The sequence below is a fragment of the Luteibacter jiangsuensis genome (genome assembly GCF_030812295.1).
In the GTDB taxonomy this organism is placed as follows: Bacteria; Pseudomonadota; Gammaproteobacteria; order Xanthomonadales; family Rhodanobacteraceae; genus Luteibacter; species Luteibacter jiangsuensis_A.
Genome location: NZ_JAUSSK010000001.1, coordinates 749731 through 807401 on the forward strand (window position 1 = coordinate 749731; position 57671 = coordinate 807401).

Annotated in this window: 40 protein-coding genes (2 of these 40 only partly in view); 6 read left to right on the forward strand and 34 right to left on the reverse strand. The window is 65.9% G+C overall.

What is annotated here, in order from left to right; all coding sequences use genetic code 11:
- The 7 genes from J2T07_RS03245 to J2T07_RS03275 all read right to left on the reverse strand — a co-directional run.
- Positions 1–2724, reverse strand: partial view of a GH92 family glycosyl hydrolase gene (locus tag J2T07_RS03245; protein ID WP_306847203.1) — the 5' portion only. It extends 630 nt beyond the left edge of the window; the window shows 2724 of its 3354 coding nt (coding positions 1–2724); it begins with the start codon at positions 2722–2724; the stop codon falls past the left edge of the window.
- A gap of 164 nt (positions 2725–2888) precedes the next feature.
- Positions 2889–4076 carry a glycosyltransferase family 2 protein gene (locus tag J2T07_RS03250; protein ID WP_306847204.1) on the reverse strand — a complete coding sequence of 396 codons (1188 nt, stop codon included), beginning with the start codon at positions 4074–4076 and terminating at the stop codon, positions 2889–2891.
- Between the two features lie 223 nt (positions 4077–4299).
- Positions 4300–4887 (reverse strand): hypothetical protein, encoded by a 588-nt coding sequence (locus tag J2T07_RS03255; protein ID WP_306847206.1) that lies wholly within the window; start codon positions 4885–4887, stop codon positions 4300–4302.
- 768 nt (positions 4888–5655) lie between these two features.
- On the reverse strand, positions 5656–7959 hold the full coding sequence (locus tag J2T07_RS03260; RefSeq protein ID WP_306847207.1) for a DNA internalization-related competence protein ComEC/Rec2: 2304 nt from the start codon (positions 7957–7959) through the stop codon (positions 5656–5658).
- 150 nt (positions 7960–8109) lie between these two features.
- Positions 8110–8775 (reverse strand): hypothetical protein, encoded by a 666-nt coding sequence (locus tag J2T07_RS03265; protein ID WP_306847209.1) that lies wholly within the window; start codon positions 8773–8775, stop codon positions 8110–8112.
- Positions 8776–8881: 106 nt separating this feature from the next.
- Positions 8882–9886, reverse strand: a complete 1005-nt coding sequence (locus J2T07_RS03270) for a histone H1-like repetitive region-containing protein (protein ID WP_430539303.1) — start codon at positions 9884–9886, stop codon at positions 8882–8884.
- Positions 9887–9992: 106 nt separating this feature from the next.
- Positions 9993–10595, reverse strand: a complete 603-nt coding sequence (locus J2T07_RS03275) for a rhomboid family intramembrane serine protease (protein ID WP_306847213.1) — start codon at positions 10593–10595, stop codon at positions 9993–9995.
- A gap of 141 nt (positions 10596–10736) precedes the next feature.
- On the opposite strand from J2T07_RS03275, the gene J2T07_RS03280 reads away from it, so the two are divergent.
- Both J2T07_RS03280 and J2T07_RS03285 read left to right on the forward strand, forming a co-directional pair.
- The gene (locus J2T07_RS03280; protein WP_306847215.1) at positions 10737–11612 is read left to right on the forward strand and encodes a PhzF family phenazine biosynthesis protein; all 876 of its coding nucleotides are present in this window, start codon (positions 10737–10739) and stop codon (positions 11610–11612) included.
- Positions 11613–11614: 2 nt separating this feature from the next.
- On the forward strand, positions 11615–12073 hold the full coding sequence (locus tag J2T07_RS03285) for a YaiI/YqxD family protein (RefSeq protein ID WP_306847217.1): 459 nt from the start codon (positions 11615–11617) through the stop codon (positions 12071–12073).
- A 140-nt stretch (positions 12074–12213) separates the two neighbouring features.
- Here the strand turns inward: J2T07_RS03285 and J2T07_RS03290 are convergent, their stop codons facing one another.
- The 4 genes from J2T07_RS03290 to J2T07_RS03305 all read right to left on the reverse strand — a co-directional run bounded on the left by J2T07_RS03290 (position 12214) and on the right by J2T07_RS03305 (position 15589).
- Positions 12214–13050 carry a dimethylarginine dimethylaminohydrolase family protein gene (locus tag J2T07_RS03290; RefSeq protein WP_306847219.1) on the reverse strand — a complete coding sequence of 279 codons (837 nt, stop codon included), beginning with the start codon at positions 13048–13050 and terminating at the stop codon, positions 12214–12216.
- Positions 13051–13133: 83 nt separating this feature from the next.
- On the reverse strand, positions 13134–13415 hold the full coding sequence (locus tag J2T07_RS03295) for a hypothetical protein (RefSeq protein WP_306847221.1): 282 nt from the start codon (positions 13413–13415) through the stop codon (positions 13134–13136).
- A gap of 99 nt (positions 13416–13514) precedes the next feature.
- The gene (locus tag J2T07_RS03300; protein ID WP_306847222.1) at positions 13515–14396 is read right to left on the reverse strand and encodes an NAD(P)-dependent oxidoreductase; all 882 of its coding nucleotides are present in this window, start codon (positions 14394–14396) and stop codon (positions 13515–13517) included.
- A gap of 14 nt (positions 14397–14410) precedes the next feature.
- Complete coding sequence (locus J2T07_RS03305; protein ID WP_306847224.1) at positions 14411–15589, reverse strand: NAD(P)/FAD-dependent oxidoreductase; 1179 nt, start codon at positions 15587–15589, stop codon at positions 14411–14413.
- An 81-nt stretch (positions 15590–15670) separates the two neighbouring features.
- On the opposite strand from J2T07_RS03305, the gene J2T07_RS03310 reads away from it, so the two are divergent.
- On the forward strand, positions 15671–16153 hold the full coding sequence (locus tag J2T07_RS03310; RefSeq protein WP_306847227.1) for a YajQ family cyclic di-GMP-binding protein: 483 nt from the start codon (positions 15671–15673) through the stop codon (positions 16151–16153).
- Between the two features lie 121 nt (positions 16154–16274).
- On the opposite strand, the gene J2T07_RS03315 is transcribed toward J2T07_RS03310, so the two are convergent.
- The 4 genes from J2T07_RS03315 to J2T07_RS03330 form a co-directional block, all read right to left on the reverse strand.
- On the reverse strand, positions 16275–19349 hold the full coding sequence (locus tag J2T07_RS03315) for a ligand-binding sensor domain-containing protein (protein ID WP_306847229.1): 3075 nt from the start codon (positions 19347–19349) through the stop codon (positions 16275–16277).
- A 7-nt stretch (positions 19350–19356) separates the two neighbouring features.
- Positions 19357–20907, reverse strand: a complete 1551-nt coding sequence (locus J2T07_RS03320; RefSeq protein ID WP_306847231.1) for a putative bifunctional diguanylate cyclase/phosphodiesterase — start codon at positions 20905–20907, stop codon at positions 19357–19359.
- A gap of 253 nt (positions 20908–21160) precedes the next feature.
- A complete protein-coding gene (locus J2T07_RS03325; protein ID WP_306847233.1) occupies positions 21161–23215 on the reverse strand; it encodes an alpha/beta hydrolase family protein in 2055 nt (684 codons plus the stop codon).
- Positions 23216–23285: 70 nt separating this feature from the next.
- A complete protein-coding gene (locus J2T07_RS03330; protein WP_306847235.1) occupies positions 23286–23576 on the reverse strand; it encodes a GNAT family N-acetyltransferase in 291 nt (96 codons plus the stop codon).
- A gap of 117 nt (positions 23577–23693) precedes the next feature.
- Between J2T07_RS03330 and J2T07_RS03335 the strand changes: the two genes are divergently transcribed.
- Positions 23694–24656, forward strand: coding sequence for a CorA family divalent cation transporter (locus J2T07_RS03335; RefSeq protein ID WP_306847237.1), 963 nt, complete (start codon positions 23694–23696; stop codon positions 24654–24656).
- A gap of 210 nt (positions 24657–24866) precedes the next feature.
- Positions 24867–25973 carry a GGDEF domain-containing protein gene (locus tag J2T07_RS03340; protein ID WP_306847239.1) on the forward strand — a complete coding sequence of 369 codons (1107 nt, stop codon included), beginning with the start codon at positions 24867–24869 and terminating at the stop codon, positions 25971–25973.
- 488 nt (positions 25974–26461) lie between these two features.
- Here the strand turns inward: J2T07_RS03340 and J2T07_RS03345 are convergent, their stop codons facing one another.
- The 5 genes from J2T07_RS03345 to J2T07_RS03365 form a co-directional block, all read right to left on the reverse strand.
- On the reverse strand, positions 26462–27085 hold the full coding sequence (locus J2T07_RS03345; protein WP_306847241.1) for an alpha-ketoglutarate-dependent dioxygenase AlkB: 624 nt from the start codon (positions 27083–27085) through the stop codon (positions 26462–26464).
- A gap of 7 nt (positions 27086–27092) precedes the next feature.
- Complete coding sequence (gene sodC, locus J2T07_RS03350) at positions 27093–27623, reverse strand: superoxide dismutase [Cu-Zn] SodC (RefSeq protein ID WP_306847243.1); 531 nt, start codon at positions 27621–27623, stop codon at positions 27093–27095.
- A 93-nt stretch (positions 27624–27716) separates the two neighbouring features.
- On the reverse strand, positions 27717–28415 hold the full coding sequence (locus tag J2T07_RS03355; RefSeq protein WP_306847245.1) for a pseudouridine synthase: 699 nt from the start codon (positions 28413–28415) through the stop codon (positions 27717–27719).
- Complete coding sequence (locus J2T07_RS03360; RefSeq protein WP_306847247.1) at positions 28412–29470, reverse strand: class I SAM-dependent methyltransferase; 1059 nt, start codon at positions 29468–29470, stop codon at positions 28412–28414. Before J2T07_RS03360 ends, J2T07_RS03355 begins: the two co-directional genes overlap by 4 nt.
- A 53-nt stretch (positions 29471–29523) precedes the next feature.
- Positions 29524–31077 (reverse strand): protein adenylyltransferase SelO, encoded by a 1554-nt coding sequence (locus J2T07_RS03365; RefSeq protein WP_306847249.1) that lies wholly within the window; start codon positions 31075–31077, stop codon positions 29524–29526.
- Positions 31078–31211: 134 nt separating this feature from the next.
- Between J2T07_RS03365 and J2T07_RS03370 the strand changes: the two genes are divergently transcribed.
- The gene (locus tag J2T07_RS03370) at positions 31212–31844 is read left to right on the forward strand and encodes a hypothetical protein (protein WP_306847251.1); all 633 of its coding nucleotides are present in this window, start codon (positions 31212–31214) and stop codon (positions 31842–31844) included.
- On the opposite strand, the gene J2T07_RS03375 is transcribed toward J2T07_RS03370, so the two are convergent.
- The 14 genes from J2T07_RS03375 to J2T07_RS03440 form a co-directional block, all read right to left on the reverse strand.
- On the reverse strand, positions 31829–33529 hold the full coding sequence (locus J2T07_RS03375) for a putative bifunctional diguanylate cyclase/phosphodiesterase (RefSeq protein ID WP_306847253.1): 1701 nt from the start codon (positions 33527–33529) through the stop codon (positions 31829–31831). The genes J2T07_RS03370 and J2T07_RS03375 overlap by 16 nt on opposite strands.
- Before the next feature lie 60 nt (positions 33530–33589).
- Complete coding sequence (gene gspD / locus J2T07_RS03380; RefSeq protein ID WP_306847254.1) at positions 33590–35872, reverse strand: type II secretion system secretin GspD; 2283 nt, start codon at positions 35870–35872, stop codon at positions 33590–33592.
- A gap of 90 nt (positions 35873–35962) precedes the next feature.
- Positions 35963–36832 (reverse strand): general secretion pathway protein GspK, encoded by an 870-nt coding sequence (locus tag J2T07_RS03385; protein ID WP_306847256.1) that lies wholly within the window; start codon positions 36830–36832, stop codon positions 35963–35965.
- Positions 36829–37491, reverse strand: a complete 663-nt coding sequence (locus J2T07_RS03390; RefSeq protein ID WP_306847258.1) for a hypothetical protein — start codon at positions 37489–37491, stop codon at positions 36829–36831. The genes J2T07_RS03385 and J2T07_RS03390 overlap by 4 nt, the downstream gene beginning before the upstream one ends.
- Positions 37488–37922: a prepilin-type cleavage/methylation domain-containing protein gene (locus tag J2T07_RS03395; protein WP_306847260.1), complete on the reverse strand. Its 435-nt coding sequence runs from the start codon at positions 37920–37922 to the stop codon at positions 37488–37490. The genes J2T07_RS03390 and J2T07_RS03395 overlap by 4 nt, the downstream gene beginning before the upstream one ends.
- A 95-nt stretch (positions 37923–38017) precedes the next feature.
- Entirely contained in the window at positions 38018–39025 is a 1008-nt protein-coding gene (locus J2T07_RS03400) for a beta-propeller fold lactonase family protein (protein ID WP_306847262.1), read from the reverse strand.
- A 92-nt stretch (positions 39026–39117) separates the two neighbouring features.
- On the reverse strand, positions 39118–40398 hold the full coding sequence (locus J2T07_RS03405; protein ID WP_306847264.1) for a substrate-binding domain-containing protein: 1281 nt from the start codon (positions 40396–40398) through the stop codon (positions 39118–39120).
- 267 nt (positions 40399–40665) lie between these two features.
- Positions 40666–52731, reverse strand: coding sequence for a filamentous haemagglutinin family protein (locus J2T07_RS03410; RefSeq protein WP_306847265.1), 12066 nt, complete (start codon positions 52729–52731; stop codon positions 40666–40668).
- Positions 52728–53204, reverse strand: coding sequence for a hypothetical protein (locus J2T07_RS03415; RefSeq protein ID WP_306847267.1), 477 nt, complete (start codon positions 53202–53204; stop codon positions 52728–52730). The genes J2T07_RS03410 and J2T07_RS03415 overlap by 4 nt, the downstream gene beginning before the upstream one ends.
- A gap of 21 nt (positions 53205–53225) precedes the next feature.
- Positions 53226–53852, reverse strand: coding sequence for a hypothetical protein (locus tag J2T07_RS03420; protein WP_306847269.1), 627 nt, complete (start codon positions 53850–53852; stop codon positions 53226–53228).
- 9 nt (positions 53853–53861) lie between these two features.
- Entirely contained in the window at positions 53862–55568 is a 1707-nt protein-coding gene (locus J2T07_RS03425; protein WP_306847271.1) for a putative porin, read from the reverse strand.
- Between the two features lie 29 nt (positions 55569–55597).
- Complete coding sequence (locus tag J2T07_RS03430) at positions 55598–56281, reverse strand: energy transducer TonB family protein (protein WP_306847273.1); 684 nt, start codon at positions 56279–56281, stop codon at positions 55598–55600.
- A gap of 4 nt (positions 56282–56285) precedes the next feature.
- Positions 56286–56693, reverse strand: a complete 408-nt coding sequence (locus tag J2T07_RS03435; RefSeq protein WP_306847275.1) for an ExbD/TolR family protein — start codon at positions 56691–56693, stop codon at positions 56286–56288.
- Between the two features lie 10 nt (positions 56694–56703).
- On the reverse strand, positions 56704–57671 hold the 3' portion of the coding sequence (locus tag J2T07_RS03440) for a DUF2341 domain-containing protein (RefSeq protein ID WP_306847277.1). Its footprint extends 808 nt past the window's final position; only the last 968 of its 1776 coding nucleotides appear in the window; the start codon falls outside the window, past its right edge; it ends in the stop codon at positions 56704–56706.

Below are 57671 nucleotides of genomic sequence, written 5' to 3' on the forward strand. Positions count from 1 at the left end.
GATGACCATGTGCGGGAAGTGAGGCGCGCCGATCACGTACTCGGGCGTGCCCATGCGCAGGGGGTAGAAGCCCGCGGCACCGAACAACCACCACGCCGACATCTCGCCGTTGTCCTCGTCACCCGGATAGCCCTGGCCGATCTCGCTGCCCACGTAGAGGCGGGACACCGCGTCGCGCAACTTGTCCTGTGTCTTCCACGGCTGGCCCGCCTCGTCGTACATCCAGATGATGTGATGCGACGGCTGGTTGGAGTGGCCGTACTGGCCCATGCGCACGTCGCGCGCCTCGAGCATCTCGTGGATCACATCGCCGTAATCGCCGACGTCGAATTTGCCAGGCGTGGAGAAGAACTCGTCAAGCTTCGCACCGAGCGCCTCGCGCCCGCCATGGAGCGCGGCGAGACCGGCACCGTCCTGCGGCGCATGGAAGGCCATGTTCCAGGCATCGGTCTCGGTGTAGTCGCCGCCCCAACGGATCGGGCTGAAATCCTTCGCATCCCATCGCCACTTGCCGGCGGGATCGCGGGCGACGAAGAAGCCGACGGCGGGATCGAACAGGTTCGCGTAGCCAAGGGCGCGCGAACGGTACCACACCGCGTCGTCCGCATAGGAGCGGTAGCCGTCGCCGGATGGCGGCGCCTTCGCCAACGCCGCGGCCAGGTTGCCGATGGCGAAATCGTTGATGTATCCGTCCATCGACCAGGACAGGCCTTCGGCGACCTTATCGTCGGTATAACCGTTGAACAGGGAGCGCTCGATGCCTTTGCGGCCGGCACCCTTCACATCGCTGACACTGGAGGCGTTGCGGATCGCCGACTGGTAGAACGAGACCACGTCGAAGTTGCGCACGCCCTTCAGCCATGCGTCCGCGAAGGCGACATCGGAACTGGTGCCGACCATCAGGTCCGCGTAACCCGGCGACGACCAGCGCGCGATCCACCCGCCGTCGCGGTACTGCTGCACGAAGCCATCGATCATCCGGCCCGCTTCCGTCGGCGTGAACAGTACGTACGCGGGCCAGGCCGTGCGGTAGGTATCCCAGAAACCGTTGTTCACGTACGGCTGGCCATCGACGATACGCGCGCCGGTATGCGTCGGCGTGTTTTCGCCGGCGGGCGCGGAAAACGGGCTCGCGTAGCGCCACACGGGCTTTTCCTTGCTGCCGGTGTTCTCGTACGCCTGGTTGGGGTAGAGGAACAGGCGGTACAGGTTGGAATAGAGGATGGTGCGCTCGTCGCGTGTCGCACCTTCCACGGCGATCATGCCGAGGCGTTCGTCCCAGGCTTTGCGGGCGCGTTCGCGGACACTGTCGAAGTCGTCGCCGGCGGCGATTTCCTGGGCGAGATTGGCCTTGGCCTGGTCGATTCCGATGAGCGAGGTGGCGATGCGCATCGTCACCGTCCTGCCACCCTTCCTGGCCGTGTCGAAGCCGAACCAGGCCGAGGCGGCGTCGCGCTTCTCGCCGGTCAGGCGACCGCTCTCCGTCACCGGCTTGTCGAACTCGGCGTAGAAGAACAGGCGGGTGGCCCCCGTGGAAAGGCGGCTCTTCACGTCGGACCAACCCTGGATCGCCCGGTGTTCCGGATCGAGCGTCACCGCCGCTTGTTCGTTGAGATTGTCGAACACCAGTTGCGAACGTTTCTCCGTGAAGGTGAAACGGAACATGGCGGCATGATCGGTCGGTGTGATCTCCGTGACCACGCCGTTGTCGAAGCGCACGCGGTAGTAATCCGGATGCGCCACCTCCGCATCGTGGCCGAAGGAAAGCGCACGCGTCTCGCGCTTCAATGGGGGCGCGCCGGAAGCCACCTGGGCGGGCATCACCTGGAAGGTCTGCCGTTCGCCCATCCACGGGCTGGGCTCGTGCGACAAGCCGAACGCCTCGATACGCGGGCGATTGTCGTCGCCGTTGCGCTCCTGGTACTGGTAGATCCAGTTCGAGCCGGCGTTCGTGGTCGGCGTCCAGAAATTGAAACCGTGTGGCATCGCCACGGCGGGGAAGTTGTTGCCGCGAGAGAAATTGGCGTTGGCGTTGGAGCCACGTCGGGTGTCGACATAATCGGTGGGATGGGAGCTGGCGACATCCTTGACCACGCCGATACGGACATCGTCCACATAACCCTCGAAGGCCTTGCCTGCCGGCGCATCGGCGGTCAAGGCGATCGAACGCACGCGGCGCCCCTTGGCCACCGCGCCGAGATCGACGCTCACGTAGTTCCACTGGTCCGGATAGAGCACGCGCCCTTCGCCCTGCCCCTTCGCGGTGGCAGGCACGCGATGCTGGTCGCGCGCGCCGGTCGCCGATAGCCGCGAACCGTCGTCGAAGACGAGATCCACGCTCACGTAGTTGGCCGGGTTCGCCAGGTCGTCCTTGTTGGAACGAGGGAACACCAGCCAGGAGAGCGTCGTGCCGTCGGCCACGCGAAGATCGGTGTCGAACAGCTTCGCGGTGACTGGCGATCCGGTCGAGGTGCCGGCGTACCGCAGTGAATGGGTGCCGGTGAAGCCGACATTCGCCTTGGCGGTGAGCACCGCCTCGGCGGGCGGCCCTCCCACGATCCGGATATCGAGGCTGCCCTGGGGGCTAGCGGCGAGCGTGGGATTTCCTTTCTCGAACGAACTGTCGAAGCCCTGGCTAGCCGCAAGGGCTCCCACCGGTACCACCACAGACGCCGCCGCCAGGGCGAGCACCGCCCTCCCCCAACCGTGCTTCGATACCGTCACGCGTCGATCCCCTCGTTTGCGGAAGCGGCATTTAAATCGTTCTAAATTCAAAATGTCAAACGGCGGTGCAACACGGAGTGGCGAATCAGCCCACCAAGTCCAACCAGCCGGTACTCTTTATAAAGCCGGGACCCGGCATGCCGCGCCGACATTTCGATGCATGGTCATTCTGCATTGTCATGCAACCCTCTGGTCAGCCAGGTCCGATTCCCGCCCCTGACCGCGTCTACGAGTCCCATGACGCCGGGCCACCACAACCAGAGACGGAACGACAGGCCAATGGTGGACGACACTATCGCGTCCCTCCAGTCCTGCGCACACGGATTCGCCGATCGGGCGACATGCAGCGTCGTCACGAGCAGGTAAAGAGCCGCCTGTATCGCGAGCAGAACGATCGTTTCAAGAGGTATCCAACAGAGCGCAAGAAGATTGAACGGTGCGAATCCGAGCGTCGCATGCTTGATCACATGCCACCCGAGGAAGGGAAACATAAGGACAGCTGCCCCGGGTGACGCCCGCCAAAGCTCCCCGTATGCTTCGATGTGCCCACGCGACCAACGTCGCCTTTGGCGGTTCAACCCTTCCACCGACTCGGGACAACGGGTGAGGGCTACGGCCTCCACCACATACCTGGATCCGTAACCGAACGCCAATGCTTTCCATGTCCACGCCATGTCCTCCACGGACCATCGCCCCCATCCGCCGATGTGTTCGATGACCGTCCGTCTATGCGCAGAGAAAGCGCCAGCCATCGTAGGCACGCGGCGGACGTGATTCTGCACCAGCTTCGTCGCACTGAGCGCCCCCGTATATTCCCGATACTGCATCCTCGTTATGGCGGAGGCGTGTGGATTGCAGGGGACGAGGTAGCCACATGCGACAGCGCACTCGGGATCGGACCACAAACGCTCCACGAGTCTTTGCATTGCTCCGTCGGATGGAATCGTGTCGCTATCGACGATCACCACCACATCCGTATCGTCGGGAAGACATACGAGTGCCTCGTCCAGCGCCCTGCCTTTGCGCCCCGTATTTCGATCGAGAACGACGGATTTCACCGCGTGTTCTCGCGCGCCACCTACCCACGAGACAAGGCACGATTGAATCTGGTTGGTCGAGCCGTCGTCGACAAGGAGGATGTCCATCCTCCCCGTGTAACGTTGTGTGTCGATGGCCTCCAACGTCCCGAGGAGCCGGCCTATGTCCTCGTTGTAATGGGGAACCATCACGGTAACGTTAGGCATGCGGTCGGGCGCGGCGATGCCACGCGGCTTGGCTGGCCTGATCAACAGGCCCACCACGAGGACGACCAGCCAGGCAATGCTCATGAGCATCGGCAACAAGAGAGCCATCACGGCACTCATTGCCGGCCCGGTCCCGTTCCTGCTTGGGAACCGGATGTACCTTCCGTGGTAAACATGGCCTTCTCCTTTGTACTGGCCCGTCTCCGCAGGCTAGCACCCGAACCAGGCATCGTTGGATAGGTGCCCCTGAATTCCACACGCCTTCGCGGCTCCGTTTCGGCAGCCATGCCAGAAGTCATTGGTTTTGGAGTACATGCACGACCTGAATGGATCAGCCAACCAGGTCCAACCAGCCAAACATCGAGGCTCCTTCGATGGAGCGAACGACCTCCAGGCCTCCCGACGAAGTCGACCGGTACTGGATGATGTCCTTCTCGATGTACTTTTCCATGTAGATGCCCGTGCGGTCGAAGCGGTTGAGCTCCCCGAGTTCCGGACGAAGACGATGTGAATCGATGTCTCGCTGCAACGATATGAAGCGGGTAGTTCTTCCCACTGAACCGGCTAGGCCGGAATAGTCGCGATTCCAACCATTGTCGCCGTACCCATCGTCGATACGGCGAAACACGCCCTGCTCGTCCCAGTTGCCACGCTCCGTATCGAATGTCCTGACCACCTGCTCGTTGAAGCCCGCAGCCATACGCACAAGTTCACGATCGCCGTTCAACGACTCTTCCAACCAAACGATGGATCGTTCGTCGAGCGTGCTGTCGACCACTTTCAGACGGCCTTCGTCATGGATGACATCGTAGTTGCCGTCGACGATATCCGAGCGGATCGTTCGCATCGTGTCGAGCAGACCATTCAACCGGTTCGCGAAGCATTCGAAATCGACACCTAGCTGTTGGTAATTTCGCATGACGGGGTCCCGGCACGGTGCCGGGCCAGTACGTATGGCTGACGGGCCTTCAGCCTTGCCGGCCGCCAAGGATCGTGATGAGTCGCCTCCAACGATTCGTTGTAACCCGGCTTGCTGCAAGCTTGCGGGGGACACGATCATGGCCGCGTCCCCCGATAAACTTCCCTACACACATGGACGAAAGACGCTGTTTCGAATCTCCCCTCGGCAGTGACACGAATTTGTGCCGAAGGAACATAAGTGATATCCCAGTACTCGGGGCGATTGGATGTGCGATGTACTCGGACGGGCCCTGCGATTCCAGCTCCCCTACAGGCGCCCATGGGCAGACGTACACGTCCTTGCCCAAGCCCGTTGGATACGGTGGTGGCTCGCCCAACCATGGGCGCACCGTTCAGGCTGTTGCCGTCATATGCCTCGACGGTGAATGAGACGCCTGGTAAAGCAACCGGTCGGCCCACCCCATCGAATAGGGCGACCGACACTTCGACCTCCCGCGCCGCGTTCGCACCGCCCGGGGCTAGATGAGTAATACGTTCATTGCTATCGAACCCGGTAATTTGCGGCTTCAGTTGATCCTCGGTTGCAGAGGCGTCGCCGAGTGCACAGATCGCGCCTAGAGCAATGACGATAATTCGGTGGGCATGATTCATTCGAGGACTCGCTCATGAGTGGATCCTTGAACCTAAGTGTTGCTGGGGCGACGATCTGCCAGTGGCGGCCATCGCTTCGCGTAAGTCGACATGGGCGACGTGTCGGATCGCTCCCTCACTCATGCCAGTACCGACGCCTCGGCCGTCGCCACTCCCTTTCCACATAGGGACGTGCATTCGCGGGAAAATCGATACGGATCGCACCGCTGCGGTTCGTCACATAGACCTCGATGCCCATGCCGGCATGCCGGTCGACGATCGATGGATGGGGATGCCCGAAACGGTTGCGCCAGCCCGCCGAGGCGATGGCGAGCGTGGGTCGCACCGCGCGCAACCAGGCGGTGTCGGATGAATGACGGCTTCCGTGATGAGCGATGGTGGTCACCGTCGGTAAGGGCGATGCCAGCGATGCCGCCGCCATGAGCCGTTCGGCCTTGTTACCCAGGTCGCCGGTGAGAAGCAGACGGCCACCCTCGCCTTCCACGGCGAGCACGCACGAGCGGTCGTTACCGCTCGTCTTCCCGATCTTCTGCGCCGGCACCTCGATGAAGCGAAACGTCACACCGTCCCACGACCATGCCGTACCGGGCAGGCATCGCATCGCTTCGAAGCGGAGCCGCCCAGGCTCCCCGGACAGGCGCGCCGCCTGCGGGTAACGTCCCACGACGGATGCGGCACCGCCCGCATGGTCGCTATCGCCATGGCTTATCACGAGGGAGTCCACGGGCCCGATGCCGAGCGCCGTGACGGACGGCAGGACGATGCCCGCGCCGGCGTCCTGGCCGCTGGCATACGCCGGCCCCGCGTCGTAGACCAGCGTATGCGACCGCGTTCTTACCAACACCGAGAGCCCCTGCCCCACGTCCAGCACCCAAGCGCGGAACGCGCCATGTGCCGGCAGGTCACGTGGCGGCAGGGCCAGGGGCAAGAACAGCAAGGCGCCATAACTTCGCAATGGCACGCCACGCGGAGCGAACAGCCATGCCGCGCCACAGGTCGCCAGGATCATCGGCAGCGCTCCGCTTTCGGCGACGCTTACGCGTGCACCCGGCCAATCGGCCATCGTGGCGAGCAGACGCCATAGCCACGAAAGCAGCGACGAGGCTGGCACAAGGAGCACCCCGGAAAGCGCAGGCCATGCGAGCACGACGCAGCCGCAGAGAACCAGCGGCACGACGAGGAAACTGACCAGGGGCGCGGCGATGAGATTCGCCGCGAAGCCCACCAACGAGGCGCTTCCGAACCACCATAGCGACATCGGTAGCAAGGCGATGCTCATGGCCGCCTGCGCCTGCAACAAGGCGCCGAGCCAACCACGCCATCCCGTCGCACGAGGCGTCACGCACAGCATGAGAAAACCCACCCCGCCGAAAGACAGCCAGAACCCCGGGGCGAGCACAGCGAGGGGGTCGACGACCAGGACGGCGAGCAACGCGAGGGCGAGGAGCGAGGCTCCGCCCGCGCGCCGTCGCCCGAGTCCAGCCAGTACGACGACGGCGATCATCAGCAGGGTCCGGACTGTCGGCAGGCCAAGTCCGGCAAGGACGCCATACGCCCCCGCGACGAAGAGGCCTGCGAACGCTTGCGCCAACTGTCGCGGCAGGGTCAGGGCAAGCCAAGGCAAACAGGCATACAGCAGGCGCGCCGACAACACGCCGCCACCCGCCGCGACACCGACATGGAATCCGGAAATCGCGATGAGGTGCGATACGCCCGTCGCCCGCGCGATATCCCAATCCGCGGCGTCGAGACCACGGGTATCGCCGATCGCCAACGCTTTGAGGATGCGGGCGTCGTGGACACCGACCCGTGCATCGAGCGCCTCGCCGATGCGGTCTCGCCAGGCGTCGATACAGATCGGGGAGGAAAGCCGCGTGTTCCCTGGCCCTGCGCGGACATAGCCGGTGGCGACGAGGCGCCGCTGCAATGCGCCGCGCTCCGTGTCGCCGCCACCCGGGTTGAGCGAGCCCCGCGGCCGGCGCAGGCGCACCGTAAGGCGCCAACGCTCGCAAGGCTTCGGTGGCGCCACCGCGCGGTACCAGGTGAGGCGCACGCGTCCTCGCGGTGCGTCGGCGCCGCCGCCTTTATCCGGCGCGAAGACGAACGATGTGTCGGCACCGATACGGCGCGGCAAGTCCACGACATGGCCGGTGACGGTGACATCCTCGCCATCGCGCGAGGCCGCCCAGCGCGCATCCATGGCGAGGGCGCCATGAATGGCGGACCAGGCGGCGAACATCAGCAGGACGGCGGGGAGCCGAATCCATGCGTTGCCCGCACGCAGGAAGACGCCAAGCGCGAGCACGCCCATGAGGGCCGACAGTTTCCATGGTGGAAGCCATGCCAGTCCTTGCACGGCCGTACAGCCGATGGCGGCGGCCACGGCTAGCGTGACGATGGAAATAGGAGAGCGGAGCACGGCCGGTCGCCTGCACGGAATCGGCCTTCAGGCTAGGGGGTTACGGGGTTCGTGCGGGCCGGCCCGGCATGTGGGGATGGGATGTGGCGTGGGGCGAGGTTTTATCGCCGACAGGGTCGGCTCCCACCGAGCCGCGAACGCGGCTTTGCGTTAGTCGGTGTCGCTGCGGAAGCGGCTGCGGTCGCGGCCGGTGCCTGCCTGCCGGACCGGGGGTGCGCTACGCGGTGCCGATGACGGAGGTGCGCGGTGAATGCCATCGACGCGATTTCCACCGCCTTGCCAGCCGCCGGGGCGGTTACCCATCTGACCGTCTCCCCGTGGCGGACGGTTCCCCGTTTGGCTATCGCCTCTCGGGGGGCGGTTGCCACCCTGCCAGCCGCCACCACGCGGTCCGCGATCGCCGTCGTTGTCACGGGGGCGATCGTTTCCACGCCAGCCACCCGGTGGGCGGTTGTTGCCCTGCCAACCACCCGGCGGACGATGGTCGCCGTCGGGGCGCCCGTTCCAGTCGCCGCGCGGTGGGGGACGTCCGTGCCAGTCGCGGTCGCGCCGGTAGTACCGGCGATCGTAGTCGCGGTCGTACCAGACCGTGCCGACGGTGACGCCGGAGTAGCAGCAACCGGGGCCATAGCCGCCGCCGTAATAACCGTAGCCAGGGTCATAGACACCCGGAGAAACCACCGTCGTCGTCTCTTCGCCGTAGTACGCGTCGGCGCCCGAGCCGTTACGGACATAGCCGTAGTCCGGATCGTAGTAACAACCCGCGAGTGGCAGGCAGGCCGCTAGTGCGAGGATCAGCGAATGCGCACGACGCATGGAGGTTCTCCGAGGGACGGCTCGACACTGCGCTCGCGCGATTGAACGGTCGCTAAAAAGAAAAGGCCGCGCGAGGCGGCCCTTTCCTTTCATTCAGCTTTCACGCTCAGCCTTTGTTCTTCTGCTGATCGCCGCGTTCGTGGGAAGCGTTAGCGTGGCTCGCTTCGGGCGACGGAGCCTTCGGCGCCGGATTGGGTTCGTCGCCCGGCTGGATGTTCGGCGCGCCCGCCGCGTGCTGATCGCCCGTCGGCCAGTTCGGCGGCTGGCGGTCACGTTCACGCTTCGCGTCGAGCAAGGCCTGGATGTGCGCCACCGCCTCTTCCTGGCTGATGTGCTGGACCGGCGCGTCGGTTGCTTCGGGTGCCTGTGCCGCGGGGGCCGGTTTCGGACGCGGCTTGGCTGCCGGCTTCGGTTTCGCCTTCACCGGCGCGGCCGCGTGTGTGGGTGCCTGAGCGGTGGTGGCCCTGCCGCGCGGCGTCTTGCTCGCCGTGGTGCGCGATGGCGAGGCCTGCCCTGTCGAGCGGGCGGGTGCCTTGCGCGCCGACGTCTTTCGACTGACCGTCTTGGGTGCGGCGGACTTGCTGGCGGCAGTCTTCCGGGTCGCCGCCTTCACCGCGCCGCTGCGTGCCGGCGACTTCCGGGCCGTCGTCTTCGTGCCGGTTTTCTTCGCCGCCTTACGGGTCGCGGACTTGCGCGCCGGCGACTTCGCGGCGGCCTTCTTCACGGCGGTCTTGCGCGCGGGCGACTTCCGGGTGGCGACCTTCCGCGCGGAGGTTTTCTTCGCGGCTTTCTTGGCCGCGACCTTGCGCGCTGGCGCCTTCTTCGCCGCCGACTTGCGTGCCGATGTCTTCTTCGCCGGTGCCTTCTTCGCGGAAGCCTTCTTTACGGAAGCCTTTTTCGCTGCCGGACGTGCGGCCTTGCGGGCGGTCTTCTTCACGGCGGCGCGGACGCCTGCCTTCTTCGCGACGGTCTTACGGGTAGCCGTCTTCTTCGTAGCCGTCTTCTTGGCCGCGGATTTCTTCGCGGCGGACTTTCGGGTCGTAGCCATGCGTTCATTCCTCCTGCGGTAGTAGCCGACGCGAACCACCCCACCGGGGAAACCCGCGTGCATGCCGGACGACGTCGTTGCGATCAGGTTTTCGTTCCGGTCGGTCGCATGATGTAACAGCCGTCGTCCGAAGTCACATGAATCTATCGGAAGAGTTCAGGTTCGCGCATCACAACCTCGGTTGCGTCAGCGATGCGATGAAGCTGAGCAACGCCGCCGGCTTCAACGCCACGGTGAAGATCACGCCATACAGCGCACCCCACAGGTGCGCGCTGTGGTTCACGTTGTCCCCGCCGCGCTTGTCCATGTAGATCGAATAGGCGACGAACAACACACCGTAGAGGATCGCCGGCATCGGTACGACGATGAGGTAGATCCGCGACCAGGGCGCCAGCAGGATGAAGGCGAAGAGGATGGCCGAGACGGCACCCGAGGCGCCCAGGCTGCGATACGCCGCGTTCTGCCGGTTCGCCATGTACGAAGGCAGGATCGAGAAGACCAGGGCGCCGATATAGAAGGTGAGGAACCCCAGCGGCCCCATGGCGGCGGCGAAGAACTGTTCCATGATGCGTCCCGCGAAATACAGCGAGATCATGTTGAAGAACAGGTGGCCGCCATCCGCGTGCACCAGGCCATAGGTGACGAGCCGGTAGTACTCGCGGCTGCGGCTGAGGGCCGGTGGCCAGAGGATCAGGTCGTCCAGCAGGCGCTGGTTGCGGAAAGCGACGATCGAGACCACACAGGTCGCGAGGATGATGAGCAGCGTGATCATGCCTTGAAACAGCGTCCTTACGCGTCGAGCCAGCGCGCATCTTGGCGGTATCCCGCGCGGATGTCGAATGCCGCCGCACCTCCCGTTCGGGCTTTGGACGGCTATCATGACGGTTCCCCTCCGTTTCCACGGCCCCACCGCATGCCTTCCATCCGTTACAAGCAGCTCGACGTCTTCGCCGCCCGTCATGGCGGTGGCAACCCGCTCGGCGTCGTGATCGACGCGGAAGACTGGTCGGACCGCCGCATGCAACGCTTCGCCCACTGGACGAACCTGGTCGAAACCACGTTCCTGATGCCGGCGCGTGCCGAAGGTGCCGGCTACCGCGCCCGGATCTTCACCCCGACCAAGGAAATCCCCTTCGCCGGCCACCCCACCATCGGCAGCGCGCACGCCGCGCTCGATGCGGGATTGGTCATGCCGGATGCCGCCGGCATCATCTGGCAGGAATGCGGTGCCGGCGTCCTGCCCATCCGCGTGGAAGGCCACGGCCAGCAACGCGAATTGTTCGTGCAATCGCCAAAGGCACGCATCGTCGGCGACGCCTCGTGCGGTGGCGAGACCTTGTCGGCCGTGCTCTACGGCGTGAAGCCAGGCGCCCTGCCCCCGGCCTGCGTCGAAGGCGGCCGCCGCTGGTGGGTGGCCGAGTTCGCCGACGAGGCCGAACTGCGTGGCTGGCGCCCCGACCACGCCGCCATCCGCGCGCTGGCCCTGGCCACCGACACGCTCGGGCTTTGCGTTTTCGCGCGCTCGGTCGAAGGGCTGGCCGTGCGCGCCTTTCCCGCAGGCGTGGGTATCGTCGAGGATCCGGCCTCCGGCGCGGCGAATGGCCTGATCGCCGCCTACGTGGCCGCGCGCGACACGACCGGCTCGCTCGCCAAGGGTTATGTCGTGAGCCAGGGCCGCGAGGTGGGGCATGACGCGCGCATCATCATCCGCATCGACGGCGACGCGGTGTGGGTCGGCGGGCGCACCAACACCATCATCGATGGCCACGTGGACTGGCAGGACCTCTGACCATGCGGATCTGGGTCGACGCGGACGCTTGCCCGAACGTCATCAAGGACATCCTGTTCCGTGCCGCCGAGCGCGAGCAGGTCGAGGTGACACTGGTGGCGAACCAATGGATCCGGACACCGGCCTCGCGTTTCGTCCGTTCGATCCAGGTACCGGGCGGGTTCGATGTCGCCGACGACGAGATCGTGCGCCGCGTCGAGCCAGGGGATCTCGTGGTCACGCAGGATATTCCGCTCGCCTCCTTCGCCATCGAGAAAGGCGCGCTGGCATTGCACCCGCGCGGCGAGATGTTCACTCGGGACACCATCGCTGCTCGGCTGTCGATGCGCAATTTCATGGAGGAACTGCGTGGCGCCGGCGTGGACACCGGCGGCCCCGCCGTGATGCATCAGCGCGATCGCCAGGCCTTCGCCAACGAGCTGGACAAATGGCTTGCGCGGCGCCGCTCAGCGCTTCGCTAGAACCTTACCGCGTGGGGTGGGAGCCCCTACCCTGTCGGCGATGGATGCTTGCCGTGACCCGGCCCGCTGCCGCGGGATCGCCGACTGGGTCGGCTCCCACCAAGCTCCACTCCCACCAAGCCCCACCGCCAGGCGAAACATCACGCCCCCGTCGCCTCATCCAGCTTCAAGGTCAGGCACTTCGCCGCCCCGCCGGACTTCATGAACTCGTCCAGGGCCACCTCGATCACCATGAAACCCGCGCCCTCCAACCGGGAGCGCAAATCGGCGCTGGCGCGGTTGAGGATCACCACGCGGCCTAGGTTCACCGCGTTGCAGGCGAAATCGAGGGCGTCGTGCTCATGCACCGCGATGCGCTGGCCGGGCGGCACGTGTTGCTCGATCAGCGCCAAGGCCGCCGCATCGAATGCCGCGGGGAAGTACAGCGTGTAGCCATCGGCCAGGGGACAAAAGCAGGTATCGAGGTGATAGAAGCGCGGGTCGGCGAGCTTCAGCGACAACACTTCGACGTCGAGCAAGCGTGCCAGCGCGGGTGCGGCCGCGACATCCGAGCGATGGCCGTGGCCCATCCAGAGGCGACGGGCGACGCCGCGGTCGAACAAGGCGTCACCGGCACCTTCGAAGAACACGCCCCCCGGCAATTCCACGATGTCGAAGCCGTGGCGTTCGAACCAGGCCCGATCGTACGGCTCCTCACCCTGGCGCTCCGCATAACGGAAGTGGCTGGGCACGAAGGTGTTGCCGAAGACCAGGCCCGCGTTGGCGGTGAACGTCATGTCCGGCCACCCCTCGGCCGGCGGTTGCTGGACCACGTCGGCATGGCGGGAAATCGTGTCGCGGAGGGCGTCCCACTGGCGCTGGGAGCGCTCCAGGGTGGTGTCGTGGACGTGGCCGGTCATCCACGGATTGATGACGTAGCTGACCTCGAAGAACGTAGGTGCGCACATCAATATCCGGGGGACGGTGCGCTCGATCATCGGGGACATCGTTTCTGCCATGGACGGTGCACGCCTGTATGGGGGAACGAGGCCCCATCATGGCAGAAACGCGCGCCGGCTCGTCAGTGCAGCCTGGCGCAGATGCGGGTGACCGTGTCGGCGGAAAAATGCAGTTCCTTCAAGGCCTCCTGGAGCGATTCGAGCGAATTCGCCTCGCTTTCCACCTGCTCGCCCACGCTGCTCGGGGAGACGTGGACGAAGGTCTTGCCGTCCTGGTAGGCGATGCCCTCGTCATGGACGTTCTGCTTGGTAAGGACCTTGTAGGTTCCGTCGCCGGATTCTCTCACCGTGATCGAGCGGCCTTCGTGCTGGCCCTCGTACACCGTCTTCCAGGTTGCCGACATGACATCCATCCGTAAGCCGCACAACAGCGTGCGGGACCGATTGTCGCGGACCCGCCGGGCTAGCGATTGTGAAGACGTGCGTAAAAGCGGTCTAACGCTTCAATCCTTCAGGTGCGCCCGGGCCGCGGCGATACGCGCCATGCCCGCCCAGTCGAGATCGCCGTCGCCCGCGCCCAGGGCTTCCAGCATCGCGTCGTGCATGACGCTTGCGAACGGCATGGGCACGCGCTCCGCCTCCGCCGCCGCGCGGGCCAGGCCGATATCCTTGAAGCCCAGGCTCATCTTGAAGCCGGCGGGCGTGTATTTCTGTTCCGCGATCATCCCGCCGTAGATCTTGTAGATCGGCGCGGCGAACAAGGTGCTGGACATCACCTCGAGGAAGTCCTTCGCCGTCACGCCGTGGGCGCGGGTGAGCGTGGTGGCCTCGGCCATGCTCTCGATCGCCGCGCCGATCAGGAAGTTGCCACCGATCTTGACGATGGTGGCGCGCACCGGATCGTCCCCCATCGGCCAGACCTTCTGGCCCAGCAGGTCGAGCAGGGCCGAAACCTTCGCGATCGCCTCGGGCTTGCCGGCGGCCACGATATTCAGCCCGCCCGCCGCGGCGACCGCGGGCCGGCCAAAGACCGGGGCGGCCACGTAGCCGAGGCCACGTGACTCGTGCACCTCGGCGAGCTCGCGCGCCAGTGCGACGGAGATGGTGGCGTGGTTCACGTGCACGGCGCCCTGGGTCAACGCGTCGAGCACCCCACCGTGCAGGATCACCTCGCGCACGGCGGCGTCGTTCGCCAACATGCTGTGCAGCACCTCGACGCCCGCGGCGGCCCCGGCCGGCGTGGCGGCCACCTTCGCGCCCTGCTCCGCCAGCGGCGCGGCCGCTTCCGGGGAGCGGTTCCACACCGTCACCTCGTGCCCCGCCTTGATCAGGTTGCCGGCCATGCCGGCGCCCATGCTGCCCAGACCGATGAAACCGATACGCATGTTCTTGCTCCGTGTCAGACGGCCAGGCCGGCGGCATGGCCGGAGGCCCAGGCCCATTGGAAGTTGTAGCCACCGAGGTGGCCGGTGACGTCGAGTACCTCGCCCACGAAGTAGAGCCCGGCGTGGCGGCGGGACATCATCGTGCTCGACGAGACCTCGTCGGTGTCCACACCGCCGAGGGTCACTTCGGCGGTGCGATAGCCTTCGGTGCCGCTCGCCACGAGCGGCCAGTCGGCCAACTGTGCGCCCATCTCGTTCAATTCGGCGTCACGAAACTGGCGCATCGGCCGGTTGGGCAGCCATACCTCGCAAAGGCGTTCGGCGAGGCGCCGCGGCAGCAGGCTCGAAAGCACCGTCTTCAGTTCCGCCGCGGGACGTTCGGCACGGCCTTCCCGCAGGGCCTGCGCCGCGTCGAGGCCTGGCATGAGGTCGATGCGCAAGTCCGTGCCGGGCTCCCAGTACGACGATATCTGCAGAATGGCCGGACCACTGATGCCCCTGTGCGTGAAGAGCATGGCATCGCGGAAGGCGGTGCCATTGGCGCGGGCCTCCACGGGCAAGGCCACGCCCGCCAATCCCTCGAAGCGCTCCTGGTGCTTGCCGCTCAGCGTGAGCGGCACCAGGCCGGCGCGCAGTGGCAGCACCGCATGGCCGAACTGTTTCGCCACCTCGTAGCCGAAGCCGGTGGCACCGAGGCTGGGAATCGACAGGCCACCGGTGGCGACCACCAGCGATTCGGCGCGCACGTGCCCCAACGGCGTTTCGCAGGCGAAACCGCCGGCGGTGGCGGCGCGCAGCCGCGAAACGGCACAGCTGGTCTCCACGCGGACACCCACCGCTGCGCATTCATCGAGCAGCATGCGCACGATCTGCTTGGACGATTCGTCGCAGAACAGCTGGCCCGGCGATTTCTCGTGCCACGCGATACGGTGCCGGTCCACCATGGCGATGAAATCCCACGGGGTGTAGCGCGCCAGCGCCGACTTGCAGAAATGGGGGTTGGCCGAGAGAAAATTGGCCGGCGTGGTGGCCGTATGGGTGAAATTGCAGCGGCCGCCGCCGGACATCAGGATCTTCTTGCCGGCACGGTTGGCATGGTCGAGCACGAGTACGCGCCGCCCACGGGCACCCGCGACGATGGCCGTCATCAGGCCCGCCGCGCCCGCCCCGACGACGAGAACGTCGTATTCCATGCTTCGCATCCGCCGCGCAAACGCACATGGTAACGCCCTCGCGTAAACTTGGTCATCGCTCCCCTCGACAAGGACCCACCCATGCCCTCCTTCGACATCGTCTCGGAAGTCGACACCCACGAGCTCACCAATGCCGTGGACCAGGCCAATCGCGAGGTCTCCACGCGCTTCGACCTGCGCGGCACGTCTGCCAAGTTCGAGCTCGACGAGAACGTCATCACGCAGAAGGCCGACAACGAGTTCCAACTGGGCCAGCTCACGGACATCCTTCGCGCCCGCCTCTCGGCCCGTGGCATCGACGTGCGCGCGATGGACGCGGGCAAGGTCGAGACGAACCTGGCCGAGGCGCGGCAGAAGGTCACGATCAAGCAGGGCATCGAACAACCGGTGGCGAAGAAGATCGTCGCGAAGATCAAGGAGGCCAAGCTGAAGGTGGAAGCCCAGATCAACGGGGAGAAGATCCGCGTCACCGGGAAGAAGCGTGACGACCTGCAGAACGCCATCGCGATGCTGCGCAAAGCGGATGTCGAGGTGCCGTTGCAGTTCGAGAATTTCAGGGACTGAGGGGCCGGGCCGCGCTGCCGCGCGGATCGCCGGCAGGGTCGGCTCCCACATCAAGGCTGCGGTACCCCGGTGGGAGCCGACCCTGTCGGCGATGCTCTGGTGGGAGCCGCTTCAGCGGCGATCACAACCCCGCGATGCGGCTACGGTTGCGCCCTTCGTTCTTCGCCTCGTACAGGGCCTCGTCCGCCCGCCCCAGCAACGAATTCAGTGATTCCGGCGCGCGCCACATCGCCACGCCCGCGCTCACGGTGATCCGGATACGGTAGTCGCCGTGCGCGATCACCATCGCACCGAGCGCGTGGCGCACGCGCTCGGTGATATCCAGCGCATGCTCCGCCAGCGCGCCGGGCAGGCAGAGGATGAACTCCTCGCCCCCGAAGCGCCCGGCGAGATCGTCCGCGCGGCACATCGACGAGATCACCCGCATGGTTTCGCGGATGACCGTATCGCCCGCCAGGTGCCCATAGGTATCGTTCACCGCCTTGAACTCATCGATATCGATGAGCACGAGGCTGAAGGGAATGCCGTCGTTGGCCGCCCCCTGGCGCACTCGCTCGGCTTGCTCGAGGAAGCGGCGGCGGTTGAGCGAGCCGGTGAGTTCGTCGGTACCGGCGAGATGATCGAGCCGCTCGTTGGCCGCCTTCAGGTCGCGCGTACGTGCGTCGACCTGCGCCTGCAACAGCTGCGCGCGCCTGCGCAGATACAACGTGCGCAGGTACACCAGTCCGAAGAACGCCAGCACGCCCAGCGCGATGCCGGCCAACAAGGTCCATGGGCTCTCGTACCAGCGCGGCGTCACCGTCACGCGGACCGAGGTCTCGACCGTCCGCGCATCGAGGCCTCGCATCGTGGCGCGCAGGCGCAAGGTGTACGTGCCGCTGGCGAGGTTGGTGTAGATCGCACTGGGCGGAATGCCACGCGGCACTTCGTTCCAGGCCTGGTCCGCCTCGTCCATGCGATACGCGTAGTGGGTCTCCAGCGGCGCCCTGAAATCGAGCAGGGCGAAGTCCACGCGCATGTTGCGTCCGTCACCGTCCAGGACAACGCGGCCGCCCTCGCCAGGCACCTTGTCCAGCGGTAACGGCTTCTCGTTGACCGAGACCTGGGTGATGGCGAGGCGCGGCGGCGCCACCGAGGGCGCCACCCAATACGGCCGCACCACGGTCAGGCCGCCCAGGCCACCGAACATCAGTTCGCCACCGGGCGCTTCCGCGGCCGCGCGATGGATGTAGCTGGGAATGCGCAGGCCATCACGGATACCGAGGTCGGCGACGCGATGGCTCGCGGAATCGATCATCGCCACGCCATTGGCCATCGAGGCCCAGACGCGGTCGTCGTGGTCGACCAGCAAGGCGTTGATCTTGGTGTTGGACAAGCCCTCGCGCGCGGCGATCACGCCGAAGCGGAAGGGTCCGCGCGGCTTGAACGCATCGAGGTAGGCGATACCGCCGAACGTGCCCAGCCAGAGCCGGCCGTGCGAATCGAAGGCCATCGAACCGGTGTAGTCCTGCGGCAGGCTGGCCGGATCGGCCGGATCGTGGCGCAGGTTCACGAAGCCCTTCTCACCGTCGTAGGCGATGCTGATGCCGCTGATCGTGGCGAACCACCATGCATCCGGCATGCGCACGATGAAGCGCACCTGGTCGCCCACGAGGCTTTTCGGGTCGGCGTCGTCGTGACGCATCTGCTCGAGCGTGCCGTGCACCGTGTCGTAGCGGAACAGGCCGTCGTAGCCGCCGATCAGGATGTCGTCGCCATCGCGCTGCATCGACAGGATCAGGCGCCCGTCGAGGTTCGGAATCATCGAACTCTTCAGCTCGAACGTGTCGGGATCGATCCGCGAGATGCCTTGCGCACCCGCCCAGATCGAGCCGTCGGGCGCCACCACGAAGGCCTGCACGTCGCGTTCGGCCTGTTCGCCACCCAGTTGCAGGTGGTGCATGCTGCCCTTGCCGAGGTCGAGCACGTCGATGCGGCCCATGCCGAGCCCGAGCCATACACGTCCACGAGGGTCCACGAACACCGAATGCACGTTGGCATTGGACAGCGTGTGCGTCTCCAGCGGCGAAGGCAGCACCGAGAACACCTTGCGCCCGTTCGGATCGTAGTGCGCCGCGCCGAGTTCCGTCGCCACCCAGATGTTGCCCGAGGTGTCCTGGAAGATGTCGCGCGTGATGTCGCCGGGCAGCGACGACGGCATCGCGGCGTCGTGGCTGAGCGTGCGCAGGCGCCCGGTGTTGAAGTCGTAGGTGACCACGCCCGCACCGTCGGTGGCGGCCCAGAGCACGCCTTGCGGTGTCTCGTGCAAGGCGCGCACGGTGCGGCGGTGGGCCAGCCCGCCCTTGCCGGAGAAGCCCGGCACGAGGTGCCCCTGCCCCTTTGCGTCGATGTAGATCGCGCCGGACTGTCCGGTGCCGATCCACAAACGGCCACGGCTGTCCTGCATCAGCGCCCAGACCTGGTCGTGGAGGATCTCGTCGACCGCGGGATCGTTGGAGCGCACGCGTGCGAAGTGTCCCCCGGGGCGGCGCATGAACAGGCCGTTGTCCGCACCTGCCCAGATATTTCCGGCCTTGTCCTCGGCGACCACGAAGGTGCGCGGCAGCATGTCCTTCGCATCACCCGGGGTCACCGACTCGTGGGTGATCCGGCCACTGGCGAGATCGAGCCGGTCCACACCGCCTTCCGTGGCGACCAGGAACTCGCCGCGCTCGCGTGCACGCGCGATGGCGAACACCTTGCCGCTGGACGTGCCGCCCGGCCCGACCGGGTACACGTGGAAACGCATCGTGGAGGGATCGAAGCGGACGAGGCCGCCGGCATTCGTACCGATAAGCAAGCCGCCGTCGTCGAGGGGCATGAGCGCGCGCACGTACGAATCGGGCAGCACGGCGCCGGCGTACGAATCGGGCTCCTGGCCGAACACCTGCATGCGATAGCCGTCGTACCGCACCAGGCCGCCAAAGGTACCTATCCAGATGAGCCCGCGGGTGTCCTGCACGATCGCCGTGGTGGTGGAATGCGGCAGGCCATCGGTGACGCCCACCGTATCGAACCAGACCGATTCGTAGACCGCCCATGGATCCACGCCCACGCTGGGCGCGACCTGGGCCGGCGCCGCCGTGGCCAAGCAGCACAGCGCCGCCGCGAGGACGATCAGACAGGCTCGAAGGCGCGGGAAACGAGCAGGCCGCATCGGGCGGTCAGCCAGCATAGGCCACGGTCGGATCGAGGTAACGGCTGAAGGCGGCGCCGGTCATCGGCCGGGCGAAGAAGTAGCCCTGCCCGATGTCGCAGCCGAGGTCGCGCAGCCAGTGCGCCTGCGCCTCGGTTTCCACGCCCTCGGCGATCGTACGCATGTTCAGTTTCTTGGCGAGGCCGACGATGGCCTCGGTGATTTCACGGTCGGCCAGGTTCAGCGTGCTGCCACGCACGAACGACTGGTCGATCTTGATCGTGCCCACCGGCAGTTCGCGAAGATGGCTCAGGTTCCAGTAGCCGGCGCCGAAGTCGTCGATCAACAGGTCGAAGCCGTGCGAGCGAAGCTTCACCAACTGGCGCATGGTTTCTTCGGGCTGGCGCATCGCGGTGGATTCGGTGAGCTCGAAGCGTATCCGCATCGGGTCGACCCCGTACGAGCGCACCGCGCGATGCAAGGTGTCGACGAACGCGGGCCGGGTGAGTTCCTGCATCGACAGGTTGATCGCCACGTAGTCGACCTGGATACCGGCGGCGTCCCAGGTCTTCAACTGGCCGAGCACCTCGCGCAACACGTATTCACCCAGGGCATGGATGAGGCCGGAGCGCTCGGCGATCGCCACGAAGACGGTCGGCGGCACGTCGCCGCGCGACGGATGGCGCCAGCGGGCCAGTGCTTCCACACCGGCCAGGGTGCCGTCGCGCAGGTTGCGCTTGGGCTGGTATTCGACGGCGAGTTCGCCCCCCTGCAAGGCTTCGCGCAACTCCACCGTGAGGGCCAGGCGTTCACGCGCCTGCTCGAGCATGCCCTCCTCGTAGAAACGGAAATCGGCCTTGCCGGTTTCCTTCACCGCGTACATCGCGGCATCGGCGTTACGGATCAGCGCGGATGCCACGTCGCCGTCCTGCGGAGCCACGGCCACGCCGATGCTCGGGCTCACCGCCACGAGCTGGCCGGCCACGTTCACCGGCTTGGACACCAGATCGAGCACCTTGCGACAGACCCGGATCAGGTTTTCCATGCCGCCATACGCCTGTACCACCACCACGAACTCGTCGCCGCCGAAACGGGATACCGTATCGCGTTCGCGTACGCTGCTGCGCAGGGAGGTGGCAACGGCGCGCAGGAAGGTATCGCCCGCCTCGTGCCCCAGGGTGTCGTTGATGGCCTTGAAGCCGTCGAGGTCGATGAACATCACCGCCAGGGAACCCGACCGCGGGGCGGCCAGCGCCTGTTCGAGTTCGCGCATGAGGTAGGCGCGGTTGGGCAGGCCGGTCAGGGTGTCGTGATAGGCATGGAAGGCCAGCGCCCGGCTCGCCTGCTCCCGGGGGTCCTCGAGCTTCGCGTGGAGGTGCCGCCGCTGGCGGACCAGCCAGGCGATGGCCAACGCGGCCAGGGCGCACACGACGATGAGCGCCACCATCCAGCCGAGCCCGGCGCCGACCGTGCCGAACGTGTCGCAGCGGGAGACCTCGCCGGTCCCGGTTACGGACCAGCGGGCGCACTTCGATGCGGCAAGATGGATGCCGTCCTCGACGCTACGATGTGTCAGCACACCACGCTCCGGTCCTGCTTCCGGGACATGTCGCCGGCCAGCGTGCCTGGCTGCCAGCCTGCGGGTTCGACCCAATTCACGAATGCGGCGCGGTGGGGCCCGGGGAAAGGCCACGCACGAAGCCACTTGTCCCCTGAATTAACGGCCACCACCGCCCCCGACTTTAGCGTTACATGCATCGCATGATGCTGGGTCGGCGGAAAAACGCAAATCCGCCGATCGGCACTCACGGGCCCGGCCGGGCCCCGGCGTCCTACTTGTCTCCCACCGACAGGTGGCGGTCGAACCAGGCCAGGGCACGGGCGAGCACGTCGCGACGGCTGGCGTCGCGGGCAAAGCCGTGGCCTTCGCCCGGATAGACCACCAGGGACGTCGGCACGCCCTGGGCACGCAACGCGTGCCAGAACTCGAACGACTGGGGCGCCGGCGTTTCCGCGTCACGCTCACCCACGACCACGAGGGTCGGGGTCTTCACCTGCTTGATGAAGTTGATCGCGGAACTCTTCGCGTACACACCCGGATCGTCATAGACAGAGGCACCGAAGAAAGGCTTCATCCACTGGTCGATCAGGTTCTGGCCGTAATAGCTCTGCCAGTTGGAGATGCCGGCGCCGGCGACCGCGGCGCGGAAGCGCTGCGTCTGGGTCACGCCGAACATCGTCATGAAGCCGCCGTAGCTCCAGCCGGTGAGGCCCAGCCGCCGGTCGTCCACCGGGTGGCTCTTCTCGATCGCATCGACGCCGGCCAGCGCGTCGCGCAGGTCGCCATAGCCGAAATCCTTGCGGTTGGCCTGCACGAACGCCTCGCCCTGCCCATAGCTGCCGCGGGGATTGGGCATGAACACGAAGTAGCCCAGCGCCGAGAGCGGTGCCCCGCCGTAACCCACGCCCGGCCAGCGCGGCGTCACCGCGGCCGCTGGGCCACCGTGGATCGAGACGATCATGCCGTAGCGCTTCTTCGGGTCGTAGTTGGCCGGATACAGCAACCAGCCCTGTACGTCATGACCTTCGTTCTTCCAGGCGATCGATTCAGCCTTTCCCCAGGAAGGTTTCAGCGCGGCGTTGAACGTGGTGACCGCCTTGGGCGCCGACTGCCCGTCGAGGCTGGCGACCTGCACTTCGAAGGCCTTCTCGAACGAGCTGGCGACGAAGGCGGCCTTGCTCGCGTCGGCGCTCAGCGAGAGCGACATCGACAGGCGCCCGTCGCCGATCGTCATCGGCAGTTCGAACACGGTGGTGGACGTGGCGGGGCCGCTGACGGGCACCGCGTAGCTCGACACCCGGCTCGCGCCAGCGGCATGTTCGCCGACCAGCAGGCGATCGGGCGCGGTCCATGCCAGCCACGCCGGAGTGGTCGCCACCCCGGGCGTCACGTCGACCGGTTCGGCGCCGCCCGCGGCCGGCACCATCCAGATGTCACCGCCGGTCGATCCCTGGTCGCTCATCAGGCCGCCGATGAAGGCGACCCGCGACCCGTCCGGAGAGAAACGCGGCACGGCCACCTGCAAATCCTTGAGCGGACCGGAAAGCGCCACCGTATCCACGAGGGTGACCGCCCGCGCGCCGGGGGTGACCGGTTGCGCATAGAGCTTCGCCACCCACCAGTTGTTGTCGCCGGGCGGTGGCGCCGCCACGTAGGCGATCCGGCTGCTGTCTGCCGAAAACGCGAATTCGTAGACGTGGAGGCCTGCCGGTGTCAGCGTGTGGATGGCACCCCCGCTGGCGTCGACGCTCGCTACCTGCTGTACCTCGATGCCTTCCACGCCCACCTCGCCCAACTGCGGCTTGGCGGCAGCGGTGGCGCTGGCGCGGCGGGTGGCGTTCGGGACGTAGAGGAACGCCAGGGCCTTGCCGTCGGGACGCCATTCCAGGCCATCGATGTAGCCGGTGAGATGGGTGATCCGCCGCGGTGGCGCCTTCCTGGCGATGTCCACCACGTAGATATCCTTCTGCTTGCCCTCCTCCACGCCCGGCGCCTTGCCGGCGCAGTCGGAAAGGAAAGCAAGATGTTGCGAATCCGCTGCCCACGCGGCGGAGATTTCGCTGCAGCCTTTGCTCGCCGTGACGCGGTGGGCGTTGCGCCCATCGGCATCGGCCACCTCGAGCACCGGCTTGCCGTCGGTCTTCACCGTCCAGGCGAGATGCTTCGCATCCGGCGACAAGGCCACGGATTCAATGGTGCGCACCTTGCCCAAGGCATCGAGGATCGCGGCGATGCGCGGGTCGTCCGCGGTTTTCGCGGGTGTGTCGGCAAAGGCGTGGCCCGCGCAGGCGAGCGCGACGGCGGCGGCGATCCACTTCGTACGCATGGGTGACCCTGGATGTGTGGGAACGCAAAAGCTAACACGTCGCTGAACGAACCCGCGAGGCTTCTTGTCGTCAGGCCAACAGGTGCCCGTACTCCGGGTTTCGTTCGAACCACGTCGCCGCGTAGCCGCACGCGGGAACGATCTTCCAACCGTTCGCCTCCGCGACCTGCACGGCGAAGCGGGTGAGCAGCGCGGCGATGCCTCGGCCGCCCACGGGGGACGGTACGCCGGTATGGGTGATGGTCATCGTCTTGCCGCTGAGCCGGTACTCGAGTTCGCAGGTGTGGCCATCGACCACGACGAGAAACACCTGGTTGGCGCTGTCGTGGACGATCTCCAGCGGTTTGGCGGTATCGCTCATCGGTATCTCTCCTGGTCCGGCGGTCAGCATCGCTACCGCCAAGCATGCGCGCGTTCGGCCATGCATGTCATCACCGGCGTAGACTCCTCCCAGCCCAATCCAAGGACACCCGCGCACGTGCTGATCATCCACGAACATGGGAAGTACACCGATCCCGTCCGCTGGACAGCGGGCATGACCAAACCCGGCGCCCCCATCTGGGTGGATCTGCTCGACCCAAACGACGACGAACGACGTTGCGCCAGCGAGATCACCGGCCTGCGCATCCCCCAACGAAACGACGTGGTGAACCTGGCGCTGTCCAGCCGCATCCGCACCGACGACGGGGCGATGTATCTGTCCATCCCCTATTTCGCCGATTCGCCCGACAACCATCATCCCGCGCCCGTGGGCATCGTGGTCACCGGCCATGTACTGATGACCTTGCGTTTCGAGGACTCGCCCGCGTTCAAGCTGGCCAGCGACAGCTGCCAGGAACACCGCTGGGAATCCAGCGCCGATGTCCTGGCGACCTTGATCGAGGCGATCGTCAACCTGGCGGCCAAACGCATGGAAGACGTGTCCGCCGACCTGAAGAAACTCTCCGACCGGATATTCACGGCGCAGCGTATCGGCACGCCCGCATTGCGTAACTGCATGCTGGAGGTCGGCCGCCTCGAAGGCGAGCAGGCGCGCAATCGTTCCTCGATGCTGGGCGTGCAGCGGATCGTATCGTTCGTGCGCGCGAAGAAGCCGGAGTGGATGTCCGACGACGTCGAGGTTCGCCTGCGCGTCGTGGAGCACGACCTGCGCACGCTCGACGAGTTCGACGACCAACTCACCAACAAGCTGCAGTTCCTGCTCGACGCCAGCCTCGGCTTCATCAGCACCGACCAGAACCACGTGATGAAGGTGTTGACCGTCACCTCGGTGGCCACCATCCCGCCGGTGATCCTCGCCGGCGTATGGGGCATGAACTTCAAGAAGATGCCCGAACTGGACTGGACCTTCGGCTACCCCATGGCCCTGGGCGCGATCGCGGTCAGCATCCTCTTGCCAGTCCTGTTCTTCAAATGGCGCGGCTGGCTGGAAGGCGACTGACTAGCGCAACGATTCACGTTTGTGAAGACCTGAAATCGATGACTGCGTCACGATTTTCGACATCCACCCTCGTTTTGCCCTAAAGTCGGCGGCTTTCCAGCCGCTAACTCCTTTAGGAAGTCGCCGGCTGGGATTCCGGTTCGACGCACACATGGGGCCGCCTGGCGTGCCCCACTCGGGGGAGGGAGTGTCGGTGCAAGTCTGTCATCCATGTCGCGACGATTCGGTCGCGCGGAAACCACGCGCATGAAGGCGCCGTGGCACAGCCCTGCTGGCGCCCCGCCCGAGTCGCGCCTGCTCGCTTCGGTGGCGGAATTCACCCACCACCGCGATATCGACGCGCTGGACCACAGCGTGGTGCTGTCGCTGGCCGAACTCATCGCCGTCAACAGCGTCACCCTGTGCAAGCGGGGTGAAAGCCCGCAGCATCCCGTGGATTCGATCGTCGTATGTTCGCGCAAGCCAGGCGGCGGCTTCGTGATCGAGGCGCTCGATCCGACGCGGGAGGGCGACCCCCTCGACACCCTCGTCTGCGCCATGGAGACACTCGAGGCGATCAGCGACATCACCGACGACGGCAACAGCCGGCTGGTCGTCCCCATCCATCGCGAACACGCCGCCATCGGCGCACTGATGCTCGAGGCCCCGGATTCCCTCGACAACGTTCGCTCGATGGTCGAAGGCTTCGCGCGCATCTATTGCAATTACATCGCCCTGCTCAACGAGAGCGAGCGCGACAAGCTCACCGGGCTGTACAACCGGCGCAGCTTCGAGCAACGCCTGCAGCGCCTGCTCACCCTTCAACGCCAGAAAGCGCGTGGCGCGGCGCAGGACGGGGAAGATAAACGCCGGCCGGTCGAGGAGCCCTCCCAGCTCTACCTGGCGATCCTCGATATCGACCATTTCAAGCGGATCAACGACACCTACGGCCATGTCTATGGCGACGAGGTGATCCTCCTGCTGGCCCAGCACATGCGCGCGAGCTTTCGCCAGAGCGACGTGCTGTTCCGCTTCGGCGGCGAGGAATTCGTGATCCTGCTCGCGGCGCAGGACGAAACCGCCGTCCACCTCGTCCTCGACCGGTTCCGCCAGTTCGTCGCCGACCACGCGTTCCCGCAGGTGGGCCACGTCACCGTCAGCATCGGCTATGCGCGCATCACCGAGAACGATTACCCGGAAATCGTGCTCGACCGCGCGGACAAGGCGCTGTACTTCGCCAAGCAGAACGGCCGCGACAGCGTGCACGGCTACGAGTCGCTCACCCGCCGGGGCGAACTGGCAACGCCGGTGTCATTGGGCAGCATCGACCTCTTTTGAGCCTTCTGTGGGCGGGCTCGGCTTCGCCCTCGCGTTGGGTTTGTGCGTCGCGGGGGAGCTGCCGGGCGCCACCCTCGGCGCGACGGTAGTCGCCGTCCCTTGGGAAGGGATGCCGCTGCGCGGCCATGTTCGATGGCTGCGCCCCGGCGGGCTCGCACGGTCGGGCGGGGGTTTCCGATTCGCCCTCCGTGGCTCAGCGGAAACGATCGGCCGTCCTGGCCGATCCCCTACGGGCCTTGTCCGCCCGTCCGTCCTCGGTTCCTAATGTCGCGCCGAGGGTGGCGCCCGGCAGCTCTCTGGACACTGGGGTGGGTTGGAGGAAAGAGCAAAGAGCACCGCTCGCCGTGCCGTTCGCCGTTTGCCGGAATCCGGGTGGGGGCTCACACGGAACGACATCCAGCAAGTGAGCGGCGTTGCTTTTGTCGCACGCCCCCCTCACGGCTCTGCCCCACCCCAACCGCGAGGGCGAAGCCGAGCCGGGCGAACACCTAAGAAATGTTCTTCCGCACCCCATATCGCCTACTAGCCGCCTTACCCTCAGGCCGGACGCGAAAAGCCAGGCTGATCCGTGGCCCTACCTTGCCGCGCATCTTCGGGATGCCGTGGTCGTAATGGAATTGCGTGGCGTAGCTCATCGTGAGCACGCTGCCCGGTTCCATGTCGATGTCGAAGCCGCGCCGGGGTGCGTCGCGTTCGCGCAGGGTCATGCGCCGCGTGGCGCCCAGGGAAAGCAAGGCGATGGGCTGCCCCTCCGCCAGTTCCTCGATGTGATCGTTATGCGGCGCCACGCTGTCGCGGCCGTCGCGGTAGAGGTTCAGGCCCACCGAGGTGAAGCGAACGCCCGTGAGCGCGATCACCTCGAGCGCCGCCTCGCCGACGATGGCCGGCAAGGCGGGGTCGTCCAGTGCGTAATGCTGAAGCAGCCGCGGCACGTCCACGTCGCGGCCGTACATCGCACGCCGCTGTGCTTCCCAGGGGATGTCCGCCAGGAGGCTGGCGAACCAGCCGGCGGCACGCCCGGGGGAAATCACGCCGGGCTCATACACGAACCGCCCGTGCTCGTCATCGACGATCACGAGCGGTTCGGGGGCGAAGAGACCGCCTTGGGACATGGTTTCCTTACTTGACGACACCGCAGGCGATGCGCGCGCCACCGCCACCCAGCGGGGCGGGCTGGTCGGAATAGTTGTCGCCACCGGCATGGATCATCAGGGCATGGCCCTTCAGCGTCGCGAGCTTGGTCAGGCGCGGCGCGGTCACGGCCGTGGTGTCGGTGCCATCGGCACCCACGGTGATCTTGGGCAGGTCGCCCTCGTGGCCCATGGACGACTCCGGCCCCTCGTGCTTGCCGGTGTGTTGCGGGTCGTAATGGCCGCCGGCCGCCAGTGCCGCGCCCTTCTTCCCGTCCTTCTCGCCGGGATCGCAGCTGGGCTTCTCGTGCAGGTGGAAGCCGTGCTCGCCCGGCGGCAAGCCTTTGAGATCGGGAGTGAAGACCAGGCCACCGGCACCTTCGGTGATCGTGACCTTGCCGACCGAGGCACCCGTGCCGTCGGCGGTGACGAGGGTCATGGGCACCACGACGCTCTTGTCGGCGGCCTGGGCGGCCACGCACACGCACAACCCAGCCACGGCGATGGCGATTCGTTTCATCTCTGTATTCCTATGAGGGCGAGGTAACCCGGGGATACTGCACCCGATGTGGAGGGAGCGTCCATAACGAAACCGCCGAGGGTCGGGGGCGGTTCAGCCGAAGATTCTTGCCGTGTCTTCCACCGTCAGCAGGCGCCATTCGCCGGAAGACAGGCCATCCAGCGACAGGCTACCGAGTGCGATACGTTCCAGTGTCACCACGTGGTTGCCCACGGCGGCGAACATGCGGCGCGCCTGGTGATAACGCCCTTCGGTCAGCGTGAGGCGCGCATGGCGCGGGCCGAGCACCTCCAGCGCCGCGGGCTCCAGCGGTTCGGTCTCGCCCTCCAGCATCAGGGTGCCGGCGGCGAAGATCGCGGCCTCGTCGCCGCGCAGGTCCTCGGCCAGGGTCGCCTCGTACACCTTCGCCACCGCGGCCTTCGGCGAGATGATCCGGTGCAGGAGCTGCCCGTCGTCGGTGAACAGGAGCAGCCCCGACGTATCGCGATCCAGCCGGCCCACGGTCGACAGCACCGGATTGCGCAAGGCGAAACGCGGCGGCAGGAGGTCGTAGACCAGCCTGCCCACATCCTTGCGCGAGCAGGTGTAGCCGGTTGGCTTGTTGAGCATCAGCAACATGCCCTGCGGCGGATCCAGCGGCTCTCCCTCGAAGCGCACCTCGGCGTGCTCGACCTTGTCGTCCGCATACAGCACCTCGCCCGCCGCATCCGTGACCAGCCCCTCGCGGAACATGGCCGCGACCTGCTTCCGGCTGCCATAGCCGAGATTCGCCAGGAGGCGTACGAGTTTCATCGGCGGGGGTCCTTTGCTTCGATGACCTTGAAGCCGTCGCGTTCGACGACGGTGCGCACACTGGCGAAGCTGGCGTCGAGCGCCGCCTCGTAGGCCAGGTGCCGATTGGCGACCATCCAGAAGCGGCCGTGCGCCACGAGGCCCTTCGCGGCGGCGGCGATGAAGGCACGGCCCAGTTGCGGATCGTCGGCGCGCCCCTGGTGGAATGGAGGGTTGGACACGATGGCGTCGTATCCGGCGTCGATACCGTGGGTGACATCGTGCCAGCGCACGTTGCCGGCGATGACGCGGCCGGAGCGGGCGATGGTATCCGCGAGATTGCGCCGGGCGGGCTCCAGCGCACGTGCCTCGGCCTCGTAGAGATCCACGGCCGAGACCGCCGCGCAGCGCTCGACGACCTCGCAAGCGAGATAACCGAAGCCGGCACCGAGGTCGGCCACGCGGCCGGAAAGGTCGGACGGAAGGACGCTCGCCAGCAAGGCCGACGCGGTGTCGATGCGATCCCATGCGAACAGGCCGCGACGGCTCACGAAGCGCCCGCTTTCTATCGGCTGCGGCGCGTCGAGTGCGAGCCAGTCGGCGTGCAGCGCCGGATCGGCCACGGCACCGGGACGTGTCCAGAACACACGGCATTTGTGCTTGGACAACTCGCCCACGCCGCCGGCCAACAGGGCGAGATCCGCCTGGGCGGTCCTGGCGCCTTCCGCGTTCGGCACGCTGGCGACGACGATGCCGCCGGAGCCAGCCAGCGACAAGGCCCGTGCGAACAAGGCACGCGATTCCTCGCGCTGGCGGGTCGGCAGCACCATCACCACGCCGAAATTTCCCTCGGGAACCTCAGGCGACACCTCGAAGCCCGACCGCGCCAGGGCATCGGCGGCCGGCTTGAACGATTGCTGCAAGATCCAGCCCGGTCGCCGGCGTTCGCGCAGGGCGAAGCCGTCGCGCGCACGCAGCATCAGCAGCCTGCCATCGGCCGGAAAGGCCAACACGCCCGTCGCGAAGGGCACGAACAAGGCGTCGAGGGCGGCGTCGGAAGCGGAACCGGCGGACAACGCGATGGACCTCGACGGCGTGAAGGAACCGGCGATTCTAGCCCAGCGGCTGCTCAGCTGCTGCAGGAGAGCATCGAACAGCCCACGCGTTCACGCGCCCAATCCGGCCGGCGCCCGGCAAGGTGCTCCCTGCCCGGCTGCTCGTCATAGGGCCGGCGCAGCGCGTCGAGCAACTCGTGGATGCCGCCATCGTCGCCCTGCTCCGCGCGGTCGATCGCCTGTTGGGCGAGGTAATTGCGCAGCACGTAGCGCGGATTGCTCGCATGCATCAGGGCCAGCCGCTCCGTGTCGGGCGACTCGCCCTCGCGCACACGGGTGGCATAGCGCCGCAGCCACGCCTGCAAGGCGTCGTCGATCGCGGCACGCTTCGCCTCGTCGTAGAACGCCGCCCCCAAGCTGCCCACCCGGGGGGTGGCGAGATCCAGCGCCGCGAGGTCGCGGTAGAAGATCGTCATGTCCATCTCCCCGGCCAGCAACAAGCCGCGCAGGTCGGCCACCAATGCCTCGTCGCCTTCGCGCGCGTTGACGAGGCCCAGCTTCGCGGCCGAGAAGGCGGCGTCGGTGGCTTCGAAGGTTTCCACATAACGGTCCAGCCCCGCCTGCAACGCTTCCACGCCCGCGAACAGCGGCGACAAGGCCTGGGCGAGCCGTTGCAGGTTCCAGTAGGCCACCTGGGGTTGCTGGCCGAAGCGATAGCGACGATGCGCGCGATCGGTGGTGTTCGGTGTCCAGTCCGGATCGAAATTGTCGACCCAGCCATACGGGCCATAATCGATGGTGAGGCCGAGAATCGACATGTTGTCGGTGTTCATCACGCCGTGTACGAAACCCACGCGCATCCAGTGCGCCATGAGCCGCGCGGTACGCTCGCATACCTCCACGAAAAAGGCGGCGTGACCCTGCTCGCCGGGAAGGCCGGCGAACGCCGGGTAATGCGTGGCGAGGGTGAAGTCGGTCAACCGGCGCAGCAGGGCGATATCGCCGCGCGAGGACGGCAGCTCATACGATCCGAAGCGCAAGAACGAAGGGGCCACGCGGCAGACGATCGCGCCCGGCTCCGGTGCCGGGTGGCCGTCGTACATCACATCGCGCACCACGGCCTCGCCCGTGGCCACGAGCGACAGCGCCCGCGTGGTCGGCACGCCCAGGTGGTGCATCGCCTCGCTGCAGAGGAATTCGCGGATGGAGGATCGCAGCACCGCGCGTCCATCGGCACCGCGCGAGTACGGTGTCCGGCCGGCACCCTTCAGTTGCAGCTCCTGGCGTCCGTGCCGCTCCGTCAGCACTTCGCCGAGGCCGATCGCCCGGCCATCGCCGAGTTGCCCGGCCCAATGGCCGAACTGGTGGCCACCGTAGGCCATCGCATAGCCGGTCATTCCGGGCCAACGGGCATTCCCCGCGAAGACCTCGGCAAAACCGGGGGCCTCGGCCGGGATGCCCAGCATGCCGGCGACGTCGTGCGCTACCGCGACCGTCCGCGGCGCCGGCACGGGCGTCGGATCGACCCAGGAGAACGCGGCGCCGGCCACCTGCCGGGGCAGGTTCGACGTGTCGGAATCGGCCGGCAACTCATGGACGAAGGCGTTGTCGAAGCGGAGGTCTGTCATCGGGGGAACCGGCTGGCGCGTTGTGACCGATATTCGGGCGATCGTGACGCATGCAAGCCTGCCGCCACGTCTACGGAGTAGGAAACCGCCAACTCGTGCACACTAGCGCCCCCGATCACCCTGCTCCGGACCCCATGCGCCCCTTCCGCTCCCTGGCCACCCTGCTCGCCGTGACGCTGGTCTATCCCGCCAGCGGCGAGCCGGTGAGCGTGCCGCGCAGCGACAAGACGCTGGTGGAGATCATCAACGCGACGATGGGCACCCTGCCCAACGCGATGGACTCGTTATCGAGCAAGGTGCCGGGCGGCCTGCACCCGACGGCCGACGCCCCGCCGCAGATCGTCCGCAGCATGCCCTTCGTCACCCGCGACGGGTATCGCGTCAGCGCGTTCGAAGCCCGTGGCTTCGACGAGGGCGGCGACGTCCCCATGGTGCGCTTCACCTCGATCCAGCTGGAACAGCGGCCCTGCTTCCAGCGCGGCGACGTGGACGACAGGTTCCACGCACCGGCTTCCGACACCCACCTGCCCAACGCGCCTTCCATGTTGCCCAACCGGTATCTGGTGATGCAGATGCCATGGGGCCGCTTGTCGTTCGGAACCTCGCAGGAAAGCGGTGGCTGCGTGATCGCCATCGTCGGCGATGCCACCGGCGGCGGCGTCGGAACGCGCATGCCCCTGCCCTTGCCGCAACCCACGACGATGCCGGGCATGCCCGACCTGCGCCGGACCTGGCCCATGCCGGCCGGCGCCTATCCGGCGGAGTAATCCGGCAGGGGCGCCGGGTAACCACCGATGACCCCCGCGATGCCCTCCTCGGGCACGCCAGCGGAAAACAGGTAGCCTTGAAGTTCGTCACAGCCCGCTTCGCGCAGGAAGGCCCGCTGCTGTTCCGTTTCCACGCCTTCGGCCACAACGGACAGGCCGAGCGCCGCGGCGAGGTTGGACACGGCGCGGACGATGGCCGCGGAATCGTCGGCCATCGGCGCCATCTGTACGAAGGAGCGGTCGATCTTCACCTTGTCGACGTCGAGGTCCTTCAACAAGGTAAGGCTGGAATACCCGGTGCCGAAATCGTCGAGCGATATCCGTACGCCCTCGCTCCGCAACCGTTTCAGCTGGCATACCGTGACATCGTCGGCGTTGACGATGGCCGTCTCCGTGATCTCCAGCTCCAACCGGCGCGGCGCCAGTCTCGTTTCCTCGAGGACGCGCAAGACGGTATCGGCGAAGCGGCCGTCGCGCAGTTGCACGGCACTCACGTTCACCGCCACGAAGATGTCGGCTATCGGGGCCACGCGGGCGCAGGCGGTGCGCAGCACCCACTCGCCGAGGAAGCCGATCAGGCCGGTTTCCTCGGCCACGGCGATGAACTGCACCGGCGGCACGTCGCCGAGGCGGGGATGCCGCCAGCGAGCCAGGGCCTCCAGTCCGATCACCTCACCGTCGCGTGCCCGGACCAGTGGCTGGTAGTGGCAGTCCAGCCCCGCTGCGTTGCGCAGGGTCTCTCGAAGCGCCATCTCGATCTCGCGGCGATGCGCGAGCGCCACGTCCAGTTCGTCGGTATAGATCACGTAACGGTTGCGGCCCTTCTTGGCTTCGTAAAGGGCACTGTCGGCCTTGCGCGCCATCTCTCCCGCGGCCACCGCTTCCGCCCCGATCGGGGCGATGCCGATGGAGGTGCCGATCAGGGAGGCATTCGCGGGCACGTCGAAGGGAAGGCTCGCAAGCATGAGGATGTTGGACGCCAGGGCTTCGACATCGAGGTCGCCGTCGTCCTCGACCAGCACCGCGAACTCGTCGCCGCCGATACGCGCCACGGTGTCGTTCGGACCGAGCAGGCCACGCAGGCGGGAAGCGAACTGCACAAGCAGTTCGTCGCCAGCGAGATGGCCGTAGGTATCGTTGACCTTCTTGAACCCGTCCAGGTCGAGGTACAAGAGCGTCGCCTTGCCGGCGCCGCTCGCCGCCCGCGCGATGGCGGCATCCAGCTTGGTGAACAGTGCGGTGCGATTGGCCAGGCCGGTCAGCGCGTCGTGGCAGGCCAGCCAACGTATCTGCGCCTCGGACTCGCGCAGCTCGGTGATGTCGGTCACCGAGGCGAGCACGTGGGGCGCGCCTTCCAGCTCGATGCAGGTCTTTCGCGTGAGCAGGGTGCGGACACGGCCTTGCGGATCAGTCACCGTTTCCTCGGTTTCCACGACTTCATGGGTGCGCAAAACGGCATCGTCGCCCGCCGCGAAGCGCGCCGCCTGCTCGGGCGGGAACAACTCCTCGTCGCTTTTGCCCACGATATCGTCGGCACGTACCCCCATGTATTCGCAGCCCATCCGGTTCACGAATACCCAGCGGTGCATGGCATCGCGCACGAACATGGCCGTGGGCATCATTTCCAGCACTTTGGACCACCCGGCCAACCCTCCGATCACCGGACTCTCCCCTCTCGCTTCCACCCGGGCAATCTGCGACCGCCTGTGTGAGCGCCGCGTGTGCGGGACGCCTTGCCACCGCCCCTAGGGCGCCCCGTTCAGTGGCCGCAGCGACTCGAACTTCCGCTGGTACTCGTCCGTCACCTGCTTGGCTTCCTCCCCGTTGCTGATCACCCTGGGCGTGATCAGCACGATCAGCTCCGTACGGTTGCGCCCGCGGTTGGTGGAACCGAACAAGCGACCGAAAACGGGGATACGGTTCAGCCCGGGGATGCCCGTGTCCGTGGTGCTGTCGTCTTCCTTGATCAGGCCGCCGAGCAACACCGTCTGGCCGCTCTGCACGGCCACCTGGGTGGCGACCTCGCGTTGCTGGATCGGGAAGTTGCCCGTGGTCGTATCTTTCGCGCCCGCCGCGCTGACCACCTGGCTCACGTTGAGGTACACCAGCCCGCCGGGATTCACACGCGGGCGCACGTTGAGGATCACGCCGGTGTCCTTGTATTCCACCTGGCCGATCGTGTTGTCCGTATTGGCGTTGGTGTTGACGAAGGTCTGCGTGATCGGGATCTGGTCGCCGACCTGGATGTGCGCCTTCTGGTTGTTCAGCACCACCAATGACGGCGCGGAGAGGATCTTGGTGTTGCCGCTGGTCTCCATCGCGCGCAGCGCGACGGAGAGGTTGTTGTTGACGAAGGAGTAGAAGAAGCTGTCGGTGCTGGGGTTGTAGACGTTGCCGCCGTTGCCCAGCGCCCACTGCTGTTTGTTGCCGGGCTGTCCCACCGAACCGTTGGTGCCGCCGACCAGGCCTTCCAGGTACCACTGCACGCCGAACTGGAAGTTGCCCGTCAGCGTTACCTCGAGGATGCGCGTCTCGATCTGCACCTGCAAAGGGACGCTGTCCAGCCGCTTGATCGCCTGCTCGATCTCCGTCCACTGCGACGGCCGGCAGCGCACCATCACCTGGTTGTTCGCATCCACCGAGGTGATGCGCACGCCTTCGTCCGTGGTCGTCGACGCATGGCGGCCGCCGCCATTGTCGCCGGCATCGGTGGAGTCTCCACCACCGAGACCGCCAAGGCCACCGCCGGTTGCCGTGCCGGTGGTTCCGCCGGTGGAAGCGTTGAAACCGGTCGACGTCGACAAGCCCGACGACGTGCCCGATGACGACGAAGTGCCCGCGTTGCCGAACGCGCCCGTGGTGCTGCCGAGGCCCGAGCCGCCACGATTGCCGAGGTCGCTGTCGCCGCCGAGGGTGCCGGAACTGAGCCCCGGCCCGACCTTGCCGCCGCGATCGCTCGATTTTCCTCCGCCCGAGCCGCCGCCATAGATGTCGGACAGGTAGTCGGCCATGTCCGCCGCCTGCACGTTACGCACGTCATAGACATACAGCTGCGGCTCGTTGCCGCCGCCGCGATCGATGCGCTCGATCCACGTTTTCACTTCGTCGAGGTAACGCGGTTGCGGGCTGATCACCACGAGGGAATTCGTCCGCTCGATGGGAATGAAGCGCAGCAGGCCCGCCATGGGCGTGTTGCCCTTCTCACCGAAAAGGCTGTCGAGCTGCGGCGTCAGTTCCTTCACCTGGGCACGCTGCAAGGCGAACACGCCCACCGACATGCCGCGCAGCCAATCCACGTCGAAGGTCTGCACCGTGCGCTGGTAGTTCTCCAGTTCGGTCGGCGTGCCGGCCATCACCAGCACGTTGCGCGTGGGGTCGGCCAGCAAGGTGGCATCGGGTCGCGCGAAGGGCTTGATCAGTTTCTGCATCTCGGTGGCCGAGATGAAACGCAGCGGAAACAGGCGCGCCTGCAGGCCGCCCGGCGGTGCCTTCGCGCCCATGCTCGGCACGAGGTTGCCCGCCACGGCGTCCTTCGACGGCATGACCACGTAGCGGTCGCCGTTCCGCACCAGTGCGTTCCCGGTCCACGACAGCAAGGTCTCGAGGATGGGAAGCGCCTGGTCGGTGGTGACCGGCTGCGAGGTCGAAAAAGAAATGTTGCCTTGCACACCCGGCACGATCGAATAGTTCTCGTGCAGGAGGTCGCCCACGATGGCCTTCACCACCGACTCGACCGGCTGGTTCTCGAAATTGAAGGTCACCGTGCCCGCACCCGCCGTCACCGGCTTCGGCTTGGGCAGGCCCACCGCTTTCACGAATTCACCCGTGCCCGTGGTGATGTCGGGCTGCGTGACCACGGGGATTTGCGGATTGGACGTGCCCACCGTCAACGGCTTGGGCACCGGCTTCTCCGTGCCGGCCAGCGCTTCCCGCTGGAGCGATCCATCGTCGCGTGGCTGCGGCAGCGTCGAGCATCCGGCAAGCGCTACCGCCAGCGCCGTGGCGCCGATCGTAAGAAAGCGTGTCATGCAAGAACCATCATGGTTATCGAGGCCTGCGAGAGTGGCGGGTGCGTGTTGCCGTGCCGTGACGTGGCAGGAGTATGCCGCAGGAATCCCCTACAGGTTCTTTTCGGACGAACGCTCCGCCCAACGCACGATGCGATATGGCCGCGGGTTCCCGGGTTCGCTATGCATGATGAGGGTGACATCGAGTGTCAGAGTCGGCCCTTCGGCCAATCGCGCCCGCGATGTGATACTGACGATCCCGCTGAAACCCTTCGCCGCGTTGCCCGAACCCGTCCCGGGAAGCATCGGCAACGCGGAAGCACCCGGCGGTAACGCTCTCACCTGATCGACGTAAGATCTTGCGGCCTCCGGCCCCGCGCCCGTCACCGCGGCGACGACCACCGGGGCGGCGTGGGCGAGATTCGGTGGGTCGGCGGTCCACAACGTCAGGAACGGAACGATCCTCTCGACGGCATCGACGCTGATCCCAGGCACCCGGTAGAGTTCGTCGATGCTGCTGAACCCGCCTTTCGCAAGCAACAACGACGCTTGCATATGTCCTCGCGTTCCCCAACGGGCGATGGCCGCTTGAAACCTCGGTACCAGCGACGCATCCACGCCCGAAGCCGCCAGTAGCCGTCCGATGAGTTCAGGCGAAGCCGTGTTGAGGTTGACCTTGCCGTCCTCGTCGCCGATATCCAGTTGCACGTCGGCACGACCCAACCGAAAGCCATAAGCACGACCGTCCGCGATCCAGCGCTGCGTGTCTTCCCGCGCGTTCAACATGAACACGGCGTGTTCGATGCCCGCCTCCGCCGCATAGAACGCTTCCAGCCGCAGGGACTGTCCACGCGCCTGGGTGCTCTCCACCCGGGCACTCGTCGCCAGTGCCCCGAGGGTGATCGCCGCCAACGTGCAACCCCAAAGGACCACCAGCAAGGCAACACCGCGTTGCTTCATGGTCCAGGGAAAGGTTTTCATCGCGTCCCATCCATCGACGTCAATCGCGCCATGGCTTCGCGTGCATCGACCGCGGCGGGGTCCATCCGCAAGGGGACGGCGATCGTCGGCCACTTCACGCCGCCGGCCAGGGTCAGTTCGAGGCCGATCATGGAAGGCAGGCGGTCGCCATACGGCCATGTGTCCCGCCATGGCACCGGATTGCCCTCGTCATCGACGCCGCTATAGACGAAGCGCCCGGACGACACATGATCGACCAGGACTTCCGGCTGCGAAGGGACGACCTGTGCGGCATCACGCGATGCCAACGGTGCGAACTCGGCCTGTAACTTCAAGTCGCGATCGCGTCCGACCAATGCCAGGCGCTGGAGCTGAAGACCGCTCTTCGCCAGATAGCCCGGCCCCGGAGCAACGAAGGTGACCTCACCGGCCGTCCCACGGACCACGATGGGGTGCTTGTCGGCACGCAACGCCCAAGGGTACGCCAAGGCGGTGGACAACGCCCGTCGCACATACATCTGCGCGGCCCTGACCTGGTCGAGCCGTTCGGTCACCGCCATGCCGGCACGCGTGGATTGCGTCATCGTCTGCAGCGCCGCCGTCACGCCCAGCAGCAGCAACGCCAAGAGGGCGAGCGCCGCGAGTGTTTCCATGAGACTGAAACCCACCTGACGCTTCACGAGTCCCCCGAGGCATACACGGAAACCTTGGGCACGCGCGGCTTCTCGGACACGGTGCGCAGGGTCTCGAAACGGGAGGACAGGGTTCTCCCGCCCACATCCCACTCGACCGTCAATTCGATCCTGTACAGATGCATCGGAGCCAGGGTGGCGACGGTTGCCGTATCCGCCGGCGTGCTCACTTTCATCGTCCAGCGATAGGTATCGTCGAACCGCCCCGTATGCACGCCCTCCGACGGAAAGTCGGCGACGAAGGTGCGATCGAGCAGGCCATTGGCCCAGAGCGATGCCTGAGTGTAATCCGCCGCGCGTGCGTTCAGGGCGACGGACGAGCCAGTGGCGCGCATGAGCGCACCGAAACACAAGGCCAGCAGGACCAAAGCCGCCAGCGTCTCGAGCAGGCTGAAACCTTCGCTTCGCGCACCGCGCATGCGTCCCCTCCTTAGTGCCACCGAGCATGCGATCGGAAGGTTTCGGACCGATGACGGCCATCCCTTCCGGGATGGCCGTCTATCGCCTTGCTACATCACCACTGCGGCTGGGTAGCCACCGCGGCGGGAACGCTACCGACGTTCACCGTGGCGATCACCTTGTTGGTGAACGGGTTGATGACGGAAACCGTATTGGATCCGGCGTTGGCCACGTACACGCGACCGGTACTGTCGCTCGCCGCCACCGACTGCGGCGTATTGCCCACCGGCACCGTCGCTATCACGCTCTTGTTGAGCGGGTTGATCACGGAAACGGTATTGTCGACCGAATTGGATACGTACACCGGGATACCGATGGGGCTCGTGGCAACGCCCTCGGCGCCATTGCCAGCCGTCAGCGTGGCGGTCACCTTGTTGGTGAACGCATCGATCACGGACACGTTGTTCGAACCCGCGTTGGTCACATACACGCGGGCACCCAAGGGGCCGACTCCCAAGCCGGACGGCGTGTTTCCCACCGGCACCGTCGCGATCACCTCGTTCGTACGCGAGTTGATCACCGACACGGTGTTGTCACCGGTATTTCCCGTGTACACGCGGGCACCATTGGGGCTGACCGCGATGCTGAACGGTGCATTCCCGACCGGAACCGTGGCGACGACGGTGTTGGTCGCCGTATCGATCACGGAAACGGTGTTCTCGTTCGCATTGGCCACGTACACGTCGGACCCATCCGGGCTGACCGCCACGGCCACGGGCGTGTTCTGCACCGCCACCATGGCGGTCACGGCGTTCGTGGCCGCGTCGATCACCGATACGGTGTTGTCGAGGGCATTGGCTACATACACGCCGGAACCATTGGGGCTGACGGCGATGCCGAGCGGATTGGCGCCCACCGGCACCGTCGCGGTCACGGTATTGGTCACCGTATCGATCACGGAAACGGTGTTGTCGATTTCGTTCGCCACGTAGGCGTTCTTGTTATGGGCCGACGCAGGCAATGCCATTCCCGCCATCAGCAAGGGAATGGCGCAGCGGGCCGCGGGGGCGAGCCAGCGCTTCGTGGCCTGGCGGTTCTTGATCGTCGATCGTCCGGTCGTCATGGGATACCTCGATAATGGATTTATGGGCGCCATAAGGAAGGGGTCCTAAGACCCCTTCCCCGTTTCATCCTTGAAAAACCGCCAGTGACTGATCAGATGTTGACGCAGGAATCGACCTTGGCCTGGGTCAACGTAGCCGACGACAGGAACGCATAGCCCGTGTTCGCACCGATGGTGGTCACGCCGTCCGTGGTGTGATCGGCGTACGCCGAACCGACGAGGCCGCGCACGGCGCCGACGTCGGTCGAGGTGTTGCCCTTGTTGTTGGCGATCAGGTACGACACGGCCATGATCGGATAACGCGAGGTGATGTTGGCGTAGCCGGCCGGGTCGACCAGGAGCATGCAACCGGTCTGGCCGAACGGGGTAAGCGCCGCCGTCACCGGACGACCGGTGGTGGCGTTCACGCCGTTGAGGACGCGGTCCGAACTGACCAGGACGGCCAGCGAAGCCGGGAAGTCGGCATACGGGTCCTTGCCACCGACCGTGGCGTACTTGACGTGCGGCGCGGTGGAAGCGGCGGCCTTCAGGTTGGCCGATTCGGCGTAGCCGATCGTACCGTCGGAGCTCTCCACGGCGCTGACGACGGCCGGATTGCCGCTGCCGCCCACCCATCCCGCCGGAATGGTCGGCTGGTACTGGCTGATCGCCGTGGTGAACGACTGGTCGGCAATGAAGTGCTGCGAGGCCGTGCCCGCGCAGGCGGCGGCCATGTGGTTGGCCAGCGAGAAGCTGGTACCGCTACCGTCGGAGCGGAACGCGACCTTGATCGTCGACGTGTCGCTCGCGTTGCCCGTCAGCGCCGACCACTGCGTGATCGAACCGTTGAACACGCCGCAGACCTGCGCGGAGGTGAGGTTCAGCGGGGTCGACAGGCTGTCCTTGCGATAGATCACCGCGATCGAACCCGCCACCGCCGGGAACTGCACCGGCTCGCCGTACTGCGTCTTCTTGCCACCCGTGACGTCGAACCAGTTGTACTCGGTGGCGGACATCGGAGCATCGCTACCCGCGAAGTGCGGATTCACCAGGATGCTGGAAGGCGCACCGAAACCAATGGTCGTGCCATCGCAAGCACCGATGGCCGTGAGGTGGTTCGTACCGTCGGAGTTGTCGAAGACCTTCTTGCCGTTACCGCTGCCGGTCTGGCAGTAGGACACTTTGTTGCCGGTACGTGCGGCCCAGGCGCCAAACAGCGAGGTGCTGCTGACAGCGGCGACGCCCGAGGTCGGGAACGCGGTGTTGGCCGACTGCTTAAGAGCGGGATTGAGGAAATTGAAGCCGACGTAACCACCGGCCGGCAGTGTCGCACCGCCGCCGAAGGTGTCCGTGCTCATCGCCGTGCCGGCGGCCGAAAGGCCGAGGACCAGCATGACGGCGCCCGTAACAAGCTTGGTGCGGGTGTTCCCCTTAGCATTACGCTTGAACATGGTATTACCCCTAGTCGATGAACCTCCATGTGGAGGCATATCGATTATTGGGTGGAGAGTTGTCCCTGTAATGACGTGGCGATGTCGCGATACATGCCAACACGATGACAACGTTAACGCCAGCTTCAACGTATGGATAATGACAAGCGAGATGACAGTGACAGCGATGAAGGCGCGTGGGTGACGAATGTCTACCCACGCGCAAGTTCGTTATCGCAAGCGGCTGCGTTCGCTATCGGTGAGACCATCTCCAGCACCTTTACGCACGACCTGCACGGGACTGTCGGGATCGTATCCGTTACCGCCGACAGGCGACACACTGGCACCGCTGTTTGCACCGATCACCTGCACGGAAATGATCGAAGGTAAGCGGTCGCGCGAGTCGGCCTGTTGCTGTCGCGCCACGTCCTCGGCCGCCTTCGTCGCTGCACTGGCTGCGGAACTGGCCGCGTTCAACGCACCGACATTGACACTCTGAACGACCGGCAAGCCGACTGAATCGCCCTTCACCTGCACGTTATCGGCATTGGCCACGTGTGCCGCGGCGATCACGAGATTGCCCGATACACGGATACCCGCATCGCCGGCATCCACCGTGCCGCGTGGGGCCATCAGGTAAACCGAACCCTCGGGCGCATCCGGAACGGTTTGCAGTGTCGCGATGCCAGCACCGGCCACCTGCCCGGACGGGTCCTGCAGGCACCACGCGTCCACCGTGCAGAGGTAGCGAACCGGAGGAATTTCACTGTTGGTCTTGGCACCCTTACCCGCGTTGATATCGCCGTTCGAACTCCACATCACCACGTCGCCGCCCTGCTCGGTGAAGATGCGGCTCTGCGCAAGGAGCGTGCTGCGATCGGTGAAGATCGAGATGTCGCCTTGCTGCAGGGTCAGGATGCCTTGGGTATTCGGACCGGCCAGTACCTTGCCGTTCGGGCCCACCACGACCGGTGGCGCCGAAGCGCTTCCGAGCAGCGCCTGGCCACCGGGAGCCACGATCGATATATCGCCACCACGTTGTGTCTGGATCGTGCTTCCGCGGATATCGAGGTCACCGGTGGATATCGTGTTCGCCGCACCGTTCGTTCCACCTTCCATGCCATTGGCCGTATATCCCAACGAGGCCGGGAACAAGGTGTTGAGCGCGTCGTAACCACGTGAGTACATGCCGGCGAACGTGCTGCCCTCGTCGCCGTAGTCCTTGCCGACTTGCTTAAGGATACGGAAGAGTGTCTGCTGGACGAAGATGGCTTTCGCCTCGTCAGGCAACTGCTGGAATCGCTGCCACGCCTGTTCGACGGTGTAGCCACCGGAGGTCGGAAGCCCCGCGTCGTAGCCTTCCACGAAGGAAACCAAGGACCTCGATTCGTCATCCAAACCGCCGGGTTTCTTCGCGGACGGGTCGACATAGCGTGCAATGAACGCGGCTTGATCCGTGCCATTCGCTACGCCATACGAGACCACGATCGAGGCACCATCCCGCGTGAGGTTAGGATTGTAGATATTCCCCACGGCGTCAATGCCGGTGACGTTGCTAGATGATCCCGGCAGCTGCAATCGATTGATGTAGCGGTCTTGCACAAAGCTCGGCAGACCGAAAAATTCGGTCTGCGACGCGAGTCGACCGATATCGCGGCCAGCTTTCACGTAGAGGTAGCCGGGCCCGGCTTGAACCAGAACGGGAAATACCCTCGCCGGAGAAAGGCTGACATCGACATCCGCCGTCGTCAGCGGTGTGTCGTAGATATCTCGTCCTGCTGCGATGGTGGAAATGTCGGAAGCTTGCAACTGCTGACCCATGTATGCGAGATCGACGATATCGCGTCCGGCCTGAACTCGGGTTTCCTTTGACGTCGTAAGAAGCATGCCGGCAAAACCACCTCCCGATCCGTTGACGATGTCGCCCTCCAATGCATACATCCGAACCGGTTGCGTGTCGTCGGCGTGCCAGGGCTGCGCGGCGTGGATGTAGCTCTGGGTTTCCGGTGAACTCAGCAATTGGACGCCAAGATACCCGTTCGTCCGAACCTGCGCTGCCGCCGACGTGCTTGAATCTACGAGCGACGCCAGGTTCAGAGGCGATGCCATGGACGACAGGGGAGCGTCGATGAGGCCCCAGGAGTAACGCCATCCAAGCCCCGTAACGGGAAGGTCCACACGTATCGAATCTTTTGCGAGGAGACCGAGATTGCCATCCGTGGAAGGGAAAAGCTCACCGGATGCCTTGAGGTCAAGGCTGCCGTTCGCTGCGATCAGATTTACCGTCGCGGGCAGGATGTCACCTGCCGTATCAGCGGTCGAGCTGTTGAGGCTACTGATGCCGGCAACCATCAACTGCAAAGGTGCAGTGAGATCGCCATAGGTGAGGTCGCCGCCATAGGCACTGACGTCGATCCTGGACGAACCCGAATACGACTGGCCGTCAGCATGGTGCGCCGGTGCCAGTTCGTTCACGGCCGCCGAGTCGAGCCAGGAGGGATTGAATATCCCACCCAGGCTGACGGACCCACCTGCCTGCACGTCCAGTTGGCTGTCCTGCAACGCGATGAGCGTCGACACGGGCATGGTGCTTCGGCTGCCATCCGGCGCCGTGTAGTTCACTGAAAAATCGGCACCGATGCGGCCGTCGGCCTGGATACTGCCCTGCCCCTTCGCAACGAAATAGCTACCGCTGAGGATGTCGCCACCCGCATGCACGGCAAGGTCGCCGCCGCCATGGGTTTGCAGCGAGCGGCTGCCGTCACCGGCTGTCGCTATCGTCCAGGTCGTCGGCAAGGACACCGAGAGCTGGCGGATGTCACCACCAGCCGACACGTCGACATCTCCGCCCGCGCTCATGACACCTTGGCTAAACGCACCGAAGTTGATCGACGATCGCGTCTCGGAGTTCGTCGTCTGCATCCACGGCCACCAGTACTGCGCGGTGGATGCACCCGCGGTCCCGGTCAGCGACCCGTCGGTGTCGACGGTGTCCTGTAAACCGACGATGTCACCACCTGCATGCAGCCCGATACGACCCGCGTTGACCGGGTTGACCGCGCCGGACAGCACGAGTTCGGGTGTCGCCGAGTCGGTGAGGTTGCCATTGGTGGAGGGCCTGAGGATGGATGCGCCCGTGTCGGTCTGGGTGCCGTCGGCCGCCTCGCCCGCGGTGTACACCGCGGCCGGCGCCTTCGCATCGTCCCATCGCACATCGCTCGCCGCGACGATATCGATATCGCCCGTTCCGGTACGGACCAGCGTGGGTGCGGCGAGAACCTTGCCGGTGATGGGGTCGTGATACTCCGTGTGGCCGCCGAGGTGAAGGCTCGCGACAGCACCCGCCATCGTCGCCAGCGGATCCGACGACCCGAGGTCCGCACCCGCGACGAAACGATACGAACTGCTCGATCCACCAGTGAGGCTGGCACTGAGCAACGGCAACGGGTTGGTGCCTACGGCATGTGGCGAGGGGCTGTTGTCTACCGGTGCGCTTGTATTGATCGGATCCAGCGTCGTCGGTGGCGCAACCAGTCCCTGGAAATTGTCGGGCACGCCCAGCGAACCGAGATAGTCCGAGGCGGTGATCGCTTGGGGAAGGTACGCCTTGTACGCAGCCAGGTAACCCACGTAACTGTTCATGTTGGTGGGCGGTGCCGGTGGCGCGGGCGGATTCGTCACCGGCACGAGGATGCCGTAGCCAAGACCGAGACCGGTAAGGATGACGTCCGCCGGATGATACGGATCGAAGCCAGGAATCGCGGAGGACAGGTAGGTCGCGTATGCCACGTACTGCCCGTAGTACTCGGCGATCGCCACGGGATCGCCCGAGGTGAGTTCCACGGGCGGCGTGGCCAGAGGGCTTCCATCGAAGGCGTTGGGCGTTCCGTCGATGCCATTGCCGAGGTCGAGCACCGTGGTCCACGCCGCGCTTGCCGCCGCCCAGTCCGCCATGTCAGGCGTGGCGCCGGCACCACCGCCGGCATTGCCGTCCTGGAAGAACCCATCGGTGACGCTGGCGTAAACATTCACATCGCCCGCCGCACGCAGGCTCAGGACCGGCGCCTGTCCTTGGTAACGATAGACGAGGTCGAGGTCGCCGTTGGCGTCGCGCTTGCCCGCACCCAGGTTCCATGGCGTGAGCACGTCGATGGTTCCCGCGTTCCCGTTGTCGTCGCCGGCACGCAACTCGATGCCTGGCCTGACATGCAACCCGGGGGCGGCGGAAAGACGCGATTCGAAGGTAAAGCCAGGGGATTGCACGAAACCCATGAGCGTGCCCGCACCCTGCGCCTCGTCCCCGCCGGCATAGCCATAGAACGTGGCGTGATCCGTATTGATGGCGGCGGGCGTGAAGGTATAGCGCGAGAGGAAATCCATGACCTGGGCGAAATCGGACGGATCGGGACCCGTCACCGTGCCGCCGTTGCTGTCCGTGAAAACACCGTCCACGAGTACCGCCTTCCCCGTGGCCGGATCGACGCGGAACCAGCCCGAGGGATCGACCAGGCCATCGAAGTGCTTAGTGGGATCGACCGCCGCATCGCGCGTATCCCAGATGGCGTAGGCCTCCAGCGTCGTATCGCGCGTATGGGCGAAGCTCGCACTTCCGGCGATATCGACCGGCGTATCGCCGTCGGAGAGGAGCGGTGCCCGCAGATAGAGACGGCCATTCGCCGTGTCGCCACCTTGCTCGATGCGCGCGCCGGCGCCGATCCGGATATGTCCGGCATCGGCGGCATCGACGTTCTGGTAGCCATATTGACCATTCAGCGATCCATTCCCCGTGCCGGAGGTTCCTATCTGGATATCGCCGCCGTGCCGTCCTTGCGCCGAGGCATGGGTGTCGAGGACACCGTCGATATCCACGCCTCGTGCACCGAAGAGGTCGATGGACCCGCCAAACGTACCCGATGCATCGATGGTTCCACCGATACCGATGCTGCCGCCATCGGCCGTAAGGTCGACGAGATGGGCACGAAGTGTCTGTCCCGCGGCGAGCGCGAGATCGCCCTCGCGTGTGTGCACCGATACGCCACCATCCACGCCACCCGCGGCCATCGCCCCGGCCAGCGAGCCCAGGTCGAACGCACCGGCGGAATCGATGGACATCGTGGCGCCCAGGTAACCGGCAGCCGCGGCCCCTCTCAGGCTACCCGAGAGAGCGACCACCCCGGATTCCGCGCGAAGGTCGAGCCTGCCTCCGTTGCCGCCCTTGATACCGCCACGCAGGTCGATGTCCGCACCCGTGTCCACCCGGATATCGCCCTGGTCCGCACGCATCGCGAGTGAGCCTCCCGGCACGTTCACCGTCGTGTCGTTGAATGGCAACGACAGGCCGGAGAGGTCGATGACCGCTCCGTCATTCACGTGGATATCGCCCGTGGTGGCGTGGAGGCTGAGCTTTCCGCCGCGTGCCGCCACACGCGTTCCCACGTCGATCGCCGCCGCTTCGATCTCCAGCGTGCCCGCCGCCGCCTCGGCGTCGCCAACGTCACCCTGCGCGGGCCCCGTCAGCTGGAAGGTTCCCTGACCCATCCAATGCGCGGCGGCGCCGTTGTCCACCGACACCAACGGGGTGATGGCGGCAAAGTCAGCCGTGCCTGTGTTCAGGGTGCCGGTGCCCGAGGCGAACATGCCGCTGCTGGCATGAACGTCGATGTCGGCCAATCCCCCCAGGGAGAGGTCGCCATGACCCGTATGAAGATCGCCTGTGTCGATGCGGAGGTGGCCACCGCCCGCTCCCACGGTTCCCGGTAACGTGCCCGTATCGTTTTCCAGCACGATGCTCTCGGCACCGAGGACGGCCTGTCCACCGTCACTGACGATTTCCGGCGTGCTGAGGGTCAACGCATGCGAAACGCCGAGGGCGACATCGCCAACGAGGTCGATGCCCGACCGGCCGCGCAACACCGTCATATCGGTACCAGCGAGCTGGGCGAGGATATGCGGGCCGATGAGAAGACGGCCTGCCTGGTCCTGCGTGGACGGGTCACGACCCGAAAGCGCGATACGCCCGGCCGTGACGTCGATGGATGGCGCACCCAGGGTCGCCTTGTCCGCGATCGATGTGAGGCCGGTCGCGTCCATGCTGATCGACTGTCCCGATACCAGCGACGCACCGTCGCCTATCGTCAGGTTGCCACCCGGCGCACCCGCCGCGCCGTCGAGCCCGGTGACGTTGCGCCGGATGATCGGTGCGGCATCCGTTCCCGACACGCGCACCAGGGCGCCATCGCCGCTCGTCGCCGCGGAACCGTCCGCCGCCAGGTTACCCATCAACAGCGCGGGAGACGGCGCGTCCGTCGATGCGTTGGCCCGAAGCGAGCTTCCCGCATCGAGCGTCACGTTGTCCGTCGCGGCGAGAATGACCTCGGAACCCTGCAACGCGTGCGCCGCGTCGTTGGAAAGAAGCACGTCGCTCGCGATGACGGCCACCCGGTCGCCATCGGACTCGCGGCTGCGCTTGCCACCGATCAGCAGGCTACCCGCTCCCAACTGGGACAAGTCGTCGGCATCGACGTGCAGATAACCATCGCGGGCCACGCCTGCGCCACCCACAACCTGGATGGCATCCCCTGCGATGTCCACCTGGGAACCGCGTCCGCCCGTCGCGGGAGCCGCGTCCAGCGTGGCACCCAGGGTCAGTGACGATGTCGCCGCCAATGTCAGGCGACCGGCATCCGCGCCGAGCTGCGGTGCGACATCGCCCGCACGGGCCGCGGCATCGGCGAAGAACGTGTCCGCCGAAGTCAGCGAGTATTCCGAGTACTGGCCCCAGACCTTCGCGGACTGCACGAGGAAACTGCTCGAACGCGCGTCGCGTGCGCCGGTGAGCGTATCGGTGAAATAGCCCGACGCGACCACGGTGCCATCGGGCGCCGTCGCCGCGCGTCCGATGACGGGATCGGACACGCTCGTGTTCTGCACGACGCGGAACGCGCCGGGCAAGGTCGCATAACGGGCCGGAAGCAAGGTGTAGACGCCGTCCGGCAGGCCGGGCATGCCGGAAAGGTAGACGCCCTGCCCCACGGCCGGACCCGCGCCCGTGCCATTCTCGAGCGCGAGGTCACGCGCTGACAACGGTGCGTGATAGCCGGGAACGATGGCGTAGACGGCACGGCCGTCGCCGTACAGCGGAACCTGGGTGCCCTGCGTGGACTGGCTGAAATCCGTCTGGTACTGAGAAAGCACGTCGCGCGAGCCACCGGTACCCGGCACCCACTCGCTGGCCTGCACATGGCCGCCACCGGACAGGTCCACGCGCGCTCCGCCGTCCACCGCCACGTTGTCGCCGGCGATGGAGATGGACTTCTCCGGCGGCGCGGTGAGCAGCCGGTCCGCGAGCGCGTTGGGCACGTCGTAATGCCAGTCCTTGCCATCGACCGTGCTGCCATACGGCACGACGGCGCCATCGAGCGACACCGACGTCACGCTGCCCGGGGCGAGGTGAACCTGCCCGGTCACGCCGAGCGGGACCGAGGCGTCGAGTCCGAGCGCGGCGAGCGTCGCGGCGGGATCGTCCGTGCCCAACGCCAGCGATCCGGAGGGGACCCACAGCGTTCCCTGCTGTTCGATGGTGTCGGCCCCCACTGCCAGCACGCCGCCGGCGGAAAGCGGCGTCGTGCCATCGGTCGAGGATGCCTGATGGAACGTGATGGTCGTCTTCGCGGACGGGTTGGTCGCGTCGACGAGGAAATGGTAATCGGTGGCGGGATAGACACGCGTGCCGGTGAAGTCGAGGTCACCCGTGCTGTAGAGCCAGCCTGCTTCGGTACCCGAGAGCGGATTGATGAAACGAACGTCACCGCTGGAGTTGAACGACGCGTTTCCGATGCCGGAAAGCGAGACGCGCCCGCCGATATCGATGAAATCCGCGTTGACCGTGAGGCTTCCATCGCCGGCGGCCGCGCTCGGTCGGGAGAGCGTTTCCATCCCGAGAAGCGACACATACGGCGCCGAAAAGGTCACGTTGCCGCCATCAGTGACGACTGTGGCAGCGGAAGGTACGGCCCGCGCGTCCGCCCCGGCGGTCGTCAACGTGCTCGCCTGCACCTGGATGCTACGGGACGCCTGAAGGGCGACGTCGCCCGCGAAAACCACACTGGCAGGCTTGACCGTCGTGTCATGGTCGACGAACGAACGGCCGATCAGCACGTCGTCGAGACCGGCGCCTTCCAGCCTGTCGATGGCGAACCGCAGGTTGCCGTCGTCTGGCGAACCCGGATCTTTCAGGGCCAGTGGATCGACGTCGACAGGAGCGAACCAGCCGCTTTGCTGGATGAACAGAGGCACGTTCTGCCCCGGCGCGAACTCCGCCGGATAGCGTGCGGCGAGGCTGAACCGTCCGCCTCGTGCCGCGCCCGCGCCGCCGTGTCCGTCGATCGACGCGTCGAAGAAAAGGCCCTTCGCCGCTTCGAGATTGAACGATCCGCCATCGCTCCATACCGGCGTGGCCTGATATACCGTCGATGCCACGCCATTACGCCGTCCATCGGCGGGCAGGTCGAAGGTATCGTTGGCGCCCGAAAAATCGACGGCCGCGCCGCGCGCCGCGACGACATAGGCGTCGGACTGCATTTCGATGTCGCCACCGCCAAGCACGACGCCGGTTCGCTGCGCCGCCGGCGTGGCTCCCTGCCCGGGAAGAGCTGGCGCGGTCGGGTCCAGCAACGACACGCCACTCGCATCGATGACGCTATCGGCACCGAGCCATACACCGCGTCCCTCCGACACCACGTGCGCTCCGTCACCCAGATTGTGCAGCCGGATGTCGCCACCCCTGGCAGCCAGCGTGCCGTCGACGACCACCTTGCCGACGCCGTCCAGTGCGATGGTATCGCCAGCACCGACGTCGACCCGCGCGCCATCTCCGATGACGACGGAGCCGGTGTAGTCCGCGTACTTCCTGATGGCGCCGGGATTCGGGGCCTGCCACTTCAGGTAGAGGCCGGCCTGAAGCGAAATGCCATCACCGTCCCGCCGATGCAGATAATTGTCGTAAGCACCGACCTCGCCGATGCCGACGGCCCCGTCGCCGCCCGACTGCAGCAGCGATGTCCGGCTGCCGAGAGTGAGAAGCGCGGAACGGTCCGCCACCATGTAGGCGGGCCGCACGTCCAGGGAAGTGCCCGGCGCGACGACGACATCCGTGTCGGCAACGAGGTTGTAGCCCGAGAAACCCAGTCCACGGAAGAATGCCGGGTCGAGATAGAGCGTCCACGCACCATCGTCATCCTGCGGGGCCCCACCCACTTGGATTCGAGGCGCGTGCAAGGTGAGCGTCCCGCCGCCGGAGAATCCGCCGCCAACGAGGGTTCCGTCCAGCGAGATGGTGCCGCCCAGGAGATCGGCGGGGGCCGCCGTGATGCCGTACGTATTCAAGCCGTCATCGGTATGCGTCGCCACCGTGACGTCGCCGCCCCGTCCGGCCGGCAGGTCCCCGTCCATGGCCAGGCGCCCGTCGACACCGACATACCCGCCGCCGGAGACGTCGATGACGCTGCCGCGTTCCACCGTGATGTCCGGCGTGATATCCGTGGAGAGCTCTCCACCCTTCCATGCCGACAACGTCACCGACCCACCGTCGATGAACGCCCGGCCCTCGATTTCGTCCGCGGGGCGGCCCGTGTCGTTCACCCAGAGCCCGCTCGTGTCCAGGCGCCCGCCACTGCCCACGGTGATGAAGGTGGGAAGATTGTCCGCCTTTATCCCTGCCTGCCCGCGCGATCCGAGGGTGATGCTGCCGCCGTGGGTGACGATCGTTCCCTGGATATCGACGCTCGTACCGGCGATGTCGACCTCGCCACCATCGGCGAGATGCAGGGTGGAGCCTTCCTTCAACAGCACCGTACCCGGGGTGCTCAGCTTGAGCCGGCGGAAGCCCGCATTGTCGATCATCGCGGTTGAAAGCCGGAGCCAGTAGGACGGGTTGTCCGGATCGTTGGGGTCGCCGTCCCGTGCAGGAAGCTTGCTGTCCTCGTCGAAGTCGGGAACGAAGGCCTGGATCGGTTGCCGCCGGTCTTCGATCAGGTAATTTATCGATACCGACTGGCCGATGTTGGCGTTCTCACTCATCGATGCAAGATCGCGAGAACGGATGTCTAGGGTACCCGCCAGTGGTTCGGAGCCATTGGCGACCTGCTCACGGCCTGCATAGACGTGCGCACTGACATCGCCGTCGATGATGAACTGGTAAGCCTGCCCGTTATCCGCACTCAGCCCAAAGGAAAGCGTACCCGCGTCGCCTCCCTTGATGAAGCCGGGGTCCCAGCGCTTCATGTTCGCCAGCAAAGGGCTGGACACGAAGGTTTCAGTCACGCCCCAGCGGGCGTGTACGCTGTCGTAGACACCGGCGAACCCCGCGTACTGCACATCGGGATCGGCGGCGGCGATGTCGTAGATGAGCCCGTTGGCCCCCTGCAGCCGTGGCGTCTGCACGTAGCCCGGCAGGTAGTTGATGAAACCGCCTTCCAGCCGAAGCTGCGCGCCGGTGCGAATGACGGCATTGTTCTGGAAGGCTATCGTGCCCGCATTGATCATCAGCTGCTGGATGTCGCGTGGCACGTTGCTGACGTAACCCGCCACGTTCAGCACCGGGCTTCCTACCCAATCCAGACCATCCGCTCGCGTACCGCTGCGCGACGTATCGACCGTCACGTCCTTCGCCGTATAGAGGAAGCTGTTCCGAAGCAGAGGTGAATTGGCCAGTTCGTTCAGGCCGATACGCGGAATGGTCACCAGCAACGCCGACATCGGCAAGGTGACGTTGGCAAGCCCCGATACGTCGATGATTGCGCCATCGTCGATATAGGCGTCGCGTGAGAACGTCACGTGGCCGGCAGGCACTTCCATCAACGCGCCGCTGCGCATGACGGCCTTGAGGCCCACGTCCACACGGCTGGTTACGAAGGCATCGTCGGCCGATGACGAAGAAGTCGTCGTTTCGCCGTCCTTCTCTGGCAAGACCGTCGTGACCGAGCGGCTACCGAACACGAGAGGCCCGGAGGCGCCATTTAAGCCAACGAAGGAAACGCTACCGGGATGGCTCAGGCTGGTGGAAGTCACCAGCACGCCGTCCTGTTCCATCGTGTTGCCGAACCATTGGATGCTGCCCCGCCGCGCCTGCACGAGCCCCGTGTTGGTCACGCCCTGAAGCGGTTCCGACAAGAGGCCGATCACCGGAGCAACCGCCAAGGCACCCGTGGCCGAACTCGCCTGGGCGGCAAGACCCGGGACGGCGGCGAATATCGCTTGGCCGTCGTCGGCCGTCACCCGGCCCCCTTGCTGGATCGCGGGTGCGGCGACGATAACGAAGCCATCCTTCGTCGCATTCAAGGACGCGCCGTTCTCGATCGCGATCACACCCCGCGGATCTTCTGTGCGACCGTAAACAGCCGCGCTTACCAGGAACCCGGTAACCGAACCCTGATCGCCGAGGATGTTCTCGTTATCCTGCGTAGCGCCAATGCCGCTCTTCAAAAAGAACGCATTGCTCTTACTGACATCGGTACTGAACAGATCCAGCGAACTGGCGATCAGCGAATGCGTATCCACCTGCGCACCGCCGCCAAAGATCATGCCGTTACGGTTGAGCAAGTAAACCGTACCCTCCGCCTTTATCTGCCCGAGGATCTCGCTCGGCTTCCCCGACGGATCGTTGACACGGTTCAGCGCGATCCACTGGTTGCTGCCGTCCGTCCGCGTACCGCCCGTCTGGTCGAAATGCACGGTCGTGTGGCGGCCTACGTTGAACGTCTCCCAGGTCATGATGGCCTTGGGCGCGTTCTGCTTGATCTGCACCGTGGTCTGCCCGCTCGCGACGGACTGCGTCGGCGCGTTGGCGTTCTGCCACAGCGAGGGGTCCGTGCCGGCGTGGCTATCGACCTGCAGGCCACCCTTGCCCAGACCGTCGGGCACGTTGGAGGCCAGCGCCTGGGCGGCGGCCTGGGCGCTCTTCTGCGCACTCATCTGCGCGGCCACGGCCTGCGCGGCGGCATCGAGGTTGGCGATCGACTGCTGCACGCGTTGCTGCAGCATCACGTTGCCGGGCGTGAAGACGTTGCCTCCGTTACCCGCCGCGCCACCGCCCTGCGAAGGCGTGGCCGGCTGCGTGGCACCCGGCTGCTTGGTGGCGAACCATCCGGGGCTGAACGCAGGCGGCGTCGCCGCATGCGCGGCGCCACCGAACAACGCCAGCGCGATGAACTGGCACATCGCTCGCCGGCGCAAGGCCGGGCGTGGCTTGACCGAGCTCGGGTGACGGGTGTCGCTGGGGGTCTTCGTACGAACGATCATGAGAAATCACCGGTCATCGTCGCCACTTCATCATTGAGTTCAGGCAGCGCGGCGAGCTCTTTCAGCTCTTCGTCGCTGAGTTCGCGCAGCACCGACCGGATCGCCAGGCGGCGTCCGTCGTGCAGCCACGCGTTGAGCACGCTGGCGATCGCACGGATCGTCGGCAGCGCGGTGTCGTCCAGTTGCGGCTTGCGGTGGCGCAATCGATCCTCCACCGCGTAACGCACGCGCGATCCGAGGAACGCCGAGGATTCGCGCAACAGCTTTTCAAGCGCTTCGCGAGAGCAGCGGTCCATCAACACGTCCGCCGCCCTGCCCTGCCGGGCCGCATAGAGCTGCCGCAGCATTTCTGCGAGCGCGTGCATGCAGTTCATGCCACATGCCCGCGCATCCACCTCGGCGCGGGCACGAGACAGACGCGGCCGCGGCGCGCGATATTCAGGAAGCGACGAAAGCTCATGATCGGGATACATGGACTGCCTCGCGATGCGGTGTCATTGCGTCGCCGACACCTGGCCGGCACGGGGATCGAAACGCTGCTCGTAGAGCCTGTCGCCGAACGACTGTGCCGCCGTCTCGAGCTTCACCCGTGACTTCGCCGCGAACGGCTGCCGGGAACCGACGATGTCGCCCATGCCGATGTTCTCGTAGGCCGCGATCACTTCCTGGCCCACACGGTACATCTGCACGTTACGGGCGGTGCAGGCATCCACCTGACCCTTTGCCGTATCGAGTTCCCTGGCGAGCCGCGCGCGCTCGGCTTCCGCCGTGCGCAGCGCGACCGCGGACGCGTCCATGTCTGCCTTGCCTCGTTGCAGGCTGGCCTCCGCCGCCTCGCGACGCTGCCGCTCCGCGGCCAATGCGCGGCTCGCTTCCGGCGACACGGCCGACGAAGACTTCGCCCCCGCGCGCGCCGTCTCGGCTTCCTTCTTCGCGTCGTCGCGCTCCTTCTCCAGTGCGGCCTTCTCGGCGGCCCACTGCGATTGCTGCGCCTGGAGCTCCTGCAATTGCGTGCGCGTCTCGCGCAGCTGGTCGCGCATCCGGCTTTCCAGGCTGGCGGTCTGTGCGAATGCCTGTGGCAGCACGGCGAACAGCGCGATGGCGATGAGGGTGCGTTTCATGTCGCCTCCTTAGAACCGTGCGTTCATATCGAGCTGGAAGACGTCGATCGACAGTGGCGGACCGAAGACTTCCTTCGCGTTGAAGTAACGCAAGCTCAGCCAGGAATACTTCGACATGCCGTAGCTTCCGGTAAGCACGAAGCCTTTCGCGTTCGTGCCACCCAAATGGAAATCGGCATCGGCCAGGCCATCGAGCGTCGCGTCCGGTTGCAGGTACTTGTAAGCGAGGCTGACGTTCCAGTCCCTGGCGGCCGCTGGGATCACATCGCCCAGGGTGGCGCGGACCATCCAGCCCACCGGCCCGCTCTTGTAGGAACTCTCGCTGAAATCGCCTGCACCGAAATTGTTGACCAGGCGGTTCAGTCCCACGCTGGGGCGGAATGCATCGGCTCGGTGATAAGCCATGTTGCGGATGTAGTCCGCCTCCAGGCGCAGCGGCGTAGCGGCGACCTTCATATCCAGCTGCGTGTTCACGTCGGCCACGTGGTAGTCGTGCACCAGGCCGACGAACTGGGGCTGCGCATAGTTGCTGGGCGAGTTCGGATCCGGCACGATGTCGCGGATAAGGAACAGCGAATTGCCCTTCTGCATGAAGGCCGACCGGGTGGCATCGGTATCGCAGAAGTTCACGCCGAGATAGATCGAGCACGGCGACGACAGTTCACCGCGCATGTGGTCGAAGCGGTAATAGGCGAGCGCCAGCTTCCACTGCGTATCCTCGCTGAACCGCCACGTGCCACCCAGCTGCGCGCCCGTCATCCATTTGTCGCGGCTCGGGCTCTTGATGCCCTGCTGCGAGGGAAAGTCGTCCGCCTGATACTCGATCGGGAACATGCCCACATTGGCGAACGCACCTATTTCCTCGGTCACCGGTACGTTGAACTTACCGACGATGCCGTCGAAATTCAGGTCGTTGGAGTAAACCAGGTCCGTGCTCATGAAGGGGTTCGGCATACGTCCGCCGATGACCTTCGCCCAATCGGTTGGATTCCAGGCCAGCCAGGCCTGGTCGAGCCAGATATCCTTCTTGGACAGGCCGCCCCCGAGGGTTCCGGTGGTGGAAACCGGGTTGTTGTCGTCACCCGTGGCGATGCGGATGCCAGCGGTCACGTTCTCGCCCAGGTCCACATTGACGCCGAGGCGTGCGCGGATGCGCAACGAGTTGGTTCGGTTCTCGCGTGTGTTGAGCAGCGGCGGCGGATTGGTGCCGTTGAGGTCGTAGGGACCGGTACGGTTCAACCTCGCGAAGTCCACGACCGGATAGGCATTGCCCTTGTCGTAGTAGTGAAACTCGTCGCGCACGCGCATGTCGCCGGACCAGCCAATCCGGTCGAGCCATTCCGGGAGCTTGCCGGGCTCGGCCCAATGCTCCGTCCTGGCCTGCGCGACCACCTCCTGGCGCAGTTCGTCCTTGATCTGGTTACGCACCACTTCCGGCACGTAGGTGACACGCACCTGCCCTGGCGTGGCCGGCGCGGCATTGGCCGTACCCGCCAGCTTCTGCGCCTGGGCGGCTTCGGCGTTCGCCTGCGCGATGAGACCGTCCGCATCCGACTGCGTCAGCACACCGCGCTTCACCAGCAGGCGGACGAGGTTGATCGTGGCGTTGTCCGAGGGCGCGCTTTGCGCATGCGCCGAGCCTGCGAAGATCGCCAGGCCGATGGCGGCGGCCAAGATGGCGCGCGCGGGGCGATGGCGGGCCTTTCCGATGATCATGCGAACTCTCCGGGTGGTATTGACGGTGCTCATGCGGGACGCTTCCCGCGGATGGCCACGCGCAAGGGGAAATGCAGGGACGAGGGTGGCGCCACGTCGATACGCGGCATCGCGCGCAAGGCGTCGAGCAAGGCCTCGTCCGTTTTCGTGTTGCCGCTGGAACCGACCAGTTCGGCGCGGGTGAGGCGTCCACCGGCATCGAGCCAGATGTCGGCGCGCACGTCGAACACGAGGCGGTTGACCCGTTCGTCGCGCTGCACCGCCTGCTGGATCGCATAACCCAGGTATTGGTCGTAGCTGCCGGTGCCCGTGCCGGTGCCGCCACCGGACCCGACCATACCGCCGCCGTCGCCCGCACCGATGTTGAAGGCGTCGGTGCCGGCCTGGGCATCGCCATTGATCGTCACGTTCTTGGCGACGTCATCGCTCGGCTTGGGTGCGTCCACCGGCTTCTCCGGCTGATCCTGCGGCTTGTCGTCGACGGGCTTCATCTCGTCTTCGAGCTTCTTCGGTTCCGGCGGTTTTTCCTTCGGCGGCGGAGGCGGCGGGGGCAAGGGCGTGATCGTGGCGATGCGCGGCGCCTCGCGCCGCACGCCGACGCTGCTGGACGCGAAATGCCAGACCAGCGCGCCGAGCAGAAGGACGGCCACCACGCCCACCGCGGGTCCGATCCAGCGGCGGCGTTGGCGACGATGTGACGGGTACGGGGTCACGCGCTCATCCCCTCGGCGACTTGCCGGTGACCAAGCCGACCTGCGGCAGGTCCACGCGACGCAGCAGATCGAGGATGTCCATCACCTTCTGGTACTGGACCGTGGCATCGCCCTTCACCACCACCGGGAAATCCGGCGTGATCGCCTTCAGCGAACGCAGGCGCTGCTCCAGTTCGGCGAGCGTCACCGGATAGGCATCGAGGAAGATCTGGCCCGTGTCGGAAATGGTGATGGCCTTGGTCTGCGGCTTGGCCATGCTCACCGCCGCGCTGGCCTTGGGCAGGTTCACCTTGATGCCCTGCACCGACGCGGTGGTCATGATGATGAAGATGACGAGCAACACGTACGCCAGGTCGAGCATCGGCGTGATGTTGATGTCGTCGTACGGCTTATCGTCGTCTTGCGCGCGCATGATCCGATCCTCAGGCCGCGACGGCCGACGGTTGGTTGACGCGCTGCTGTTCGGCGAGGCGCGTCACGAACTCGTCCACGAACACCTGCATGTTCGCGGTGACGTTCTTGTTGCGGATCAGCAGATAGTTGTAGCCGAACAGTGCCGGGATCGCGACGAACAGACCGGCCACCGTGGCGAGCAGCGCCGCGGCGATACCCGGGGCGATGGCGTTGACGTTGACGTCGCCCGCCGCGGCGATCGCCGCGAAGGTGATCATCACGCCGACCACGGTGCCGAGCAGGCCAAGGAAGGGGCCGCCGGAGATCGCGATGGTAAGCAACACCATCGACCGGGACAGGGCCTGGTTCTCGCGCACCAGGACCGAATCCATGGTGGCGCGGATCGCCTCGATGGACTCCGAAGCGATGTGGTCCTGGCCGTCTTCATCGCGGCGGTTCCACACTTCGGCGGCGCCGACCTTGTAGAGACGATAGAGCGAGGCGTCCTGCAACCTCGACGCGGTGGCATCGCGCGACAGCGCGAGGATGTTACGGCCTTGCTGGCGGAAGGCGTCGAGGAAATCCTCGTTGGCGCGGGTCACCTTGTTGACGTACGCCGCACGCTGCCACATGACCACCCAGGAGATCGCTGCCATGACGAGCAGGATGCCGATCACCACCCAGGCATCGGCAGTCACGGACTTGACGATGATGCCGAAGTAGCCGAAGCCCACGCCGGACTGTTTCTCGTCGGCGCCGTAAGCGAGCAACTTGGATTCCGCGCCCTGGGTCTGCGCATCGACCGCGATGACCACCGCCGGGCGGGCGATACGCGACAGGCGCACTTCGTCCATCAGGCCCGTGAATGGCAGGAAGGATTCGGCCTGGCCCGCGATGTCGCCACCGAGGGTGGCCTGGCTGGTCATCGCGGGGAGCTTCGTCTCCAGCTTCGCGTAAGGCTTGCCGTCGACGTACAGTTCGATATCGCCGCCCGTGG

Coding starts and splice junctions, on each gene's coding strand:
- sodC (WP_306847243.1), bottom strand. CDS start 27,623: ATGAAACGAATCGCCATCGCCGTGGCTGGGTTGTGCGTGTGCGTGGCC.
- J2T07_RS03295 (WP_306847221.1), bottom strand. CDS start 13,415: ATGTCGGCAACCTGGAAGACGGTGTACGAGGGCCAGCACGAAGGCCGC.
- J2T07_RS03300 (WP_306847222.1), bottom strand. CDS start 14,396: ATGCGTATCGGTTTCATCGGTCTGGGCAGCATGGGCGCCGGCATGGCC.
- J2T07_RS03420 (WP_306847269.1), bottom strand. CDS start 53,852: ATGAAACGCACCCTCATCGCCATCGCGCTGTTCGCCGTGCTGCCACAG.
- J2T07_RS03290 (WP_306847219.1), bottom strand. CDS start 13,050: ATGATCGAGCGCACCGTCCCCCGGATATTGATGTGCGCACCTACGTTC.
- J2T07_RS03270 (WP_430539303.1), bottom strand. CDS start 9,886: ATGCACGCGGGTTTCCCCGGTGGGGTGGTTCGCGTCGGCTACTACCGC.
- J2T07_RS03280 (WP_306847215.1), top strand. CDS start 10,737: ATGCCTTCCATCCGTTACAAGCAGCTCGACGTCTTCGCCGCCCGTCAT.
- gspD (WP_306847254.1), bottom strand. CDS start 35,872: ATGACACGCTTTCTTACGATCGGCGCCACGGCGCTGGCGGTAGCGCTT.
- J2T07_RS03340 (WP_306847239.1), top strand. CDS start 24,867: ATGTCGCGACGATTCGGTCGCGCGGAAACCACGCGCATGAAGGCGCCG.
- J2T07_RS03435 (WP_306847275.1), bottom strand. CDS start 56,693: ATGCGCGCGCAAGACGACGATAAGCCGTACGACGACATCAACATCACG.
- J2T07_RS03315 (WP_306847229.1), bottom strand. CDS start 19,349: ATGCGGCCTGCTCGTTTCCCGCGCCTTCGAGCCTGTCTGATCGTCCTC.
- J2T07_RS03305 (WP_306847224.1), bottom strand. CDS start 15,589: ATGGAATACGACGTTCTCGTCGTCGGGGCGGGCGCGGCGGGCCTGATG.
- J2T07_RS03265 (WP_306847209.1), bottom strand. CDS start 8,775: ATGCGTCGTGCGCATTCGCTGATCCTCGCACTAGCGGCCTGCCTGCCA.
- J2T07_RS03255 (WP_306847206.1), bottom strand. CDS start 4,887: ATGCGAAATTACCAACAGCTAGGTGTCGATTTCGAATGCTTCGCGAAC.
- J2T07_RS03415 (WP_306847267.1), bottom strand. CDS start 53,204: ATGTATCCCGATCATGAGCTTTCGTCGCTTCCTGAATATCGCGCGCCG.
- J2T07_RS03345 (WP_306847241.1), bottom strand. CDS start 27,085: ATGTCCCAAGGCGGTCTCTTCGCCCCCGAACCGCTCGTGATCGTCGAT.
- J2T07_RS03410 (WP_306847265.1), bottom strand. CDS start 52,731: ATGATCGTTCGTACGAAGACCCCCAGCGACACCCGTCACCCGAGCTCG.
- J2T07_RS03355 (WP_306847245.1), bottom strand. CDS start 28,415: ATGAAACTCGTACGCCTCCTGGCGAATCTCGGCTATGGCAGCCGGAAG.
- J2T07_RS03395 (WP_306847260.1), bottom strand. CDS start 37,922: ATGCGCGGTGCGCGAAGCGAAGGTTTCAGCCTGCTCGAGACGCTGGCG.
- J2T07_RS03425 (WP_306847271.1), bottom strand. CDS start 55,568: ATGATCATCGGAAAGGCCCGCCATCGCCCCGCGCGCGCCATCTTGGCC.
- J2T07_RS03325 (WP_306847233.1), bottom strand. CDS start 23,215: ATGCGTACGAAGTGGATCGCCGCCGCCGTCGCGCTCGCCTGCGCGGGC.
- J2T07_RS03385 (WP_306847256.1), bottom strand. CDS start 36,832: ATGAAAACCTTTCCCTGGACCATGAAGCAACGCGGTGTTGCCTTGCTG.
- J2T07_RS03310 (WP_306847227.1), top strand. CDS start 15,671: ATGCCCTCCTTCGACATCGTCTCGGAAGTCGACACCCACGAGCTCACC.
- J2T07_RS03285 (WP_306847217.1), top strand. CDS start 11,615: ATGCGGATCTGGGTCGACGCGGACGCTTGCCCGAACGTCATCAAGGAC.
- J2T07_RS03330 (WP_306847235.1), bottom strand. CDS start 23,576: ATGAGCGATACCGCCAAACCGCTGGAGATCGTCCACGACAGCGCCAAC.
- J2T07_RS03250 (WP_306847204.1), bottom strand. CDS start 4,076: ATGGCTCTCTTGTTGCCGATGCTCATGAGCATTGCCTGGCTGGTCGTC.
- J2T07_RS03275 (WP_306847213.1), bottom strand. CDS start 10,595: ATGATCACGCTGCTCATCATCCTCGCGACCTGTGTGGTCTCGATCGTC.
- J2T07_RS03405 (WP_306847264.1), bottom strand. CDS start 40,398: ATGCTGGTCCTCGGCCTTTCGGCCGCCGGCACGGCGATGAGCACGGAC.
- J2T07_RS03400 (WP_306847262.1), bottom strand. CDS start 39,025: ATGACGACCGGACGATCGACGATCAAGAACCGCCAGGCCACGAAGCGC.
- J2T07_RS03370 (WP_306847251.1), top strand. CDS start 31,212: ATGCGCCCCTTCCGCTCCCTGGCCACCCTGCTCGCCGTGACGCTGGTC.
- J2T07_RS03365 (WP_306847249.1), bottom strand. CDS start 31,077: ATGACAGACCTCCGCTTCGACAACGCCTTCGTCCATGAGTTGCCGGCC.